Source organism: Rathayibacter sp. AY1F2, assembly GCF_002930885.1.
Lineage (GTDB): Bacteria > Actinomycetota > Actinomycetes > Actinomycetales > Microbacteriaceae > Rathayibacter.
The window spans coordinates 1-55,286 of record NZ_PSVG01000002.1 but is presented as its reverse complement, the minus strand read 5'-3'; the positions used below and the strand labels follow the sequence as shown (position 1 = coordinate 55,286).

The following is a 55,286-nucleotide window of genomic DNA, read 5'->3' as shown; positions in this document are numbered from 1 at the left end:
CCGCGTGCATCCGGGAGAGCAGATCGTCGAACCGCATCAAGCCGATCGCGGCCAGCAGCGAGAGCAGGGCGCCGACCAGCAGCAGCACAGCGGTGAGCACGTCGAAGAACAGGTCCATGTCAGTCCTCCTCGCGGTTGGCCATGAACTTGGCGACGCTGATCGATCCGAAGACGGCGAACAGCGCGAGCCCGAGCGCGACGGGCAGGGTCCGCGCGTGGTGGTTGACCGCCATCTCGGCGCCGATCCCGCAGATGATCGTCGCGACGAGCACGTCGGCCGCGACGACCCGATCGAGCACGGACGGACCGCGGAGGATCCGCACGAGCGCGAGCAGGCAGGCGGCGCCGAAGACCGGCACCAGGATCCAGATCAGCCAGTCGATCACCGGACCACCCCCGATCCGGCCTCGATCGGCCGATTCACGCGCTGCACGTCCTCGCGGGAGCCGATGGCCCGGACGATACGCGCTTCCGTCCGGAGGACCGTCCGGCGCACCTCGTCGATCCGCTCGCCCTCGTCGTGGGTCACGCCGAGCACGTGCAGGTAGAGGACGTTCAGCTGCGGGTCCACGTCGATCACCAGGGAGCCGGGGACGAGCGAGACGGCCTCCGTCGTCCAGACGAGCATCCCCTCGGAGCGGCTGCGCAGGTGCACGGCGACGATGGCGTTGTGGACCGGGACGGGCAGGGTCAGGATCTGCCAGGACACCCGCACCGAGGCCACCGCGATGTCGGCCAGCAGGCGCAGGAGGAAGAGGAGCACGAACCACGGGTTGATGCGGTTCGAGAACTCGACCGGCGGCAGGTAGAACACCCGGGTGATCAGCAGGGCGACCAGGAAGCCGGTGACGATCGACAGCACCGAGACGTCGTCCCAGAGCAGCACCCAGATCCCGACGAGGGTCACGAACATCGCGACGCGGTTCCAGATGTCGACGCGGCGGCGGGGGCTCATCGCGGCCCCTCCTCTCCGAAGGACGAGTCGCGGTAGACGGTCGCGATGTAGGTCGCGGGGTCGGCGACCGCGCTCGCCGCTCGCTCGCTCGCGTCGTAGAGGGGACCGGCGCCGACGGTCAGCACGACGCCGACGACGACCATCCCCGCGGTGGCGAGCACCATCATGGGCGGCGAGTGGCGGGTGCGGATGCTGCCCGTGTCGTCGGGGTCCTCCTGCAGCTGGTCGATCAGGGGCGACTCGTAGCCGGGCACCTCCTCCTGGCGGCGCCAGAAGACCATGTTCCAGACGCGCGCGACGGCGTAGAGGGTCAGGAGCGAGGTCACGGCCCCGGCGGCGATGACGGCCCAGATCAGCCACGACGGCTGGTCGACGGCCGACTCCGTGCCGGCGACGAAGAGCCCCACCTTGCCGAGGAAGCCGGTGAACGGCGGGATCCCGCCGAGGTTCATCGCGGGGATGAAGTAGAGCAGCGCCAGCAGCGGCGAGGCCTTGAGCAGCCCGCCGAGGCGCAGGATCGAGGTGGTGCCGCCGACGCGCTCGATCAGGCCGGTCGCGAGGAAGAGCGTCGTCTGCACCGTGATGTGGTGGATGACGTAGAAGATCGTCGCCGCGTAGCCGGCCGGGGTGCCCACGGCGATCCCGAAGACCATGTAGCCGATGTGCGAGACCAGCGTGAAGGACAGCATCCGCTTGATGTCGGCCTGCGCGACCGCGCCGAGGATGCCGACGATCAGCGTCAGCAGCGCCACCACCAGCAGCACCTCGCTCAGCCTCCCGCCGGGGAAGAGCAGGGTCTCGGTGCGGATCAGCGCGTACACGCCGACCTTGGTGAGGAGTCCGGCGAAGACGGCGGTGACCGGCGCCGGAGCCGTGGGGTACGAGTCCGGGAGCCAGAACGACAGGGGGAACACGGCCGCCTTGATCCCGAAGCCGAGCAGCAGCACCACGTGGAGCACCAGCTGCACGTCGGCGGGGAGCTCGGCGATGCGGATCGAGAGCTGCGCCATGTTGACCGTGCCGGTGGCGCCGTAGAGCAGGCCGATGGCCGAGAGGAAGAACACGCTCGAGACCAGGCTGACGACCACGTAGGTCGTGCCGGCGCGGATCCGCGGCGCGGTGCCGCCCAGGGTGATCAGCACGTAGCTCGCGGCCAGCAGGATCTCGAAGCCGACGTAGAGGTTGAAGAGGTCGCCCGCGACGAAGGCGTTGAGGATGCCCGCCGAGAGGATCAGGTAGGTCGGGTGGAAGATCGTGACCGGCGTCTCGCGGTTGCCGTCGACGAGGCCCTGGCCGACCGAGAACAGCAGGACGCCCAGCAGGGTGATCGAGGTGATCACGAGCATCAGCGCGGCGAGCGGATCGACGACCAGCACGATGCCCCACGGCGGCTCCCAGCCGCCCACGTAGACGGCGCTGCCGCCTCCGTCGCCGGTGAGGACCAGCACGAGCATCACCGAGGAGATCACCAGAACGCTCGAGAGCGTCACGATGTTCACGGTGATCTGCGCGCGCCGGTGGCGTCCGAGGATCAGCGCGACGGCCGCTCCCAGGAGGGGGAGGGTGACGACGAGCGGGATCAGGGCGTTCATCGGTCCTCCTTCCTGTCGTCGGTCATGGCGCTCTCCCCGTGCTTGGCGGCGGTGCCCTCGTCGCTGGACTCGAGCAGGACGTCGAGCGCCCGGTCGTCGGCGGTGGTCTGGGCCGAGATGCCCGCCGCGTCCTCGCGGACGGAGGCGTCGGTCTCGTCGTCCTCCACCTGGTCGGCGTTGGCGAGGCGCCAGCGCCGGTAGATCATCGCGAGGAGGAAGGCGGACACCCCGAAGGTGATCACGATCGCGGTGAGGATCAGCGCCTGTGGCAGCGGGTCGGCCATCTCGGCGGCGATCTGCTCGTAGGAGCGCCCGTCGTCGGTGACGAACGGCGCGATGCCCGAGCGGCCGGCCATCAGCAGGATGAGGATGTTGGTCGCGTTCCCGACGAGCAGGAACCCGATCAGGATGCGGGTGAGGCTGCGCTCGAGCATCTGATAGACGCCCGCCGCGTACATCACCGCCATCACGACGACGAGGACGAGGGTGATGCTCATGCGCCGTCCCCCCTGCCCGGTCCGCCGACGACCGTGGAGCCGGTGGGGAGCGAGGTCTCGAGCCCGTCGACCGTGCCCTGGCCGGGGCCGGGGGTGCTGTCCGTCGAGTGCGTGACGCCGTCGCCCGAGGGGGAGCCCTGCTCGGCCTCCTCGCCGTGGCGGTCGACCTCGCCGCCGAGGCTGCGGAGGATGTCGAGGGCGAGGCCGATCACGATCAGGTACACCCCGATGTCGAAGAGGGTGGACGTGCCCAGGTGGAGCTCGCCCAGCACCGGCACCTCGAGGTCGAGCCAGCTCGATTCGAGGACCTCGAGGCCGAAGGCGAGGGAGGAGACGGCGGTGCCGACGGCGAAGAAGAGGCCGAGTCCGAGGACCTTGCCCGCGTCGATCGGCGCGGCCTCGCCGAGCTCGAAGCGGCCGCCGGCGAGGTAGCGCGCGACGAGGGCGAGACCGGCGAGCAGGCCGCCCGCGAAGCCTCCGCCCGGGGTGTTGTGTCCGGTGAAGAGCAGGTAGACCGACACGATCATCGCGGGGTGGAAGAGCAGGCGCACCAGCACCTCGAGCACGATCGAGCGGTTCTCCGGCCGGAGCGTGCGCCCGGCGACGAGCCAGGAGCCGCGGTCGCCGTCGCGCTCAGCGTCGGCGGAGGAGGCGGTCAGGTCCATCGCGCGCTCGCGGCGGTCGTCGGCGCTCTGCGACTCGAGGCGGGGAGCGCCTCCGGCCCGGCTGGAGAGGAAGATCAGGCTCGCGACGCCGGTGGCGACCACGACGAGGACCGAGATCTCGCCCATCGTGTCCCAGGCGCGGATGTCGACGAGCAGGACGTTGACGATGTTGCGGCCCTTGCCCTCCTCGTAGGCGAGGCGGGGCAGCTCGGCCGAGATCGGCGTCGCGGTCCGGGCGCCGAGGGCGATGGTGGCGGCGAGGGCCATGACTGCTCCGACCGCGATGCCGATGACGGCGCGCAGGCGCTTGCGCATCGGCTGGTGCTTCGCGGCGATGCGGGTCGGGAGGCGGCGCAGCACCAGGACGAAGACCACGAGGGTCACCGTCTCGATGAGCGCCTGGGTGAGGGCGAGGTCCGGTGCGCCCTGCAGGGCGAAGAGGGCCACCATCCCGTAGCCGGTGGCGCCGGCCAGCAGCACGGCGGCGACGCGGTTGCGGGCGATCGCGCACAGCACCGCCGCGAGGATCATCACGGCCGCGACCGCGAGCTGGCCCGGGCTGTCCCAGAAGACGAGATCGCCCGGCCAGGTGCGGTTGAGGGCGGCCGCACCGCCGACGCCGAGGACGAAGACCGCGAAGATCACCGTCAGGTAGCGGGGGAGCGAGCCGCGCTGGACGAACTCGGTGACCGTGCTGGCGACACGGTCGAGCCAGCGGACGGTGGCCCAGTAGCCCTCGGCCGAGTCGATCCGGTTGGGCAGCATCGACTGCGCGCGCGCGACGGCGACGCGCTTGGCGAAGAGCAGGAGTCCGACGGCGATCACGAGGGCGCTGAGTGCCAGCGCGGGCTCGAAGCCGTGCCAGAGCGCGAGGTGGTAGCCGCCGTGGTCGGAGGCCTCCGCGGCGGCGGCGAGCTCCGGGTCGGCGTCCGGGGCGGCGTAGGGGAGGGTGTCCGCGTAGACGGCGACGAGCGGGTCGAGCACGGAGGCGGCGATCCCGCCGATCATGCTGGCGGCGGCCAGCAGCACCGGGGCGGCGGTGAAGGTCCACGGCTCGGCGTGCAGGTGCGTGTCCTCGAGCCCCTTCTTCCGGGCGAAGGCGCCCCAGAAGAAGCGCGCGGAGTAGGCCACGGTGAGGATCGAGCCGAGGACGAGGCCGACCAGCGCGACCCAGGCCCAGAACGAGCCCTGCTCGATCGCCGAGATCAGGCTCGTGAACACGGCCTCCTTGGCGACGAAGCCCAGCAGCGGCGGGATGCCCGCCATCGACAGCACGCCGACGAGGGCGGCGCCCGCGAGCACCGGCGCCTGCCGTCCCAGGCCGCTGAGCTTGCGGAGGTCGCGCGTGCCGGCGCGGTGGTCGACGATGCCGACGGTGAGGAAGAGCAGCGCCTTGAAGAGGGCGTGGGCGACGAGCAGGGTCAGTCCGGCCAGCGCGGCGTCGCGCGAGCCGAAGCCGACGGCGACGGTCAGGAAGCCGAGCTGGCTGACGGTGCCGTAGGCCAGCACGAGCTTGAGGTCGTACTGCCGGAGCGAGCGCCAGCCGCCGACGAGCATGGTCCAGACTCCGACGCTCACCACCACGGGCAGCCAGACGGAGTCGTCGGCGAAGCCCGGCGCGAGGCGCGCGACGAGGTAGATGCCCGCCTTCACCATCGCGGCGGCGTGCAGGTAGGCGCTGACCGGCGTGGGAGCGGCCATCGCGGCCGGCAGCCAGAAGTGGAACGGCACCAGGGCGGACTTCGAGAACGCGCCGAGCAGTACGAGCACCAGCGCCGTCGACACGATCGGGCCGGAGGGGGCGGCGGCGACGATCCCGGAGAGGCTGGTGGTACCGGCCTGCACGATCAGGACGATGATCCCGACCAGCATCGCCAGCCCGCCGAGAGTCGTGACCAGGAGCGCCTGGAGCCCGGCACCCCGGCTCTCCTTGCGCCCGCTGTAGTGGCCGATGAGGAGGTAGGAGAGGACGCTCGTCGCCTCCCAGAAGACGAAGAGGATGATCACGTCGTCGGCCGTGACCAGCCCGTACATCACTCCGGCGAACGCGGACAGGAGCGCTGCGAACCGGCCCAGCGAGGGCTCGTCGCGGCTGAAGTACGTCGCGCAGTAGGCGAGGACCAGGGCGCCGACTCCGCTGACCACGAGGGCGAGGACGATCGAGAGCGCGTCCAGGCGGAAGGAGAGGGCGATGTCGAGCGCGGGGATCCACGGCACGGACTCGCGGATCTCGCCGCCGTCGAGGATCGTCGGCAGGGCGGTCGCGGTGGCGACGAAGCTCGCGGCCGGGATCAGCGCCAGCGCGTAGAACGTCTTCGGCCCGAACCGGTCCATCAGCCAGGGGGTCACCACGGCGATCGCGAACGAGATCACGAGGATGAGGAGCATCACATGTTCCTCCCAAGGTGTACCCAGCGCATAAGTCGGTCAAGAATATCGGAGCGCCCTCCCGCGGAACCTGAGTGCGCGGAGGCTTGACGGCCCCGTCGTGATCCGCCAGGGCCCTACCGTGGGGAGCATGGCCCGCTCGCTCCTCCCCGACCAGCTCTGCCGACTCCGCGTCCACGACCTCGCGACGGGGGAGTCGACGACCGTCTTCGAGTCCGACTCCCTCCTCGTGGAGGCGCCGAACTGGACTCCGGACGGCTCCGCCCTGATCGTGAACGGCGACGGCGGCCTCTTCCGACTGCCGCTCCAGGGGACGCCCGTGCTCGAGCCGATCCCGCTCGACGGGGTGCCGGCCGAGCTCAACAACGACCACGTGCTCGCCCCGTCCGACGGGCTCGCCTACGTCTCGGCGCGCGACGGGCACCTGTACGCGGTCGAGCTCGACGGCTCCGCCCCCGCCCGCCGCCTGACCGCCGAGCGCGAGGGCGCGCGCTTCAAGCACTACCTGCACGGCGTCTCGCCCGACGGCGCGACCCTCGCGCTGATCGGCGGCGGTGACGCCTCCGGGCGGTGGCGGACCGATGTCTACACGATGCCGGTCGGAGGAGGCGCGCTCACCGCCCTGACCGACGACGAGCCGGCCGACGACGGCGTCGACGTCTCGGCCGACGGCCGCACCCTCGTCTTCAACTCCGAGCGGGCCGGAGGCGGGGCGCAGCTGTTCCGCATCGGCCTCGACGGCTCCGCGCTCTCCCGCCTGGTCGAGTCGGACACGGTCGACTGGTTCCCGCACGAGTCGCCCGACGGCGCGCACCTGCTCTACCTCGCCTATCCGGAGGGGACGGCCGGGCACCCCGAGAACGTCGACGTCGAGCTGCGGCTGCTCGACCTCCCCGGGCGCTCGACGCTCGAGCCCGGCCGCGTGCTGGAGCGCCTCCACGGCGGGCAGGGGACGATCAACGTCTCCGGCTGGGCGCCGGACTCGACGCGCTTCGCCTACGCCGACTACCCGCGGCGCTGAGAGCCTGAGTCCTTGCCGCGCATGCGCGTGAGGGGGATCGATCACGGCGGGGAGCGGGTCTTGAATCGGGGGATGAGCATCGACAGCGCAGCATCCTCCTCCGTCACCCGCTCGCCGCTCGGCGACTCCGGCATCGACGTCTTCCCGCTCTCGCTCGGCGGCAACGTCTTCGGCTGGACCGCGGGGCGGCAGACCTCCTTCGACGTCCTCGACGGCTACACGGCCGCGGGCGGCGACTTCATCGACACCGCCGACGCGTACTCCGCCTGGGTCCCGGGCAACACGGGCGGCGAGTCCGAGACGATCATCGGCGAGTGGCTCGCGCAGCGCTCGGGGGACCGGGACGACGTGGTGATCGCGACGAAGGCGGGCCGCCACCCGCAGTTCACCGGCCTCGCGCCCGACACCGTGCGCGCGGCCGCCCGCGCCTCCCTCGAGCGGCTCGCGACCGACCGGATCGACCTCTACTACGCCCACTTCGACGACGAGGCCGTGCCGATGGCCGACATCGCCGCCGTGTTCTCCGAGCTCGTGGACCAGGGCCTCGTTCGCGCGATCGGAGTGTCGAACTTCAGCGCCGAGCGCGTCGCGGAGTGGCTGCGCATCGCGGGCGAGGAGGGCCTGCACGCGCCCGTCGCGCTGCAGCCGCACTACAACCTCGTGGAGCGCGGGATCGAGGCCGACCTGCTGCCCCTCGCCCGCGAGGCGGGGCTGGCCGTCGTCCCCTACTCCGCCCTGGCGTCGGGATTCCTGACCGGCAAGTACCGCGACGGATCGACGCCCGAGGGTCCGCGCGCCGACGGCGCCTCCCGCTACCTCGACGGCCGCGGCCGCCGGGTGCTGGCGGCGCTCGATGCGGCGGCGGAGGCGCACGGCGCCGAGGTGGCGACGGTGGCCCTCGCTTGGCTCCGCTCGCAGCCCGGAGTGGTCGCGCCGATCGCCAGCGCCCGCGTGATGGAGCAGCTGCCGGCGCTGATCGCCTCGGCCTCCCTCGAGCTGAGCGCCGAGGAGCTCGCCGCGCTCGACGAGGCGAGCCGGGCGTAGCCGCAGACGGGCGGCCGCGGGGGCGCGTCCCCCGCGGTCATCGACGCTCCGCGGAGGTGCTATCGTCTAACGGTGCCAAATCGCGGGCACGCCCCGAGAGGGGCTGTCAGACCCGCAGGTGCGCCCCCTTAGCTCATTGGTAGAGCACTTCCTTGGTAAGGAAGAGGTAGTGGGTCCGATTCCCACAGGGGGCTCCGTTCCCCGCAGGCCAGACCTGCGAAGAACGCGCGGCGGGGTAGCTCAGGTGGTTAGAGCACACGGCTCATAATCGTGGTGTCGCGGGTTCAAGTCCCGCTCCCGCTACAGCGAGAAGGCCCCGGTTCGCGCGTCGAGCCGGGGCCTTCGGCTTTCCCGGGCGAGGTCCTGCCCGTGGGAGAGGTCTCAGACCGCGCAGCCCGCGAAGAGCACGTCGTCCGAGGAGACCAGGTCCTCCAGGGTCAGCAGGCGGTCGAGGTCGTGGCCGGCGGCCAGGGCGTTGGCGCGCTCCGGTGCGGTCTGGGGGGCGAGGCGCCCCTCCATGACCCCGCCGAGGGCGCGGACGGCGCAGGCGGCGACCACTCCCTCCGGGGTGCCGCCGATGCCGAGGACGAGGTCGACGCGGCCCGCGGGATCGGCCGCCTCGATCGCGACCGACACGTCGCCCTCGCCGCGCAGCTCGAGCGCGACCCCGGCCGCGCGCAGAGCCTTGATGAGCCCGGAGTGACGCGGCTTGTCGAGCACGACGACGACCAGCTCCGCGACGGGCTTCCCGAGCGCCGCCGCCAGCCGTGCGGCGTTCTCGGCGGGAGGGAGGTCGAGCGAGACGGCGCCCCGGCCCGCTCCGGAGCAGACCAGCTTGTCCATGTAGAAGACGTCACGCGGGTCGAACAGCGTGCCTCGCGGGGCCAGCGCGATCACGCTCACCGAGCCGGGGAGCCCCTCCGCCGTGAGCCGGGTCCCGTCGAGCGGATCGACCGCCACGTCGCAGGAGAGAGCGGAGGCGCGGCCGAGGCGCTCGCCGTTCGCGAGCATCGGGGCCTCGTCCTTCTCGCCCTCGCCTATCACGACGACGCCGTCGAACGGAGCGTCGGCCAGCACGGCGCGCATCGCCGCGACCGACGCCTCGTCCGCCGCGACCTTGTCGCCGCGCCCGTACCAGCCGCGCGCCGCCTCGGCCGCCGCGCGCACGGCTGCGGCCACCGCCTCCTGCAGCTCGGCCGGGTAGGCGGGCGACGCGATCAGCCGCAGGCCGCTCATGCGCGCGCGGGCTGAGCGGTCGCGGTGCGGACCAGCCGCTCCAGGGTGCGCAGGCCGTCGGAGGAGAGCACCGACTCCAGGTGCCCCTGCACCGACGCGACGTGCTCGCCGCGCAGGGCGTTGACCACTCCCGTCTCCGGGTCGACCGACACCTCGAGCCCCAGCCGGGGCGTGCGCGCGACGCCGGGGGCGACGGAGGAGAAGGTGTTGTAGAAGCCGATCGCGGCGTCCTCGCCGAACACGTCCACCGCCAGGCGCACGCCCTGGCGGGGCGCGGGCAGCGGCTCGACCGGGAGGCCCGCCAGCAGTGAGAGCATCTGGTGGCTGAGGCAGACGGCGAGCATCGGCCGCTCCGCCTCGAGGCGGGTGGTCATCAGCGAGCGCAGGTGTGCGATCCGCGGCTCGGACTCGTCGCGGGGGTCGCCCGGGCCGGGGCCGAAGACGACGAGGTCGTCGCTCAGCACGTCGGCGACCTCCGACCAGCGCTCGACCCGGGCGTCCATCCCGAGGTGGCGCAGCTGGTGGGCGAGCATCGTCGTGAACTGGTCCTCGTTGTCGACGATCAGAGCGGTGTGCCCGGCGAGGCCGGCGATGTGCTCGGGCGCCTGGGGCCGGAGCCAGAACGAGGCGAGCCGCTCGTTGCGCGCCTCGAGCGCCTCCTGCACGCCCGGCTGCGCGTTCAGGTCGATGGCCGGCGGCACCTCGCGGTGCGGCAGCAGGCCGAGGGCGGAGAGGACGCCCGACGCCTTCGCCCGCGTCTCGGCGACCTCGCCCTCGGGGGTGGAATGGCGCACGAGCGTCGCGCCGGCCGGCACGGTGAGGCGGCCGTCCGCGCGGAGGTAGGCGGTGCGGATGAGGATGGGGGCGTCGACCGTGTAGCCGTGCTCCTCCGGCTCGAAGAGGGCGAGCACGCCGGAGTAGTAGCCGCGCGGCTCCTTCTCGTACTCGGCGATCACGGCGCACGCGTTCTCCATCGGCGAGCCGGTGACCGTGGGCGCGAACATCGTCAGCCGCAGGACCTCGCGCACGTCGAGTCCGGTGCGGCCCTCGAGCAGGTACTCGGTGTGGCTGAGCCGCGACATCTGCTTGAGGAACGGCCCGAGGATGCGGCCGCCGTCCGGGCAGACCGCGCTCATCATCTTCATCTCCTCGTCCACGACCATGAAGAGCTCCTCGCTCTCCTTGACGTCGGCGAGGAACGCGAGCACCTCCTCCCCGGTGGGTCCGGCCGCGGGGTGGCGGAAGGTGCCGCTGATCGGGTTCATCATCGCGACGCCGTCGCGCACCGAGACGTGGCGCTCGGGGGTCGCGCCGACGGCGGTGACCGTCTGCGCGCCGTCGACGCCGGGGGTGTGGATCGCGAAGGTCCAGTACGCGCCGGACTCGTCGGTGAGCAGGCGGCGGAACCAGGCCAGGACCGCCTCGACGGGCGGCGCGTCGGTCTGCGCGACGAAGGCGCGGTTGATGACGAAATTGGCGCCCTCGCCGCGGCCGATCTCGTCCTCGATCACCCGGCGGACGATGTCGGCGTACTCGTCGTCCGGCACGTCGAAGCCGCGCTCCTCGACCGGGATCTCCCGCCCGGGCAGGAGCCGCAGCACCTCCGCCAGGGGGACGCTCTCGCGCTCGCGCACCACGAGGTTGCGCAGCGGGGCTCCGTCGTCCTTCGCCGCGAAGCCGCGCTCGCGCACCTGCCGGTAGGGCACGAGGGTCAGCACGTCGTCGCCGTCGAGCGGGATGTCGGCCAGGCCCTCGACGTCGAGCACGTCGCCCGTGAACACGTCGACGGCGTCGCGGCCCTGGCGGAGGACCACCGCGAACGGCAGCGTCCCGTCGGAGGCGAGGATGCGGGAGAGGAGCGAGGTCATCGTGGTCCTTGAATCGGGTCGTGCCCCACCCGGGCCCTGACATGCAGAACGACCGCCCGGAGGAGGCGGTCGCGTGCGAGGGGTCTGCGCGTCGGTCCGCCTAGGAGGCGGGCCACCAGGGGCTTCGGATCGACGTGCGCACGCGGCGAGTCTAGGGGAGAGCCGGGCGGCGGCCAAGCGGTGTCAGGCGGCCGGCCGCTCGGTCGGCTCGCCCCGCAGGGTCCGGAGCAGGAGGGTCGCGCCGGCCGTCGCGGCGGGGGTGGCGACGACCGCGCCCCCGGGGACGAGGAACGCCAGGTAGACGGCGATGCCGAAGCCGAGCGAGACCGCGCGGTGCTCGCCGAGGAGGCGGCGGCGGTCGCGGAGGGAGAGCCCCCGGGCGTCGCCCGCGAACCCGGTCAGCTCGAGCGCGAGGGCCCTCCCGCCGACCAGGGCGCCGGCGACGAGGCCGACGATCGAGCCGACCAGCGGCACCAGGCCCAGCAGCACCAGGACCACGCCGATCCCGAGGGAGGTGGCGACCAGCACGGCGGAGTCGCGGAGGCCGCGGCCGACCCCCTGCCAGAAGGTGCTCTCGCGCTCGTCGGGCACGCCGCCGAGGTCGTCCTCGACCCGCCGCCAGATCCGCTCGTAGAAGGGGTCGCCGACCAGCAGGGTCACCGCGGCGAAGAGGACCACGCCGAGGGCGAGCGCGGCGCCGACCACCGCGATCGAGAGCACCAGGCGGACGGTGGCGGCCGTGCCCTCGTCCCAGCCGCCTGCGAACGGGGTGAGCGCGGTCACCGCGTCCTGCACCCGCGTGAGCACCAGGACCAGCACGCCGACGAAGACCAGACCGACGATCAGGGGCGGGATCGCGCCGAGGAGCATCGCCCGCGGCGAGCGGACCCAGGTGCGGAAGCCGCGGAGGAAGAGCCGGGCACCGAGGCCGAGATCGCGGAGGACGCTCATCCCCCGATCCTCGCAGGTGGGTCCGGGTCGGGGGTCCGGCAGAACGCCCGACTGCACGGGACGTGGAACCTCAGACCCGCTCGAACGGAGCGAGCAGCCCCGCCATCGCCTTCGTCCGCGGCGCGGCGTACTCGTCGCGCCGCGAGGTGCTGACGCCCATCGCGACGAGCCCCTCCACCAGGCGCACCGCCGAGGCGACGCCGTCGATCACGGGCACGCCCAGCTCCCGTGAGAGGTCGCGGCACAGGTCGGCCATGCCCGCGCAGCCCAGCACGATCGAGTCGGACCCGTCGACGGCCAGCGCTTCGGCGCACTCCGCCAGGATCGCGCGGCGGGCGTCGGAGCGGGGGTCGTCGAGTTCGAGCACGGGGATGTCGCAGGCGCGCACCTGACGGCAGGCGTCGCTGAACCCGGCGCGGCGGGCGATGTCCCAGGCGCGGCCGCTCGTGCGCGAGAGCGTGGTGACCACGCTGAAGCCCCGGCCGACGAGCGCGGCCATGTGCATGGCGGCCTCGGCGATCCCCACGACCGGGCCGCTCGCGATCTCGCGCGCGGCGTCGACGCCCGGGTCGCCGAAGCACGCGATGACCGCGCCGTCGCAGCCGGCCGCCTCCGCCCGGGCGATCTCGTGCAGGACGCCGGGCACGGCGAGCGCCTCGTCGTAGTGGCTCTCGATCGACGCCGGACCCATCGGCGGGGTGACGGCCGTGATCTCGGTGCCGAGCGAGGCGACGGAGCGGGCGGCCCGGCCGATCGCCGCGGTCATCGCAGTGCTGGTGTTCGGGTTGACGACGGTGATGCGCATGGTGGTTCCTCGGTTCGGGTGCCGGGAGGGGGAGGGACCCGCCCGGCCGCCGGTCCGCGGGATGCGGAGCGGCCGGAGCGGATCCCTCCTCCGTGCCGGCCGGATCAGACGGTCGAGCCGTCGCTGACGTGCTCGAGGTCCTCGTCGAGGCGCCCGATCCGCGGCGCGCGCCGCTCGAGCACGGCCATCGCGACGAATCCGAGCCCGCAGCCGAGGAACCAGCTGTAGTCGCCGAGCCAGGTGAACTCCGCGCCTCCCGCCTCCGCGATCCAGCGCGGCACGAGCACCGAGGCGACGGAGGGGACTCCGCCGATCACGGTCGCCCAGACGGCGTTGGGGTTGAAGCCGCGCGAGAACCAGTAGCGGCCCTTCTCGCTCATCGTGTAGAGGTCGTCCACCCAGACGCGCTGGCGGCTGATCAGGTAGTAGCCCGCGATGAGGACGCCGAACAGCGGTCCGATCAGCGCGCCGAGGATGCCGAGCGTGTAGTGGATGGCGGTGTCGTTCGAGTACCAGTTCCACGGGGTGAGCAGCACCGAGCCGACGGCGGCGATCATGCCGCCCATCCGCCAGCTGATCTTCTTCGGGTTGACGTTCGAGAAGTCGAACGCGGGGGAGATGAAGTTGGCGACGATGTTGATGCCGATCGTCGCGATGACGAAGGTGAGCCCGCCGAGGAGCACGGCGAACCAGGTGTCGATCCGCTCGACGGTCTCGATCGGGTCGGTGATCAGCTCGCCGAAGACCGGCACGGTCGCCGAGGCGGTGATCACGGTGAGGAGGGAGAAGAAGAGGAAGTTGATCGGGAGGCCGAGCAGGTTGCCGCGCTTCACGGCGCCGTAGCTGCGGGCGTACCGGGAGAAGTCGCCGAAGTTGAGCATCGGGCCCGAGAAGTAGGAGACGACCAGGGCGACGGCCGAGATCATCACCGGCACCGCGGCGGCGAGGTCGAGCGGCTCGCCGGAGCCGAGGGTGAGCGAGATGTTCTCCCAGCCCGCCTGCGACACCAGGTAGACGGCCAGCACGAGCATCACCACGTAGACCGCCGGTCCCGCCCAGTCGATGAAGCGGCGGATCGACTCCATGCCCCGCCAGAACAGCGCGGCCTGCGCGACCCAGAGGATCGCGTAGGAGAGGTAGCCCAGGGCCGAGAGGCCGAGGAACGACGCCTCGGGCGTGTTCAGGGCGGCCATGCCCGGGAAGAACTTGAGGAAGACGATGTTCAGCGACTGCGCCGCCAGGTAGGTCTGCACGCCGTACCAGGCGATCGCGATCAGTCCGCGGATGATCGCCGGGATGTTCGCGCCGCGGATGCCGAAGATCGCCCGGTTGATGACGGGGTAGGGCACGCCGGTGACCTGGCTGGGCTTGGCGACGAGGTTGCAGAAGACCTGCACGATCACGATGCCCACCACCAGGGCGACGAGCACCTGCCAGCCGGCCAGGCCCAGCGCGAAGAGCGAGCCCGCGGTCACGTACCCGCCGACGCTGTGCACGTCCGACATCCAGAACGCGAAGATGTTGTAGCTCGACCAGCGCTGCTTCCGGAGCGGGGCGAGGTCCTCGTTGGAGAGGCGGTCGTCGTAGCCGGCGCTCGCCGCGGCGGCGGGATCCGGATCGACGGGAGGAGCGGTGACTCGGGGTGCGGTGACGCGGTCGGACATGGGTGGATCCACCTCTCGGGCGGTCGTGCGCAGAGCGGCACGGAGCGGATGTGTCAGGGTGGTCGGGACGTCCGGCCGAGGAGGCGGGGCGTCGCGGAGAGCGTTCCGAGTGAAGTGATCACTTCACGCGGGCCACGCTACGAGTCGGGAGGCCGCCGCTCGTTTCGGCTCCGTTACGGCTGTGTGACGATCCGCGAGAGGGGACGGGCCATGCCCTCCGACGACACCGCGCCCGACGAGGCGGCCGCCCGGGCGATCGCGGACGGGGCCGGACTCGGCGCCCGGCTGCGGGAGCTGCGGCTCTCGGCGGGCCTGTCGCTGAAGGCACTCGCCGGACGACTCGGCATCTCCGTGAGCGCCGTCTCGCAGATCGAGCGCGGAGCCATGCAGCCCTCGGTCGGCCGGCTGATCGCCCTCGTGGACGCGCTGGGGGTCCCGCTGTCCGCCGTGTTCGACCAGGGCGCGTCGGCGCCGGTCGAGACCGCGGTCGTCCGGGCGCGCGAGTCGGCGCCCGTGGCGCTCGAGGGCGGAGTGCTGTTCCGCCGTCTGGCGCCGCGTCCGCTGGACGCCGTCGACTTCTTCGAGTCGACCTACCCGCCGGGCTCGACCTCGACGGCGCACCGGCAGCTGCTCCGCCACGACGGGTTCGAGATGGGGACGGTGACGCTCGGAGAGCTGACGGTCGAGTTCGAGGACGAGTCGGTCGTCCTCGGGCCGGGCGACGCCATCACGTTCCCGTGCGAGCGGCCGCACCGCATGGTCAACACGGGCTCGACCACGGCGATCGCGACCTGGCTGATCGTCCACCGCTGACACCGCGCCGGTGCTTCGTGCCGGACCCCTGGCGGCACCACCTGCGTATGGGATCCTGGTCCTCGCTCCTCCACAACGGGCGGACGACCGTCTCCTGTCCACACCCCGGTCGGGATCGGGGCGCGGCGGGCCCTCGGTGTCGGTACCGCCTGGTGGGCTGGTCTCCTCGACCGAGGGGTGCGGAACGTGGAGGAGCGGATGGACGGCAGGAACGACGAGGGGTGCCCGCGCTGGTGTACGGGTGAGCACGACGAGCTGGTCGCAGTGGCGGAGCGGCTGCACCGCTCCGCGGCGAGCTCGCTCCCGGTGGTGCTCTGGGCGCGTGGAGACGGGGCCGCGGGCGCGACGGTGCACGTCTCCCTGTGCCGCCCGGGGGAGTCGGGGGAGGACAGGCTCCGCCTGGAGGCCGACGGGCTCGGCGAGGTCGACCTCGATCTCAGCTCGGGGTCGCGGCTGGCCGGCGCGGTGCTCCGGCTACTCGGCGCCTCGTGAGGTGCGCGGCGGGTCGGGCGGTAGGAGGTCCGTCAGCTCGATCTCGAGCGCCTCGCAGAGCGCGAGGAGGGTGTGCAGCGTGGGGTTCGCGGGCGAGCCGGGCTTCGACTCGCCCTTCTCGAACTTCTGGTAGGTGTAGCCCGCGAGCCCGGCCGCGTGGGCGATCCGCTCCTGGCTGGCGCCCTTGGCGATGCGGGCCCGGTGCATGTTGGTGCCGAGCTCGCGGGCGTAGGTCGCCCAGTCGCGCTCGGGAGTGGGTGTCGACATGCCCGCCAGCTTCGGAGAAGTTCGGCCGCGGGTCAGCCATACACGGATGGGAAATTCCCGGTGGTCATACCCGGGTGACCACCGGCGGCGCCTCCGGAGCCCCGAGGGCCCTGCGACGGCAGCGCCTAGTATGGCCGGGTGCCAGTGAACACCGAACTCGTCGGGCGCGTCTTCGCGCCCACGGAGCCCTATCAGGTGGGGCGCGAGAAGGTGCGCGAGTTCGCCCGCGCCGTCTCCGCGACCTCCCCCCTGCACCACGACGTCGAGGCCGCCCGCGCCGCCGGGCACCCCGACCTCGTCGCTCCGCCCACCTTCGCCGTCGTCGTGCAGGAGTTCACGCTCCAGCAGCTGCTCGCCGAGCCCGACGGCGGGATCGACTTCAGCCGCGTCGTGCACGGAGACCAGCGCTTCGTGCTGTCCCGTCCGGTCGTCGCCGGCGACGAGCTGACCGCGACCCTCTCGGTCGCCGCCATCAAGAAGCTCGGCGCCCACTCGATGGTCACCACCGAGTCCCGCATGGTCGACGCGAGCGGCGAGCACGTCGTCACCGCGATCTCGACCCTCGTGGTCAGGGGAGACGAATGAGCACCGCACTGCCCGCTCTCGCCGAGCTGAGCGTCGGCCAGGTCGTCGCCGAGAGCCGCTTCCCGATCGACCGCGGCACCCTGGTGCGCTACGCGGGCGCCTCGGGCGACTTCAACCCCATCCACTACCGCGACGACGTCGCCGCCGAGGTCGGCCTGCCCGGCGTGCTCGCGCACGGCATGCTCACGATGGGCACCGCGGTGCAGGTCGTCGTCGACTGGGTCGGCGACCCCGGACGCGTGGTCGACTACCAGGTGCGCTTCACCCGCCCCGTCGTGGTGGACCCGCGCGACGGCGCCGCCATCGACGTGGTCGCCAGGATCGGTGCTGTGAACGCCGAGGAGGGCTGGGTCCGCGTCGACCTCGCCGTCTCGGTCGAGGGCCAGTCCGTCCTCGGCAAGGCCCAGGCACGGGTCCGACTCGCGTGACCTCCGCGCCGCTGCTCTCCGCCCTGACCACCCTCCGCGTCGGCGGACCCGCCGAGCGCCTCGTCGAGCCCGCCACCGAGGCGGAGCTGGTCGAGACGCTCGTCGGCCTGTGGTCGGACGACGAGCCGTGGCTGCTGCTCGGCGGCGGCTCCAACCTCCTCGTGGGCGACGACGGGGTCGAGGGCACGGTCGTGCGCGTGCGCACCACCGGCGTCGAGCGGCTCCCCTCCGACGAGCCGGGGCGCGTGCTCCTGCGGGTCCAGGCGGGCGAGTCGTGGGACGGCCTCGTCGCGACGACCGTGGAGCGCGGCTGGGCGGGCCTCGAGGCCCTCAGCGGCATCCCCGGCACGGTCGGTGCGTCGCCCGTGCAGAACATCGGCGCCTACGGCCAGGAGCTCTCGGACACGCTGGTCGCGGTCGACTTCCTCGACGAGGGCGCCCGCGAGCCCGTCCGGCTGACGGCGGAGGAGCTGCAGTTCGCCTACCGCACCTCCGTGATCAAGCAGGGCCGCCGGGGCGCGGTGCTGGCCGTCGAGTTCGCGCTCGAGGAGGTCGGCGCCGAGGGCGACGGCACTCCCGTCGCCTACGGTCAGCTGGCGTCGGCGCTCGGAGTCGCGCTCGGCGACCGCGTGCCGCTCGCGCGGGTGCGCGAGACCGTGCTGGCGCTGCGTGCGGGCAAGGGCATGGTCCTCGATCCGGAGGACCCGGACACCGCGAGCGCCGGCTCCTTCTTCACCAACCCCCTCGTCACGAGCGCGTTCGCCGACTCCCTGCCGCCCGAGGCGCCGCGCTGGCCGGTCGAGCCGACGGCGGAGGCGCCCGTCATCACTCCGCTCGCCGCGGTCGAGGCCGGAGCGCCCGTCGGGCTGCCCGTGCCTCCCCGCGCCGACGGCCTGGTGAAGCTCAGCGCCGCGTGGCTGATCGAGCACGCCGGCGTCTCGCGCGGTTTCGCCCTGCCCGGCTCGCGGGCCGCCGTGTCGAGCAAGCACACCCTCGCCCTGACCAACCGCGGAGGAGCGACGGCCGAGCAGGTCGCCGAGCTCGCCCGGTACGTCCAGGGCCGCGTCCTGGCGGAGTTCGGCGTGCTGCTGCACCCCGAGCCCGTCGTGGTCGGCACCGCGGTCTGAGTCCGCGCGGTCTGCGCGCGCAGGCCCCGCGCTCGCGGGGACGCGCGCCCTCCGGCCGCGGCCTCCTCCGGCTCAGCTGTCGCGGCGGATCCAGCGGAAGCCGAAGCGGCAGGCGACGAGCCCCACGACGAGCCAGATACCGAGCACCAGCGCGACGCCGCCGAGGTCCCACGACCCGTTCACCTCCGCCTCCTCGAACCCGCTCGGCAGGAACACGGCGCGCATGCCCTGCGCGATCCACTTGAGCGGGAAGACGCTCGCCGTGTTCTGCAGCCAGTCCGGCAGCGTCGTGAACGACAGGTACGACCCCGAGATGAACTGCAGCACGAGCAGCGGCGGCACGATCACGGCGGTCGCGCTCTTGCCCGAGCGGGGCAGCGCGGAGACGGCGATGCCGAGGATGGCCGACGTCGCGACTCCTGCCAGGTAGACCCAGGCGAAGGTCGCCCAGCGCCCGCTGTCGGTGGGCAGCTCGACCGAGAACACCGTCGCCGCGACGAGGAGCAGCAGGGCCGTCTGCGCGAGGCTCGTCACGAGCACCTGGCCGAACTTGCCGATGAAGTAACTGAAGACCGGCAGCGGTGCCCCCGCGAGGCGCTTGAGCGTGCCGTCGCCGCGCTCGACCGCGATGTCGACGCCCAGGTTCTGGACGCCCGAGAGCAGGATCCCGGCCGCGGCGAGGCCCGGCACGTAGTACTCGGCCATCGGGATGCCCGGGTCCTGCGGGTTCGCCTGCATCACCGCGGTGTCGCCGAACGCGACCGAGAAGATCGTCAGGAGCAGCACCGGGAAGAGGAAGGTGAAGAACACCTGGTCCGGAGCGCGGAAGTACGAGCGGATCTCGTAGCGGGCGCGGGCGAGTCCGAGGCGGACGGTGCGTCCCGGGCCAGTGGAGAGGGTGCGGGGGCGGGTGGCGACGGCGGTCACGCGGGCTCTCCGATCAGGTCGACCGCGTCGCGGTCCTCGCGGATGAGGTCGAGGTAGATGTCCTCGAGGCTGGGGCGGACGACCTCGAGCGCCGTCGGCTCCCCGATCCGGGCGTGCAGCTCGGCGACGGTCCGGGCGGGCTCGGTGGTGCGCAGCCGGTGCAGCACGCCGTCCTCGCGCCACTGCACGATCGGGACGCGCGCCTCGTCCCCTCCGATCGCGCTCATCGGGCCGATGGCCAGGAGCCGCCCGCCGGAGATCACGGCGGCGCGGTCGCCGAGGCGGGCGGCCTCGTCGAGGTAGTGGGTGGTGAGCAGGATGGTCGTGCCCTCGCTCTTGAGCAGAGCGATCAGGTCCCAGAAGGAGTGGCGGGCCTCGGGGTCGAATCCCGTGGTGGGCTCGTCGAGGAACACCAGCTCGGGACGGCCGATGATGCCGAGGGCGACGTCGACACGGCGGCGCTGGCCGCCGGAGAGGCGCCCGATGCGCGAGCGGGCCTTGGACGTCAGCCCGACGGCCTCGATGGTCTCGTCGACGTCGCGCGGTCGCGGATAGAGGCTGGCGAAGTGCGCGATCTGCTCGCGGACCGTCGCGTTGCCGGACTCGCCGCTGGACTGCAGGACGATCCCCAGACGCGCCTTCCACGCCAGGTCGCCGTGGCGCGGGTCGACCCCGAGCACCGACACCTCGCCGCCGGAGCGGTCGCGGTAGCCCTCGAGGATCTCGATGGTCGTCGACTTCCCGGCGCCGTTCGGGCCGAGGAGCGCGAAGGTCTCGGCCCGGTGGATGTCGAAGGAGACTCCCGCGACCGCCGGAGCGCCCCCGTAGTCCTTCCGCAGGTCGCGGACTCGGACGGCGTGGTCTTCGCTCATCGTCACAGCGTGCCCTGTCGCACCCCTCCGGCGACAGTGATCCCCGATTTCCGCCTCCCTCTTGCCCTCCCCGCCCCGAGATGCCAGGCACCCCTCACCTGTCGGACAGGCGCGTCGCAGTACCCGCCGGTCACCGTGAGGCACGGTCGAGCGGCGACCGGCGATCCGCGTGTCGGCGGATCGTCGTCCGCGCTGCGCATCCCGCTTTCTGCGACGCACCTCGTCGTCGAGCCGGCCGCGGCCTATCGACGACGCAGGAGGAGAGGGGCTAGACGGTGCCGAAGAGCCGCTGCAAGCGGCGCACGCCCTCGAGGAGCGCGTCGTCGCCGAGGGCGTAGGACAGGCGGAGGTAGCCGCTCGGTCCGAAGGCCTCCCCGGGGACGGTGGCGACCTCGGCCTGCTCGAGGATGAGGTCGGCGAGCTCGAGGGAGGTCGTCGGGGTGGTGCCGTTCCACTCGCGGTTCAGCAGCCCGTTCACGTCGGGGTAGACGTAGAACGCGCCGCCGGGGGTGGGGCACTCGATCCCGTCGATCGCGTTCAGCTCGGCGACGATGGTGCGGCGGCGGCGGTCGAAGGCCAGGCGCATCTCCTCGGCCGGCTCCTGCGGGCCGGTGAGGGCGGCGATCGCGGCGCGCTGCGAGATGTTCGAGACGTTGCTCGAGAGGTGCGACTGGAGGTTCGAGGCGCCCTTGATCGCGTCGGCCGGGCCGACCATCCATCCGACGCGCCAGCCGGTCATCGCGTAGGTCTTCGCGACGCCGTTGACGAGGATCGTCCGGTCGCGCAGGGCCGGCACCGCCTCGACGATCGAGGTCGCGTGCTCGAGCGGGCTCGCGTCGTCCTGGTCGCCGGTGGAGTAGACGAGGTTCTGGTAGATCTCGTCGGCGATGATCCAGAGGCCGTGCTCCTCGGCCCACTCGCCGATCTCGCGGGTCTGCTCGGCCGAGTAGACGGCGCCGGTGGGGTTGGAGGGGGAGACGAACAGGAGCACCTTGGTGCGCTCGGTGCGCGCGGCCTCCAGCTGCTCGACCGTGACCAGGTAGCCCTGGTCGGCGCCCGCGAACACGTCCACCTGCACGCCGCCGGCGAGCTTGATCGCCTCGGGGTAGGTGGTCCAGTACGGGGTCGGCACCAGCACCTCGTCGCCGTCGTCGAGGAGGGTCTGGAAGGCCTGGTAGACGGCCTGCTTGCCGCCGTTGGTGACCACGACCTGCGAGGGGTCGACGGCCCATCCGGAGTCGCGCGCCGTCTTCTCCGCGATGGCCGCGCGGAGGTCGGGGAGTCCCGCCGCGGGGGTGTAGCGGTAGTTCCTCGGGTCGAGCACGGCGGCCGAGGCGGCCTCGACGATGTGCTCGGGAGTGAGGAAGTCGGGCTCGCCGGCGGCGTAGGAGACGACCGGGCGGCCCTGGGCCTGGAGGGCCTTCGCCTTGGCGTCGACCTTCAGAGTGGCGGACTCGGCGATGGCGGCGATGCGGGCGGAGATGCGCGTGGTGGAGGACACGACGGCCAGCGTATCCTGCGCGCACACGGGGCTCCGAGGCCCCCCGCCGCTCGGCTGGACACGCCCTTCGGGTCCACGTACACTCGTCCGAGGTAGTCGATCTCTGCCCTCATCCGCAGCGCCCGCGAGGGTCGCGGCGGTGGGGCGGCGGGTCGGTCTCCTCCTCGGATGCTCGCAACGGCATCCATAGGGCGGTGGCTCAATTGGTAGAGCAGCGGTCTCCAAAACCGCAGGTTGCAGGTTCGAGCCCTGTCCGCCCTGCACATCGATGCCCGTCGCACGCGGTCCCCGCGACGCTGCGGTCATCGGTCCAGGGCCGCCCATGACGGGCGGTCGGCCACACCGGAGGTTCCGGTGCGGGAAAGGTGCGTGCAGGTGGCCGGGAAAGCAGTCGACGAGCCGAGCGAGGACGTCGTCGCGATCGCCAATCAGCAGCGAGCCGCGCGGCGCAACCCGTTCGCGCGCATCGCCCTCTTCATCCGGCAGGTCATCGCCGAGCTGAAGAAGGTCGTGACGCCCACCCGCAAGGAGCTGGGCAACTACGTCGTGGTCGTGCTGATCTTCGTCGTCATCATGATGGCGCTGGTGTCCTTCCTCGACTGGGTCTTCGCCCTGGCCGTGACGTACGTGTTCGGCACACCCGCCGCCTGACCCGAGAGCATCCGGGCCGCGCGAGCGGAGGGTGCCGGCGACAGCGGGACGCGCCCCGAGGGGCGCGACCGATCGATCGAGAGAGAGTTGTGACGAGTGTCTGACAGAAACCGCGACGACGTCGACTGGGCGACGGCTGCCGAGCAGTCGTCGGAGGTCGAGGAGGAGCAGGAGGGCGACGTCCAGTCGCAGGCTGAGGACGCCGTCGAGCCCGCCGAGCAGGGTGCGCTGAGCATCATCGACGAGAACGAGTCCGAGGACGACCTCGCCTCCGACCTCGAGGCAGCGCTGGACGCCATCGGCTCCGTCGACGACCCCGAGGCCGACTCCGCGGTCGACGAGGCCGCGCACATCGACACCGTCGAGGAGGCCGAAGCGGCCCTCGAGGCCGTCGAGGACGAGGCCGAGGTCGCCGCCGAGGACGCCGAGTCCGCCGGTGAGGACCTCGCCGACATCGACCCGTACGAGGCCTTCCGGACCGAGCTGCGCGGCAAGCCGGGCAAGTGGTACGTCATCCACTCCTACGCCGGCTTCGAGAAGCGCGTGAAGTCGAACATCGAGAACCGCAAGGTCTCGCTCGAGGCCGAGGACTACATCTTCGAGGTCCAGGTCCCGATGGAGGACGTGGTCGAGATCAAGAACGGCCAGCGCAAGATGGTCACCCGCGTGCGCATCCCCGGCTACGTGCTGGTGCGCATGGACCTCAACGAGGACTCGTGGTCGGTCGTCCGCCACACCCCGGGCGTCACCGGCTTCGTGGGCAACGCCCACAACCCGACCCCGCTGCGCTTCGAGGAGGCCTTCACGATGCTGAAGAGCCTCGTCGAGATCAAGGATGTCGCCCCCTCGAAGACCTCCGGTGCCAAGGGGCAGAAGCAGGCCCAGCGCGTGCTGCCCGCCGAGGTCGACTTCGAGATCGGCGAGACCATCACCATCAAGGAGGGCTCGTTCGCGGGTCTTCCCGGCTCGATCAGCGAGATCAAGCCCGAGAGCGGCAAGCTCACCGTGCTCGTCTCGCTCTTCGAGCGCGAGACCCCGGTCGAGCTGTCGTTCGACCAGGTCACCAAGCTCTGACGCGTCGCCTCCGCGCCGCGTGAACGCCCCCTCCGCACGTCGGAGGGGGCGTTCGCCGTTCCGGGCGGCGCCCCCTCCGGCACCGCCCCACGCGCCCCCGGGCGTCGGCACCTCCTCCGCCCTGTCGGGGGTGGCCCCGCTCGTGTAAGCTCGTACGGGTTTTCGTGTCGGCGCCCGCCTCTGTGCGCGCCGGACGACCCTCCTCCACCGCGATCCGGCACCGTCGGATGCGCGGGAGAGCGGCCGGGAGCCCCCGACCGCTCGAACCCTGAGAAAAGGAATCAGAATGGCCCCCAAGAAGAAGGTCACCGGCCTGATCAAGCTCCAGATCAAGGCCGGCGCGGCCAACCCCGCGCCCCCGATCGGTCCGGCGCTCGGTCAGCACGGCGTCAACATCATGGAGTTCTGCAAGGCGTACAACGCGCAGACCGAGTCGCAGCGCGGCAACGTCATCCCCGTCGAGATCACCGTCTACGAGGACCGCTCGTTCACCTTCGTGCTGAAGACCCCGCCCGCGGCGGAGCTCATCAAGAAGGCCGCCGGCGTCGCCAAGGGCTCCTCGACCCCGCACACCGTGAAGGTCGCGAAGCTCACCCAGGCGCAGGTCCGCGAGATCGCCGAGGCGAAGCAGGTCGACCTTAACGCCAACGACATCGACGCCGCCGCGAAGATCATCGCCGGCACCGCCCGCTCGATGGGCATCACGGTCGAGTAGCGCGACGCGCTGCTCGACGGCGGGAGCGACGCGCCCACCGGCGCGGACCCACCGCGGAAGCCTCGAGAACCCGACGGCGGCCCCTCAGCGGGGTCGCACGCCCGGTCCGGAAGCGCCTCCGCACGACCTCTCCGCCTCCCGCGAGCAGCAGTCACGGCCGCGATCGCGGCACCACCAGAACTCCATCACCCCCGTGGGAGAGCCCGCCAGGCTCTAGAACCACATTCTCGTTTCAAGGAGAAACAACATGGCACAGAAGTCGAAGGCCTACCGGGCCGCCGCGGCCAAGCTCGAAGAGGGCAAGTTCTACACGGCCGACGAGGCCGTCGCGCTCGCCCGCGAGACCGGTTCCGCCAAGTTCAACAGCACCGTCGAGGTCGCCCTCAAGCTCGGTGTCGACCCCCGCAAGGCCGACCAGATGGTCCGCGGCACGGTCATCCTGCCCCACGGCACGGGCAAGACCGCCCGCGTCATCGTGTTCGCGACCGGTCCGGCCGCCGAGGCCGCGCTGGCCGCCGGTGCCGACGAGGTCGGCGGCGCCGAGCTCATCGAGAAGGTCGCGGGCGGGTACACCTCGTTCGACTCCGCCGTCTCGACCCCGGAGCTCATGGGCCAGGTCGGCCGTCTCGGAAAGGTGCTCGGCCCCCGCGGCCTCATGCCCAACCCGAAGACCGGCACCGTGACCCCGGACGTGGCGAAGGCCGTGACCGAGATCAAGGGCGGAAAGATCGAGTTCCGCGTCGACAAGCACGCCAACGTGCACCTCGTCGTGGGCAAGGCCGCGTTCACCGAGGAGCAGCTCCAGGAGAACTTCAAGACCGCGCTCGACGAGATCCTCCGCCTCAAGCCGTCCTCCTCGAAGGGCCGCTACATCCAGAAGGCCGCCGTCTCGACGACCTTCGGCCCCGGCATCCCGCTGGACGTCAACGTCCTGGCCTGAGCCGAGCACGCACTGACGTGAGGAGGGGGTCCGCTTCGGCGGGCCCCCTCCTTCGTCGTCCCGGCATACTGGACCGGTGATCCGCCGCTCCGCTTCGCCGCGCCTCCCGTGACCGTCCGCCGGGCGTCTGCCGCCGACGCCGAGGCCCTGGCCGAGCTGGCCGCCGCGACCTTCCCGCTGGCCTGCCCGCCGCACACCACCGCGGAGGCGAAGGCCGAGTTCGTGCGCACCGTGCTCTCGGTCGAGCGCTTCCGCGACCACCTCGCCGATCCGCTCCGCTCGCTCCTGGTCGACGACGACTCCGGCGCGCTGACCGGCTACGCGATGCTCGTGCGCGGGGAGCCCGCCGACGCCGACGTCGTCGCGGCGATCCGGCTGCGTCCGACCGTCGAGCTCAGCAAGTTCTACCTCCTGCCCGGCCGGCACGGCTCCGGAGCGGCGGCCGCGCTGATGGCCGCGACCCTCGAGGAGGCGCGGGCACACGGTGCCGCGGGCGTCTGGCTCGGCGTCAACGAGGAGAACGCGCGTGCTCAGCGGTTCTACTCCAAGCACGGCTTCGCGGTCGTCGGCCGCAAGCGCTTCCTCGTCGGCGACCGCTGGGAGGACGACTTCGTCCTCGAGCGCTCTCTCGCCTGACCCTCCCCGCGAGACGCCACCCGGGTACGCGACCCGCTCCGCGCGGCGTATCCGAGTGGCATCTCGCCGAGGTCAGCCCTCGGAGACGGTGAGGACGATCTTGCCGCGGGTGTGGCCCGTCTCGAGCTGCTCGTGCGCCTCGCAGGCGCGGGCGAGGGGGAAGATGCCGTCGATGAAGACGCGGACGTCGCCCGACTCGAGAAGGCGCGAGACCACGCCGAGGGTCGCCCCGTCGGGAGCGACGCGGTAGGTGGAGGCGCGCACGCCCGCAGCGGCCGCCTCCTCGAAGAACCCGGGCCAGCTCCCGGTGGGCGCGTTCACGATCAGGCCCCCGGGGCGGAGGACCCTCAGCGAGCGCGAGCCCGTGTCGTCGTGGACGTTGCCGACCAGATCGATGACCACGTCGACGCCGGACAGCAGCTCGTCGAAGCGCTCGGCGGTGTGGTCGATCACCTGCGCGGCGCCGAGCTCGTGCAGCCACTGCAGGTTGCGGGTCGAGCCGGTCGCGATCACCGAGGCGCCGAAGTAGGCGGCGAACTGCACCGCGAAGTGGCCGACTCCGCCCGACCCGGCGTGGATGAGGATCCGCTGACCCTCGTGCGCCTTGGCGAGCTCGACGACCATGCCCCAGGCGGTGAGCGCCGCGAGCGGGACGCCGGCCGCTTCGACGTGCGAGAGCGTCGACGGCTTCCGCGCGATGGAGACGCTCGGCACGCTGACGTATTCCGCGTAGGAGCCCGAGTAGCGCGGCACCATGACGAAGCCGTAGACCTCGTCGCCCGGCCGCAGCGGATGCGCCGGGTAGGGGCTCGAGACGACGACGCCCGAGAAGTCGTGGCCGAGGACCGCAGGGTAGGAGGCGATCTGCGAGGCGACCCCCTGGCCCGCGCGCGTCTTCGCGTCGAGCGGGTTCACGCCGGCCGCGACCACCTTCACGGTGAACTCGGCGTTGATGGCGGAGGGTGTCGGCACGGTCGCCAGGTGCAGGGCGGAGGCGTCGCCCGGCGCGTCGATCACCGCCGCCGTCATCGTGTCGGGGAGGACGACCTCCTCCGGGATCTCGCCGATCGCGAGGCCGTGCCCGAGCGCGCTGGTGTGCATCGTCGCCTTTCCTGTCGCTGAGGCGTGCGGGTGGAGCGTGCCGAGGACGTCGCCCCCGATCCCCGCATCCGACGCCGCGACCAGTCAATCGAGGCAATGAGTCGGCGCTGTTACGGGGGTGTCACCCTCGGGAGAAGATTGGCGCGCGGAGCCGCGGGCGCCCGGTCTGGCACGATGAGGGGATGCGACGCCGACGTACCCTGCTGGTCGGCGGTGCCCTCCTTGTCCTGGCCGGGCTCGTGGTCCTCCTGGCCGCCCGGATCAGCATCGGCACCAGCCGCTGGGTCTACGTCAGCGAGATGGGCGCGCCGGACCTGCCGACGGCGGGCGCCTTCGAGGCCGCCCTTCTGCTCGTGGCGGCCGGCGGTGCGCTGATCGCCGCGGGCGCCTGGCCCGTGCGCGCCCGCCTGCTGCCCGCCCTCCGCCCGGCGGGCGCCATCCTCCTGGCGGCCGCCTGCTTCGCGCTCGCCTCGCAGGTGACCTGCACGGCGGGCTGCCCGCTGCCGGTCGGGCCGGCCTTCCGCTGGCAGGACCTCATCCACACCTCGGCCGCCGTGCTCGGCTTCGGGGCCGCCTGCGCCGCGATGCTCCAGCTGGCGACCGTGCGGGGGCGCCCTGCGGTCGCGCGGCTCTCGCTCGCCGCCGGGATCTCGGTGGCGGTCGTCGCCGGGACGGGTGGGATCCTGTCGCTCCTGCGCGTGTGGCTGCGGCTCGGCGGCACGCTCGAGTTCGTGGCGACGGCGATCGCAGTGCTCTGGCTCGCGTTCGTCGGCCTGGTGCTCGCGCTCGAGGACCTCAGCGCCGAGCGAGCCAGCCGCGGACGTGCCCGCGGATCCGGTCCTGCTGAGCGGCGAAGCCCTCGTCCCGCGACGGCACCCGCTCGCAGTCCGCATCCGGAAGAGCCCTAGCCCACGCCTCCGCGACCTCGACCGGGTGCACGGGGTCGCGCTCGGCCGCGATCACCAGGGTGCGCGCGATGACCTCGCCCAGCTCTCCGGAGTCGCGGTAGGCGGCGTTCCGCGGGATCTGGGCGAGCCGGACGGCGCGCTCGGCCGCGCGCGGGGAGCGGAACTGCAGCGTCAGCGCCTCCGCCGACGCGGGGGACACCTCGGCGGCGCGCGCGAACAGGCCCGAGGCGCGGAACATCCGCTCGCCGCGCTTCGCGCCGTGGTCGTGCAGCAGCTGCGCGATGACGGGGAACACGGTGAGGTTCTCGGGCAGCGGCTCGGCGGTGAAGGCGGGACGCACGAAGACGGCGCGGTCGATCGGCAGCACGCGTCGGACGGCGAGGCGCAGGGCGATCGCCGCGCCCATCGAGATGCCGAGCACCGTGAGCGGCTTGTGCGCGGCTCCGGAGCGCACGATCTCCTCCGTCACCTCGTCGGCGAGCGCCTCGAGGGCGAAGTCGCCGGGCGCGCCGAGCAGCTCGGAGGCGCCGTGGGCGCGGACGTCCGGAGCGATGACCTCGCTGCCGGCGGGGAGGGCGGAGCGCAGCAGCCCCAGCGGCTGGGAGCGGTCGCCGCCCAGGCCGTGCAGGAGGAGGACCGTCACCGGGCGCGCGTCCGCTCGTGCAGCTCGGCCATCAGCATCCCCGCCAGCCGCACGAGGATGTGGATCTCGTCCTCGTCGCGGTCGACCCAGCGGGAGTTCGGCTCGCCCTCGATCGGCACGAAGTCGCGGTGCTGCTCCCAGACGACGAGCGTGCGCTCGGCGCCGAGGACGTACTGCTGCCAGAAGACCTGCCGCAGGTAGTGGCGCGGGATGCTCCGCCACGGCTTCGTCGTGGTCTTGATCTCGCAGAGCTCGAGCCGGCCGTCCTCGCGGAGGCCGATGCCGTCGGGCGTGGCGAGGTGCCGCCGCTCCTGGCTCGCGTGGAAGAGGGTGCTGCTGGGCTCGATCGCGTGCTCGCTCCGCACCCAGGCGGCGATCTCGGGCTCGCGGGCGCGGCCGTGGTCGGTGAAGGCGTTGCCGCCGAAGCCGGTGCCGTAGAGCTTGTCGAGCGCTGCCTTGCCGATCGCGGCGGGGGAGGAGAGGCGGGCGACGTCGGTCGCCGTGATGCCGCGCGAGCGGGCGCGGAGCCAGGCGACGCGGTCCGAGGAGTCGGCGACGACCCTCCGGAGGTGCGGGGGCTCGGCGTCCGTGAAGACGGGCTGCGTCTCCCAGGGGAAGGAGAGCTGCAGGTCGGGCACCGATTCATTCTCTGCCCCCTGCGGCGCCCGGTCGAATCGGCACGCCGACCCGCGCCCTCTCACCGGGGCGCTACGGCCCGCGCCGGCAGCTCAGGCGTCGAGGAAGGCGTCGACGTGCGCGGGGGAGAGGAGGTGGCGCCGGACCATCAGGGCGGCACCGCGGACGCCTCCGCCCTGGGCCGCGGCCTGCACGATGTCGAGCGCGCGGGTCGCCAGGGGGAGGGAGCGGCGGTAGACGACCTCGCGGACCCCGGCGAGGACCTCGTGGCTGGCCTGGGCGATGCTGCCGCCGACGACGATGACGGACGGGTTCAGGAGGTTCACGCAGGTGGCGAGCACCTCGCCGATGTCGCGGCCGGCGGCGCGCGTGAGCTCGACGGTGGTGGGGTCCCCGCCGGTCAGCAGGGTGACGACGTCGGAGGTGCTGGCGGCGTCGATCCCGGACTCGGTCAGCCGGCGGGCGATCGCCGAGCCGCTCGCGATCGCCTCGAGGTCGGCCTCGCCGCGGTCGCCGGGGACCTGCACGTGGCCCAGGTCGCCCGCGGCTCCGAGGGCTCCGCGCTGCAGGGCGCCGCCGCTGACGATCCCGGCTCCGATGCCGGTGGAGACCTTCACGTAGAGGAGGTCGTCCACGTCGGCGTAGTGGTCGGCGTGCTCGCCGAGCGCCAGCAGGTTCACGTCGTTGTCGACGAGGACGGGTACGGGGAGGCGGCGGCCGACGAACTCCGGGATGTCGAAGCGGTCCCAGCCGGGCATGATCGGCGGCTTCACCGGGCGGCCCGTCGCGTGCTCGACGGGTCCGGGGACGCCGACGCCGACTCCCGCGAGCGGGCCGGCCGCCGGAGTCCGGCCGAGCAGGGCCGCGGCGACGTCGAGGGCGTGGCCGAGGACGGCGAGGGGGCCGTCGGCGATGGCGATGCTCTCGCGGCGGCGGGCGAGGACCGTGCCGTCGAGGTCGGTCAGGGCGACGACGGCGTGCGCGGCGCCCAGGTCGACGGCGAGGAGGCTGCGCGCCCGCGGGTCGAAGGCCACGCGGGCGGCGGGACGGCCGCCGGAGGAGGGGGCGTCGTCCTGCCGGGCGACCAGGCCGGAGGCGGTGAGGACGTCGAGCTGGGCGGAGACGGCCGCACGCGGCAGGCCCGTCTCGGCGACCACGTCGGCCCGCGTCCGGGGCGCCCCGTCGGCCAGCAGGAGCAGCAGCTCGCCGACCGCGCTGACGGTGATGCGGCGGCGCGGGGACATGGCCAGAGTCAACCACAGCGCCCGTGCTTCTGTGCGGCGGGTGCCCGACTTGGCGGGCGCGCAGGGCTAGTTTTGCTTGTCCGTGAGCAAAAGTCCGCGTAGGGTTCGAGGCACACCTTCCGATGCGATCAGGAGCCCCACCGGTGGCCACACCCCCAGACCTCTCTGTCCAGCTGTACTCGGTGCGCGAGCCGCTCGCGGCCGATCTGCCCGCCACCCTCGACCGCCTCGCGGCGATCGGCTTCACCACGGTCGAGCTCTTCGGGTTCGTCGACCTGGCCGACGCCTACCGCGCGGCGCTCCCGGCCAGCGGACTGCGCGCTCCCAGCGCCCACGCGCGCCTCCTCGGCCCGCAGGGCGACGCCACCGTCGACGAGATCCTCGACACGGCCGCCTCGCTCGGCGTCGAGACCGTGATCGACCCCTTCGTCGACCCGACCCGCTGGACCACCGCGGACGACGTCGCCCGCATCGCCGACGAGCTGAACGCGCTGGTCGACTCCGCCGCCGCCCGCGGCCTGGTGCTCGGCTACCACAACCACGCCTTCGAGTTCGAGAACCGCGTCGACGGCCGCAGCGCCTTCGAGCACCTCGCGGGCCTGCTCGACCCGCGCATGGTCCTCGAGCTCGACACCTACTGGGCGGCCGTCGGCGGCGACGACCCGGTCGAGGTGCTCGGACGCCTCGGCGACCAGGTGCGCTTCCTGCACGTGAAGGACGGCCCGATCTCGGCCGACACCCAGGAGCAGCTGCCCGCGGGCGAGGGCGCGATGGACGTCCCGGCGATCCTCGCCGCCGCTCCGCAGGCCCTGCCCGTGCTGGAGTTCGACGCCTACGCCGGCGACATCTTCGAGGGCCTGGAGTCGGCCCACCGCTACGTCTCGGGGCTCGGCGCATGAGCGGCACCGGCCGCGTGGGCGTCGGCGTCATCGGCGCCGGCAACATCAGCACCCAGTACCTGACCAACCTCACCGTCTTCCCCGACCTCGAGGTGCTCTTCGTCGCCGACATCGACCTCGAGCGGGCGAGGACCCAGGCCGAGGCCTTCGGCGTCCCCGCCTCGGGCACCGTCGAGGAGCTCCTCGCGCACGAGGGCATCGAGATCGTCGTCAACCTCACGATCCCGGCCGCGCACGTCGAGGTCGCGCGCCGCGCGGTCGAGGCGGGCAAGCACGTGTGGACCGAGAAGCCCTTCTCGCTCGACCGCGACAGCGGGATCGAGCTGCTCGCGCTGGCAAAGGACAAGGGGCTGCGCGTCGCGACCGCTCCCGACACCTTCCTGGGCGCGGGCCTCCAGACGGCGCAGCGCGTGATCGAGAGCGGAGCCATCGGCACGCCGCTCTCGGCCCTCACCCTCTTCCAGGGCCCCGGCCCCGAGTCGTGGCACCCGAACCCGGAGTTCTTCTTCGCCGAGGGCGGCGGACCGCTGCTCGACATGGGCCCGTACTACATCACCACGCTCGTGCAGAACCTCGGCCCCGTCGAGAGCGTCACCGCCGTCTCGTCCCAGGCCCGCGCCACCCGCGTCGTGGGCTCCGGCCCGAAGGAGGGCACCGAGTTCCCGGTGACCATCCCGACGCACATCGGCGGGCTGCTCCGCTTCGAGTCCGGGGCCTCGGCCCAGGGAGTGTGGAGCTTCGAGTCGAGCCTGCCGCGCACCGGCTTCGTCGAGATCAACGGCTCCGAGGGCACCCTCGTCCTCCCCGACCCGAACCAGCACGACGGAGAGATCACCCTGCACCGCCGCGGGTCCGCCGAGCCGGAGGTCATCGAGGCGGTCGGCTCGACCGCCTCCCGCGGCACCGGCGTGCTCGAGCTCGCCCGCGCGATCCGGGCCGACCGCCCCGAGGCCGCCTCCGGAGACCTCGCGTACCACGTCACCGACGTGATGCTCTCGCTGCTCGAGGCCGCCGAGACCGGCGAGAAGGTCCTCGTCACGAGCTCCGCGACGCCCCGCCCCGCACTGCCCGAGAGCTGGGACCCGACCGAAGCGACCCTCTCCTGATGCCCGCGCCCCTGCGCGTCGGCGTGCTCGGCGGCGGCTTCATGGCGGCCGTGCACAGCCGCGCGGCCCGCAGCGCCGGAGCGGTGCTCGCCGGAGTCGCCTCCTCCACCCCGGAGAAGGGCGAGCGGGCGGCGGCCGAGCTCGGCGTCGAGCGCGCCTACCCGGACGCCCGGGCCCTGATCGAGGACGAGAGCATCGACCTCGTGCACGTCTGCACCCCGAACGCCACGCACGCCGCACTCGCGCTCGCGGCGATCGAGGCGGGCAAGCACGTGGTGTGCGAGAAGCCGCTCGCCGCGACGCTGCGGGAGGCGGAGTCGCTCGCTGCGGCCGCGTCCTCCGCCGGCGTGGTGGCGACCGTCCCGTTCGCCTACCGCTTCCACCCGATGGTGCGCGAGGCCCGTGCCCGCGTCGCCTCCGGCGAGACCGGCCGCCTGGTCACCGTCCGCGGGAGCTACCTCCAGGACTGGCTGCTGGGCGCCTCCGACGACAACTGGCGCGTCGACCCGGCCGCCGGCGGCCGCTCGCGCGCCTTCGGCGACATCGGCTCGCACCTGGTCGACCTGCTGGAGTTCGTCACCGGCGACCGGATCGACTCGCTCGCCGCGATCACGAGCACCGTCCACGCCGAGCGCGGCGGCCGCCCCGTGAGCACCGAGGACGTGGCCGGCCTGATCGTCCGGCTCGAGGGCGGCGCCGTCGGCACGCTCCTCGTCTCGCAGGTCACCGCGGGCCACCGCAACGAGCTGGTGCTCGAGGTGTCCGGGCTGGAGGAGTCGCTTCGCTTCGAGCAGGAGCTCCCCGAGACGCTGTGGGTCGGCCGGCGCGACAGCGCCCTGCTGGTGCCGCGCGACGCCTCGATCCTCGCGCCCGATGCGGCCCGGCTCTCGATCGTGCCGAGCGGTCATCCGATGGGCTACCAGGACGCCTTCACGGCGTTCGCCCGCGACACCTACGCCGCCGTGGCGGGCGCCGACGTGGAGGGTCTGCCGACCTTCGCCGACGGCCTCCGCGCGGCGCGCATCACCGAGGCCGTGCTCGACGCGGCCGAGACAGGCGCCTGGGTGACCGTGCCCGCCGCCGACTGGACGGAGATCGCCGCATGAGCGACGAGAAGACCTACCCCGCCACCCACCCCGTGACGCTGTTCACCGGGCAGTGGGCCGATCTGCCCTTCGAGGAGGTCGCCCGACTCGCCGCCGAGTGGGGCTACGACGGACTCGAGATCGCGGCCTCGGGCGACCACCTCGACCTCAAGCGCGCGGACGAGGACGACGCCTATGCCGCCTCGCGCCTGGAGATCCTCGACCGCTACGGCCTCGAGGTCTTCGCCATCTCGAACCACCTCACCGGCCAGGCCGTCTGCGATGACCCGATCGACTTCCGCCACAAGGCGCTCCTGCGCGACTACACCTGGGGCGACGGCGACGCGGAGGGGGTGCGTCAGCGCGCCGCCGAGGACATGAAGCGCTCGGCGCGGGTCGCCCGCAAGCTCGGCGTGGACGTGGTCGTCGGCTTCACCGGCTCGAAGATCTGGCCCTACGTGGCGCAGTTCCCGCCGGTGCCGGCCTCCGTGATCGACGAAGGGTACGAGGACTTCGCGACCCGCTGGAACCCGATCCTCGACGAGTTCGACGCGAACGGCGTGGTCTACGCGCACGAGGTGCACCCGTCCGAGATCGCCTACGACTACTGGTCGAGCGTGCGCACCCTCGAGGCGATCGGGCACCGCCCGGCCTTCGGCTTCAACTGGGACCCGTCGCACATGATGTGGCAGGACATCGACCCGGTCGGCTTCATCGTCGACTTCAAGGACCGGATCTACCACGTCGACTGCAAGGACACCCGCCTGCGCCCGAAGAACGGCCGCGCCGGCGTGCTCGGCTCGCACCTGCCGTGGGGCGACCCGCGCCGCGGCTGGGACTTCGTCTCGACGGGGCACGGCGACGTCCCGTGGGAGGACGCGTTCCGCGCGCTGGAGTCGATCGGCTACTCCGGCCCGATCTCCATCGAGTGGGAGGACGCCGGGATGGACCGCCTCCACGGCGCGAAGGAGGCCGTCGGCTTCATCCGCTCGCTGCTCTGGAGGACCCCGACCGCGTCGTTCGACGCCGCGTTCTCGAACCAGTAGCCGCGCGGCTCCCCTCGGCGGGATCCCGCTCCGGCCCGCAGCGCACGTCGCGCGCGCCGGGTCGGGGTCCCGCAGGCGGGGGTGGGGTCAGTCGGCGGCCTTGGCGGCGCGCTCGGACTTGATTCGGGCCTGCTCGCGGCGGACCTCCGCGTAGCGGTTCTGCTCGACGCGCAGCCACTCGGGGACCTCGTCGAGCAGGGCCTGGATCTCGGGAGTGGTCAGCGCCTCGGTGACGCCGCCGCGGGCGAGCCCCGAGATGGAGACGTTCAGCCGGGAGGCGATGACGGAGCGGGGGTGCGGCCCCTCCTCGCGCAGCTGCACGAGCCAGGCGGGCGGGTTCGCGGCGAGCTCGTCGTACTGCTCGCGCGTGATCGCCGACTCCTGGAACTCCTCCGGGGTCGCGGGCAGGTAGACCTGCAGCTTCTTCGCCGCGGTCGCAGCCTTCATCGTCTGTGTCGCCTTGGCCATGCGGCAACCCTACCGGCGCGGCGCGGACCACCTACCCTGAGGGGATGAGCGAGCAGCCCGAGACCGTCGACCCGCAGGCCGCTCCCGAGGCGGAGGGGCGTCCGGAGGGCGGGGCGGACGCGACGGCGGACGACGCGTCGGCCGGATCGGGTGCGGTCGGCGCCGGAGCCGGAACCGAGTCGGACGACACGGACGGCGCCTCCGAGGACGGCGACTCCGACGACCTCGACTCCGACGATCTCGACTCCGACGATCTCGACGCCGAGGACAGCGACTCCGACGCCGCCGACTCCGACGCCGGGGACGCCGTCCCCGCCGGCCCCGTGCTCGCCGTCGCCCTCGTGCCCGGCGTCACCCCCACCAAGTGGACCCGCGTCTGGGGCCAGCGCCGCTCCGATCTCCCGCTGCGCATCACCGTCGTCGCCGAGCGCGATCAGGAGCAGGCGCTGCTCGACGGCCGCGCGCAGCTGTCGTTCGTCCGCGGCGACGTCTCCTCCTCCGCCCTCAGCTCCATCCATCTCTATGACGAGCAGCCCGTCGCCGTCGTCGGCCGCGAGCACGCCCTGGCCGCCGCGGACGAGCTCGACGTCGCCGAGCTGGCCGGCGAGCACCTCCTCCAGGATCCGGAGGACGTGCCGGAGTGGGCCGCGGTCGCCGAGGAGCTCGCGGACGGCTCGCGGCGCCCGCTGCCGCGCATGGCCGGCCTCGACGACGCGGTCGAGCAGGTCGCGGCCGGCGTGGGCGTGCTGATCGTGCCGCAGTCGGTGGCGCGCGTGCACAGCCGCAAGGACGTCACCGCGGTGCCGGTGACCGGCGTCGCTCCCTCCTCCGTCCGCCTCGCCTGGGTGACGGACGACAAGGGCGACGACGTCGAGGACTTCATCGGAGTCGTCCGCGGCCGCAGCGCGAACACCACGCGCGGCACCGCCGCGACGCCGAAGGTCGAGTCGCGGGCGAAGGCCGCCAAGGCGAAGGCGCGGGAGGCGCGCGAGAAGGCGGAGAGGGCCGGCGGCGGCAAGAAGAAGCCGGCCCGCGCCAAGGCGTCGGCGCCGGCGGTGCGGCGCACCCGCAAGCCCCGCGGCCGCTGACCGTGGCCGACGACGCCGGCTGGTCGCTCCGCCCCGCCACCGCGGAGGACGCCGCGGCGATCGCCGAGCTGCGCGCGGTCGTCATGCGCCCGTCGCTCGAGACGCTCGACCGCTACGACGAGCACCGCGTGCGGCACCGCTTCCTCGACGGCTACCGGCCCGAGCTCACCCGGGTGATCGAGCTCGACGGCGCCTTCGCCGGGAGCATCGCCGCGCGGGTCGAGCCGGACGCGGTCTGGATCGAGCACTTCTACCTGGCGCCGCACGCACAGGGACGCGGAGTCGGCGGCGCCGTCCTGCGCCGGGTGATGGCGGAGGAGGCGCGGCCGGGTCTGCCCTTCCGGCTCGACGTGCTGAAGCGCAGCGACGCCCGCCGCCTCTACGAGCGGCACGGCTTCCGGTTCGAGCGTGCTCTGGAGTGGGACGACATCCTCGTCGCGCCGCCTGTCTCCTGACCCCTGATCGGGGAGGACGACGGGGCGCGGGCCGCCGCTAGCATGAGCGCGATCCCCTCCGCCGGGTCGGCCGCAGGGCGACCTCCTCCTGGAAGCAGGCACTCCGCCGTGTCCCCGCTCGTTCTGAGGTCCGCCGCCTCCGCGGTCCTCGTCGCCGCCCTGGCGATCACCTCCAGCCCGCTCGCCTCCGCCGCATCGGCGGCCGCGCCGTCGGCCGCCCCCGTCGCCGCATTCGGCGCCGCCTCCGACGCGCCCCGCTCGATCGTGCTCCCCGAGGGGCAGCCTCTCTGGCAGCCCAGCGCCGAGTCCCCCCTGCCCGCCGTGCCGGACGAGGCGCCGAGCGCCGCCCGTGCGAGCGCTGCGGCGTCGATCAGCGGCCGTGTCGTGGTCGAGGAGGCCGACGGCTCGATCGCGACCACCACTCCCCGCGGCGCCCTCCTGAACGTCGAGGTCTGGTCGAGCGAGGCGGGGCTCCTCGGGAACCACTCCGTCGCCGGCGACCTCACCTTCAGCATCGACGGGCTCACCGCCGGGCAGACCTACTACCTGCTGATCAAGGACAACGCCGACCTGTACGCCGACCTCTGGTCCGGCGGCAGCGCCGTCGCCCGCAGCGCCGAGCCGCTTCAGGCCCCGGCGGCCGGCGTGCAGCTGCGCACCGCACGGCTGGGGTCGCTCGAGGGACGCCTGAGCGGCGTCGCGGGCGACCAGCGCGTCGACATCTGGTACCGCGACCCGGGAACCGACGGCTACTTCCGCACCGGCGAGCTCGACCTGATCACGGGCGGCGACAACCCGTACTCGTTCCAGCAGGTCGTCCCCGGCGACTACCTCGTCCGGGCGTCGAGCCGCGACGACGTGATCGACGACAGCTACTGGGACCACGTCCTCCGCTCGGGCGACGCGGGCGACGTGCGCGTCCCGGTGGGCGGATCGGCCGCCGGGATCGACCTCTCGCTGAGCAGCGACTACCAGCAGTACACCGGCCGCCTCGCCGGATCGGACCGCTACGCGACCTCGGTGGAGGCGACGGGCTACTTCTCCCCGGGCATCCCGGTGCTCTACGTGGCCAGCGGGGCGAACTGGCCGGATGCGCTGAGCGCCGGCCCGGCCGCCGCCGCCCTCGGAGGCGCGCTCCTGCTCACCGATCCCGACCGCCTGCCTCGGGTCGTCTCCGACGAGATCCGCCGCCTCCGCCCGGAGCGGGTCGTGGTCGTCGGCAGCGAGCTGAGCGTGAGCCCCGGGGTCCTCTCCGCGATCCGCTCGATCGTCGGCGGCACCGAGCGCATCGGCGGGACGGACCGCTACGACACCTCCCGCCGGATCGTCGCAGACGCCTTCGGCAGCGGCCCCTACTCGAACATGTTCGTCGCGACCGGCACGAACTTCCCCGACGCCCTGTCGGCCGCGCCGATCGCCGGCTGGCGTGCGCAGCCCGTGCTGCTGGTCGACGGTGCGACCTCGGGCGCCGACTCCGCGACCGCGACCGCGGTGCGCGATCTGGCGCCGGAGCACGTGGAGTTCCTCGGCGGCGACCCCTCGATCCGGGACGCGTACGTGGCGGACTTCGAGCGTCGCGGCCTCGCCCCCTCGGTCTCGAGGATCGCCGGCCGCGACCGCTACGAGACCAGCGTCGAGCTGAACAGCGCCTACCCCCAGTCGCTGCTGCAGGACAGCGTCTTCCTCGCCGCGGGGTCCTCCTTCGCCGACGCCCTCTCGGGAGCGACGACGGCGGCGGCCCTGGGCTCGTCCGTGCTGCTGACCGAGCGCGACTGCGTGCACGACTCGACGCTGCGCTTCCTGGCCTCCAACTCGAAGAACTACGCGTTCCTGCTCGGCGGGGAGCCGACGCTCACCGAGGACGTGGCGAACCTCCGCAACTGCGAGTACGACTTCTGACGACGCGTGCTCCCGGGGTCCGGGGCTAGGGTGCGAGCATGCCCACGAGCGATGAGACCTGGACCCTGGCCGAGCACGACGTACCGGTGTACCGCAGCGGTGAGGGCGGCCGCGCGCTGATCCTGATCCACGAGGTCTGGGGGGTCGACGGGCACATCCGCTCGGTCGCCGACCGCTACGCGGCCGAGGGCTACAGCGTCGTCGCCCCCGAGCTCCTGGCCGACAGCGGCCTGCTCGAGCAGCTCGACGAGGAGCAGCGCGCCGACTACGACCACCCGGTGCGGCGCCTGCCGCGCCAGGTCGAGCTGCGCACCTTCTTCGCCCCCGTCTTCACTCCGGAGCACGCGACGCGCACCGTCGCGATCCTCCGCGCCCTCGTCGAGCGGCTCCTGCGCCAGGAGGGCGCGACCAGCGTCTCCGTCACCGGGTTCTGCTACGGCGGCACCTTCTCGTGGGCGCTCGCGCTGGCCGAGCCGCGGCTGGCGGCGGCCGTGCCGTTCTACGGGCACGTCACCGCGTCCGCCGAGGAGCTCGGCGCGCTGCAGGTGCCGGTGCTGGCGTTCCTGGGCGATCAGGACGCTCCCCTCGTCGAGCAGGTGCCGCGCATCCGCGAGGCGACCGAGGGCAAGGACGTCGAGGTCGTCGTCTACCCGGGAGCGGGCCACGCCTTCTTCAACGACGCGAACGAGCAGACCTACCAGGCCGAGGCGGCGACCGACGCCTGGCCGCGGGCGCTCGCGTTCCTCGGAGCGCACGCGGGCTGAGCGGGCTGTGCGGGATCAGCGGGTGAGGATCCACGCCACCAGGTAGCTGCGCGAGTCGGCGCTGTCGATCGAGGAGTCCGGCAGGCGCTCCGCCCGCGCGAGAGCCGCGGCCGGGTCGCTGGTCGCCTGCAGCATCAGCACGTAGTCGGCGAGCGGCGCGCCTGGGGCTCCGGCCACGAGCTCGTCGACCCGCGAGGGGTCGGGGAGGAACGCGGTCGACGGCGGCATCGGGATCAGCTCGATCCCCAGCAGCGCCGAGGGTGTCGCGTCGAAGAAGGTGGCGTAGTCGCGCTTGCCGCCCCAGTTGATCGCGACGAACGGCGCTTCGAAGCCGACCGGCGTCTCCGGGCTCAGCCAGAGGTCTGCGGCCGCCTGCGTCTCGAGGGAGAGCAGCCAGCGCGCCTCCTCGAGCAGCGGCGCGTTCCCGGAGGCGGCGGCCCAGAGGGCGAGGCCGTTCCAGGCGTTGACCGCCTCGGACACCGACTCCTGGTCGTTGCCGTCCCGGGCCGGCGCGAGCCCCGAGGCCCAGGAGTGGCCGCGGTACGCGTCGAACACGCGCAGCCGCGGGAACTCGGCGGTGTCGACGGGAGAGGCGAGATCCAGGGCGAGCAGGTCCGCGACGGTCCGGTACCGCTCGAGGAGGGACGGGTCCTCGGCGGCCAGCATCCCGACGGCGGAGAGCAGGTAGCCGTAGTGGAAGTGGTGGTCGTTGAACGCGTCGGACCCGAACGACGGCGCGGAGCCGACGACGCCTCCGAGCACGGGGTCGTAGACGACGCACTTCACGGCACCCGGTGCGCAGCCGCGCGGGTCGAGCCACTGGTCGAGCTCGGCGGCGATCCGGTCGTGCAGGTCGGCCGCCACCTCCTCCAGGCCGAGGTCGACGGCGAGACGGTGCAGAGCAGCGGCGCGGTAGAGCTCCTTGCCGGCTCCGTAGGTGTCGGGCGCGGCGAAGCGGGTGGCCGCGGCGTCGAGTGGCACCTGCTTCCGGAGCGTCGTCTTCTCCTCGGCCGTGAGGGAGCCGAGATCGAGCGCCCCCGACTCGACGATAGTGGGGGCGGCGCGGGAGAACGACGTTCCCGCACGGAGCCCCACCCGGCCGTAGAGCGTGTCGTAGCCGATCGCCCCCTCGGCCCCGAGGCCGAAGAACGTCTCGGCGCCGCCCTCGGTCCGCAGCGCGTAGGTCGTGGTGGTGGTGCTCGCCGTGACGTCGTGGGAGACGCTCGCGCCCTCGAGGGGCACTGCACGACGCCGAAGCTCGTCGATCCGCGCCCTGCTCGCTCCCGGAGGCACCGCGAAGAGGAGCAGCGTGCCGTCCAGCGTCATCCGGGGGAACGTATCGAGGGCGGCGGCGGGCGCCACCAGCCCGTACCGCTGTCCGCCCGCGGTGACCAGGAGCAGGCCGCCGGCCGCGCGCTCGGGAGCGGTGGCGCCTCCGATCAGCACCGTCTGGGCGCTCTCGGTCCGGTAGGAGGCGTAGGGCCAGCCCTCGGCTGCGACGAGCTCACCGGCACCCGCGAGGCTCCAGTGCGCGACGAGGTCGTCGAACGCGGAGAGCGCCACCGCGCTCGAGGGGACCGTCACGGTGAGATCGTCCCGGGCGAGGGCGTAGACGGTCCGCGGAGCCGCCTCCACGATCGGGAGGCCCACGGTGAAGCCGTCGGCGCGCGGCGTGACGGTGAGGATCCCTGAGTAGAGCGGGAGATCCTCCCCGAACACCGGTCCGGACACCCACGAGTTCGTCGGCGGCCGCACCCCTTCGGCGAGCCGCGCCGTCCCCGCGTAGGGGCCGGGGACCTGCGGCAGCTCCCGCGCGTGCACGGACGCTGCCACGGCCCAGTCGGACGCGGAGCCGTCGGACGTGCATCCGGTGAGGCCTGCGATCGCGAGGGCGAGAGCGAGGGCCGCCCCCGCCCCGCGCCTCACCGCGCGAACCCGCCCGGCGTGAAGAGCCTGCCGAGCTGGGCGACCAGCCAGCCGCCGAAGCCGTCGCCGTCGTCGCGGAGCCGCACCTCCGCCGCGACGGGAGCTCCGACCACGGTGTAGTCCTGCGTCGTGATCTCGTCGGTGCGCGCGCGGATGACGGTCGTCGCCCGCCCCTCGTGGAACCGCTCCACCTCGACGTCGTAGATCTCGGCGTCGACGGTCGTCCCGTCCGGCATCGCCACGGCGACGGTGCCGCCGATCGGGACCCGCGAGTAGTCCCGGGCGCCGAGCACGAACTCGCTCTCGAGGTGGATCGAGTCCGAGATCGCGACGACCGCGATCATCTGGTCCTCCTCGACGAAGGAGCCGATCTCGGCGTCGACCGACGTGACCACGCCGTCCAGCGCCGCCGTGAAGACCATCAGGCCGCCTTCCTCGATCCGGTAGCCGACATCGGCGCTGGTGAACGTCTTCGTCTGCATGTCGGACTCGAGGACGGTGCTCTGCAGGCTGAAGAGCACGTCGCCCTTCTCCACCGCGTCGCCGCGGGAGATCGTGAGGTCCTGGATCGTGCCCGCGTAGGGCGTCCCCAGCGAGTACTCGTCGGTGACGAGCTGAGCGCTCGCCGCCCGCACGGTGAGCGAGGAGTTGTTCGCGTAGACCAGGCCGGCGGCGGCGGCGCCGAGCGCGAGGGCGCACGAGGCGAGGAAGCCGAGCCAGCGCAGCGCGGTCATGCCGCACCCACGGCGAGTCCGTGGCGTCCCGCGGCGGCGGGGCCGCTCGGAGCGACCACCTCGGCCCGGGCGGCGCGCTTCAGGAGGACGTGCTCGCGCGCCGCGATCACCGCGAACGCTCCGAGCGTGAGGGTGTTCAGGACGTTCCAGGCGAGCGCCACCGAGTACTCCGCGGTCCACTCCGCCTTGAGGAAGCCGACGACGGAGGTCGCGGCCAGGAACACCAGGAAGACCATCTGCACCTTGATGAAGTTGAAGGGCGAGGCGGCCTGCCCGGTCGCGCCCGTCGAGGTCCAGGCCGGCTTCCGGCCCGCGAGAGCGAGGAAGAACGCCTTCGTGTACATCGGGAAGGTGACGGTCGACAGCAGCAGCGTCTCCCACCGGAACGAGCCGATGATGAACAGCGCGAGCCCGATCTGCAGCACGTAGAACCCGCAGTAGAAGAGGATCCACTCGACGAGCGGCACCTCGAGGCTGACCGGCGTGATGTTCAGGTAGATCTGCAGCGGGGGCAGCACGATCAGGCCCAGCGGCACGATCCCGGTGAAGTAGAACGTGACGGTCATGAAGTACTGCACGCGCTGGTCGGTCGTGAGCCGGCGCTTCGGCGAGAACGGGTTGTGCTTGAGCAGGATCTCGAACCCGCCGACGGCCCAGCGGACCTGCTGGCGGACGAAGGCCTCGATCGTCTCGGGCGTGCGCCCGACCGCGAGGGTCATCGGCACGAAGATCGAGCGCCAGCCGCGCTCGTGCACGAAGATCGACGTCCAGATGTCCTCGGACTGCGAGCCCTCGTACATCCCGCCGATGTCGTCGAGGGCCTTGCGGCGGAAGACGGCGTTGGTGCCCACGCAGAAGGCGGAGTTGTACTTGTTCTTGCCCGGCTGGGTGAGGGCGTAGAAGACGATCTGCATGTAGGCGGAGCCGCGCGAGATGAAGTTGTGCGCGTTCCCGTAGACCTGCGGGGCCTGCACGAAGGCGACGTCGTCGTGGGCGAAGAAGGGGAGAGTCTCCTCCAGGAACTCCGGCACGGTCACGAAGTCGGCGTCGATCATCACGGCGAAGTCCGAGTCTGTCAGACGGAGCGCGTGGTTCACGTTGCCGGCCTTGGCACCCGCGCGGTCCTCGCGCACCACGTACCGGACGCCCAGGCGATCGGCGATCGCGGCGACCTGCGGGTCGTCCCCGTCGTCGAGGAGCCACGTCATGTGGGTGCCGCGCATGTCGCGGGCCGCACGGGCCGTCTCCTCGATGATCGCGGGGTCCTCCCTGTAGGTCGTGATGAAGACGTCGACGGTGATGCGGCGGCGGCCGAGGTAGAGGTCCTCGCCGATCGGGATGCCGTCGACCGGGCTCCCGTAGAGCGTCGCTCGGGCGGAGTGGAAGGCGGAGTCGCGCGGGTCGTACGTGCTCGACAGGGCGGTCCACATCGTGAGCGCGGCCTGGCCGATCAGGTAGAGCTCGCAGATGATGACGATGGCGAACGGGAGGGGGTCGCCGATGTTGCGCGGGTTGAGCAGGAAGGCGCCGTAGAGCAGCGCGCCGGCGCCGGAGAGCAGCACGATCATGATGAGCGAGGGCGACTGCTGCTTGGCGCGGCTGGTGACGGCACGGGGGCTGGCGACGCGCTGCTGGCGCGTCAGGAGCGGGCGGATCTCGGGTGGAGAGGGAGGAACAGTGCGGGCGGGGGTGCTGGGGTTCACGGGTGAGCTCTTCGGGTAGGTGGAAGCGGGGGCCCGGAGCGTCGTCGGTCGGGGGTGCCGGACGGCGCGCCGGAGGAGCGCCTGTGCGCGCGTTCGGCTCAGGTCGCTGATGCGCCGCGGTCCGTCGGGTACGGCGCGGGCGTCGGGGCCGCGGTCCCGTCGGGTACGGTGTCGCGGTGCGGAGGCCGCCCGTCATCGGGGATGTCGGCGGCGGTCCCCATGTTCGACCTGGGAGAGTGCCGGGACAAGAGCCGGAAGAGGACGTGTCCGCTAGCGGACACCCCGTTCCGACACCGCGGCTCCGCGGCGCTGAGCTCGCCGACGGCCGGCGTCAGCGCGGTCGGACCGGCAGCCAGCCCCGCCGAGACGCGAGCACGCCCGCCTGGAAGCGGCTCTCGGCGCCGAGCAGCTCGAAGAGACCGGCGATGTGCCGACGGCAGGTGCGCACGCTGAGGTCCAGCCGTGCCGCGAGCGCCTCGTCGGTGAGCCCGGCGGCGAGGCCCTGCAGGATCGACCGCTGCACCGCGGAGAGGGAGGGCTCCTCCTCGGCACCTGCCGCGTGCAGGGGCGCTGCGAACTCCCACGCCGCGTCGAAGACGCGCGCCAGGGTCGCCGCGAGCTCGGAGGAGCGGACGACCAGGGCGGCGCGGTCGTCCTCGTCCCGGGAGCGGGCGACGATCGCGAGGGAGCGGTCGAAGACCACCAGCCGGAAGGGCAGCACCGGGAGGGTCCGGAACCGCGCGCCCAGCGGCTCGAGCTCCGCGACCGAGCGCCGGAGTGCCGCGTTGTCGCGGCGGCGGTCGTGGTACAGCGTCCGTCTCGCGATACCGCGCCCGAGCAGCTCGCGGTCGACGGCGTCGCTCGCCTCGTGCCGCTCCACGCTGCTGGTGCCGGGAGCGGCGATCAGCACCTCCTCCGAGGCTCCGCGCTGCAGGTCGAGGAGCAGCCGGAGGACGGTCGCCGGGTCCTCGATCACCTCCACCTGCTCCGCGGCGGCGAGGGCGCTGCGGGCGCTCCGGTAGGCGGGGACGAGGGCCATCAGCTCGCTGCGGCGGCGGGTGATCCCGGTCTGCAGCTCGAGGAGGCGCCGCTCGTCGTCGGCGATCAGCTCGGCCAGGGCGATGTCCGGCGCGGCCGTGGCGAGCGACTCCGCGCCCGCGTGCAGCGGAGCGAGCAGCCGGAGCCCGAGCAGCTCGTCACGCGCCTCGCGGAGGCCGTCGACGGTGACGCCGAGCTCGTCCGACGCGCTCTCGAGCGACCAGTCTCCGCGCACGGACGCGTGCAGGTACAGCGCGATCGCGTTCTCGCTCAGCACCGGCGGCCCCCCGTTCTCCCGACCCTCCCGAGTGTAGGAGGCGCGCACTCAGCGCCGCCGCGCGAGAACCGCGACGACGGCGAGCTCACCGGCGAGGACCAGCGCTACCGCTCCGAACACGGCCGGGCCGACCAGCGCGGCGAGCGGAGTGAGACCGGCGTTCGCGAGGAGGGGGGCGAGGAGACCGATCACGACGCCGGTGCGGCGGGCGGGGGGCTGCCGGCGGGCGACGGCGACGACGCTCAGCGAGGTCGCGGCGGCGGCCGCGAGCACGAGCACGAGGACAGCCGCGGGGTGCGGCTCCCCGAGCAGGAGCAGCGCGGCCAGCGCGGCCCAGGCGAGGGCGCCTCCGGTGGCGACGGGGCCGAGGTGCGGGGTGGCGGCGGGTGCAGTGGCGGTCATGGTGCGTCCTCTCGTCGTGGTCCTCCGAGCCTCGCGGAGGCCCGTCGGCGGAACCAGATCAGCATCCGGGCACGGCAGCATCCGGACATGCGGCGGACCCCCGGCTCCGCGCGGGGCGGAGGGTCGGGGGACCACCGGACGCCCGGGCAGGCTCCGGCCGTGGCAGCATCCGGTCAGCCGGCCTCGCGCAGCCTCCCGCCGGCGAGGTGGAGGCTGCGCTGCGCACGGCGCGACGGCGGAGTCGTGGGTGACGTCGACTCCTGCTCCCCGGGCGCCCGCTCTTCCCGGGGCGGTGCCCGCGGTCGTAGGCTCGCGCTCATCCGCAACGGGAGGGGCCGACGATGACCGCCACGAGAGAGACGTCCGCCCCGCCCGAGCTCAAGCGCGTGCTCGGCCCCAAGCTGCTGCTGCTGTTCGTGGTCGGCGACATCCTCGGCACCGGGATCTACGCCCTCACCGGGCAGGTCGCGGCCGAGGTGGGCGGGGCCGCGTGGCTCCCCTTCGTGATCGCGTTCGTCGTCGCCACGCTCACCGCCTGCTCCTACCTGGAGCTGGTGACGAAGTATCCGCAGGCCGCGGGCGCCGCGCTCTACGCGCACAAGGCGTTCGGGATCCACTTCGTCACGTTCCTCGTCTGCTTCACCGTGATGGCGAGCGGGATCACCTCGGCCTCCGCCGCCTCGGGCGCCTTCGCGAGCAACTTCGCGATCGGCTTCGGGCTCGGGGACGGCGCGGGGACGCGGCTGAGCATCGCGCTGGTGTTCATGGTCTGCATCGCCCTGGTGAACCTGCGGGGCGTCGCCGAGAGCGTCGGGCTGAACGTGGTGCTCACCCTGATCGAGCTCTCGGGCCTGCTGCTCGTGATCTTCGTGTGCTTCTTCGCCGTGTTCGGCGGGCAGGCCGACTTCTCGCGGGTGGTCGCGTTCGAGGCGCCGGAGGACAAGTCGCTGCTGCTCGCGGTGAGCACCGCGACCTCCTTGGCGTTCTTCGCGATGGTCGGATTCGAGGACTCCGTGAACATGGCGGAGGAGACGAAGGAGCCCAGCCGCATCTTCCCGCGCGTGATGCTCACGGGTCTCGGCATCACCGCCGTGGTCTACGTGCTCGTGTCCACGCTCGCCGTCGCGATCGTCCCCGTGGGGGAGCTGGCCGGCAACGACACTCCGCTCGTCACGGTCGTCGAGGCCGCGGCGCCCGACTTCCCGATCTCGACGCTCCTGCCCTTCATCTCGCTCTTCGCCGTGGCCAACAGCGCGCTGATCAACATGATGATGGCCAGCCGCCTGCTCTACGGGATGAGCCGACAGGGCGTGCTGCCGCCGTTCCTGCAGAACGTGCTGCGCGGACGGCGCACGCCGTGGGCGGCGATCCTCTTCACGACGGTGATCGCCCTGCTCCTCACCGCCTACGTGTCTCGCGACCCCTCCGACCCCATCGCGGTGCTGCTGGGCGGGACCACGTCCCTCCTCCTGCTGGCGGTCTTCGCCGTCGTCAACGTCTCCGTGCTGGTGCTGCGGCGGCAGCCGGTCGAGCACCGTCACTTCCGGACCCCCACCGTGCTGCCGGTGCTGGGCACGATCGCCTGCGTCTACCTGGTGCTGCCGATCACCTCGGGACGCGACACCGCCCAGTACGGCATCGCGGGGGTGCTGCTCGTGATCGGCGTCCTGCTCTGGGCGGCGACCTTCATCGACCGGCGGGTCCGCGGCTACGCGCGCACCGCGGCGATCGCTCCGGAGGAGCTCGACGCCGATCCCGCGGAGGACGCATCGGGAGCGCACAGCGACGGCATCGGCCGGTCATAGCCGATCCATAGGGAACTCCCGATACTGGAGTCATGAGCACCCCGGCCCCCTCGAAGCACCTCGCCCCCGCGCAGCGCACCCGCCTGAAGCGGGCCGACGGGACGCCGATCCGCGTCCTCGTCGTCGACGACGAGAGCACCCTCACCGACCTGCTCCAGATGGCTCTGCGCTACGAGGGCTGGGAGGTGCGCACCGCCGCCGAGGGCCGCGCCGCGATCACGATCACCCGCGAGTTCCGGCCCGACGTGATCGTGCTCGACGTGATGCTCCCCGACATCGACGGCCTCCAGGTCCTGCAGCGGGTCCGCGCGGACGGCAGCGAGACCCCGGTCCTCTTCCTCACCGCGAAGGACGCGCTCGACGACCGGATCGCCGGGCTCACCGCCGGCGGCGACGACTACGTCACCAAGCCCTTCTCCCTCGAGGAGCTGGTCGCCCGGATGCGCGGCCTCATCCGCCGCAGCACCCTGCTCGCCAACGACGCGGACGACCCCGAGGTCGTCGTGGGTGACCTGGTGCTGAACGAGGACAGCCACGAGGTCCGCCGGGGCGGCGACGAGATCGAGCTGACCGCCACCGAGTTCGAGCTGCTGCGCTTCCTGATGCGCAATCCGCGCCGCGTGCTCAGCAAGGCCCAGATCCTCGACCGGGTCTGGTCGTACGACTTCGGCGGCAAGTCGAGCGTGGTCGAGATCTACATCTCGTACCTGCGCAAGAAGATCGACGCCGGCCGCTCGCCGATGATCCACACCGTGCGCGGCGCCGGCTACCTCCTGAAGCCCGCCGACCAGTGAGCCGCACCGGCCGCCCGTCGCTCGGCGACTTCGCGACCCGCTCCGCCCTCCGCAGCTCCCGCCGCGGCCGGCGCGCGCCGTGGACTCTGCGGCGGCGGATGGTCGTCGCCGTGGTCGCGCTCGTCGCGGTGACGGCGGGCGTCGTGGGAGCGGTCAGCGTGCTCTCCGCCCGCTCGATCCTCTACGGCAGCACGGACGCGTCGCTCAGCCAGTCGGTCACGCGCCTCCAGGACTTCGACGGGCCGAGCCGCTTCGGCGGGTCGAGCGCGATCGAGCAGGCCACGACCTGCCCCAGCGGATCCTTCGGCGGCGGCCCGAGCCAGAACCTCAGCACCATCACCGCCGTCCAGGGCTCGGACGGCTCCTTCATCGGCGCCTACGTCGACGCCGACGGGGTCTGCCGGCAGTTCTCGGACCCGGCCGACTCGGTGCTCGCGGCGGCCGTCGCCGCAGGGGGCGAGGAGGCGACCATCGAGCTGCCCGGGAGTCTCGGGACCTACCGCGTGCGCGCGGCGGCGGTCGAGGGCTCCGTCGTCGTCGTCGGCGTCCCCCTGGGCGAGGTCGCCGAGACGCTCGCCTCCCTCACCTGGGTGGTCGTCGTGGTGGTGCTGCTGGCGATGCTGTTGGTCGCCCTCGTCGCCACCGCGATCATCCGCGTGGCCCTGCGGCCCCTGGAGCGGGTGGAGGCGACGGCGACCCGCGTGGCCGAGCTGCCGCTGGACCGCGGCGCCGTCGAGCTGGTCGAGCGGGTCCCGGAGGAGGACGCCGACACCCGCACCGAGGTCGGCCGCGTCGGCGCCGCCTTCAACCGCATGCTCGACCACGTCACCGGTGCTCTGGAGTCGCGGCAGGCGAGCGAGGACAAGGTGCGGCAGTTCGTCGCCGACGCCTCGCACGAGCTGCGCACTCCCCTCGCGGCGATCCGCGGCTACGCGGAGCTGCCCCGGCGCGGCGGGACCGAGCTGCCGGAGTCGGCGGCCTACTCCCTCGATCGGATCGAGTCCGCCGCCACCCGGATGACCTCGCTGGTCGAGGACCTCCTCCTGCTCGCCCGCCTCGACGAGGGCCGCGACCTCGAGAAGGAGCCCGTCGACCTGACGCTGCTCGTGATCGAGGCGCTGTCGGACGCGCACGCCGCGGGCCCCGACCACGAGTGGGACCTCGAGCTCCCCGAGGAGCCGATCGAGATCCGCGGCGACGGCTTCCGGCTGCACCAGGTGGTCGCCAATCTGCTGCGGAACGCGACCGTGCACACGCCCCCCGGCACCCGGGTCGTGGCGGCGCTCGCCGAGGAGGTGTCGGAGGGGCGGCCGATCGCAGTCGTGACGGTCACCGATTCCGGCCCGGGCATCGCGCCGGAGCTGGTGCCGGTGCTGTTCGAGCGCTTCGCCCGTGGCGACTCCTCCCGAGCGCGCACGACCGGATCGACGGGGCTGGGCCTGGCGATCGTGGCGGCGGTCGTCGACGCCCACGGCGGGCGCGTCCTCGTCGCGTCCGAGCCGGGGCGCACGAGCTTCCGCGTCGAGCTGCCGGCGGGCTGAGGGCCGGGACGGCGGTCTCCCGCCGCCCGCCCTACACCGAGACGCCCAGCCGGCGGCGCGCGTCGTCGAGGGTCCGCACCACGGCGACCACCTCGTCGAGCGGGTGCAGCGGCGACTCGGTGCGCCCCTCCGTCACGTACTGCGCGACGTGCAGCGCCTCCCAGGCGAGGCCCTCGCCGCCCTGGAGCGGCGTCTCGTCGATCCACGACCCGCTCTCGGAGCCGCGGGTGAGCGTCACGCCGCCCGGCGTCCAGAACGACGGGTGCACGTCGATCCGCCCCGCCCGCCCCGCGACGCTCGCCGCGTGGCGGGTGTCGGCCAGCACGGTCGAGGTGGCCACCGACTGCACCCCGTGCGCGTGGCTGCCGACGATCGTCGCGGTCGCGTCGACGCCGGTCGAGGTCATGCTGCCGGCGACGACGGTGCTCTGCGGGGTGCCCGCCACCATCGAGACGAAGGAGGAGGCGTAGACGCCGACGTCCAGCAGGCCGCCGCCCGCGAGCGCCGGGTCGAAGATGCGGCTGGAGGGGTCGAAGTCGAAGGCGGCGCCGAAGTCGGCCGAGACGACGGCGGGCGCGCCGACCGCCCCGTCCGCGAGCAGCTGCCGCACGACGTCCATGTGCGGCAGGTAGCGCATCCACATCGCCTCCATCGCGAAGACTCCGGCGTCGCGCGCGGCGTGCACGATCATCTCGGCCTCGCCCGGGGTCGGCGCGAACGGCTTCTCGACCAGGATGTGCTTGCCCGCGGCGATGGCGAGCAGCGCCTGGCGGGCGTGCTCCGAGTGCGGCGAGGCGATGTAGACCACGTCGACCTCCGGATCCTCGACCACGGCCTCGTAGCCGGCCGAGGCCCGCTCGATCCCGAACCGGCTCGCGAACCGCTCCGCGCGCTCCAGCGAGCGGGAGCCCACCGAGACCACGCGCTGCCGGGTGTGCTTCTGCAGCGCCTCGACGAACGAGCCGGCGATCGAGCCGGGCGCGATCACCCCCCAGCGCAGGACGGGGGAGTCGAGGAGGGAGGGGAGTCGGGGCTCGGGGAGCGTCAGTGCCATGCGTCCACGCTAGGGCCCCGTGCCCGGCGGGGGCGAGGGGGTGCGCGGCGGTCCCCTAGGGTGTGACGGCACGCGCAGTCGCGGGCGGAGGAGGACGTCATGCCCGAGTGGTACACCCTGGGCGTCGTCGCCCTCGTGATCGTCGTGGTGGTCGTCGCGATCGTGCGCTTCCGGTTCAACCCGGTGCTGGCGCTGGCCGTGGGAGCCGCCGCGATCGGCCTGCTCACCGGGCTCGGCCCTGTCGACACCGTCTCCACGATGACCACCGGCTTCGGCGAGGTGATGATGGAGGCGGGCCTCCTGATCGGCTGGGGCGTGCTCATCGGCGCGATGCTCAACGAGATGGGCGCCGTCGTCCGGCTCGTCGAGGGCCTGCTGCGCGTCTTCGGCCGCCGCGGGATCCCCTACGCGCTGGGCCTGTCCTTCGCCACCTACCTGCAGACGATCTTCGTCGACGCGCTGATCGTGATCGCGGCCCCGCTCGCGCGCCGGATCGCGCCGCGGCTGGGGCGCGCGGGCACCGGCATCGTCGCCGTCACCTTCGCCGTCGGGCTCGAGACGGGCATCGTGATGATGGTGCCCGGCTTCGCCGCGGTCGCGCTCGCGGGGCTGCTCGGAGTGCCGCTGGGCGTGATGATGCTCGGCGGCTTCGCGGTGGTGGCGCCGACGGTCGTGGTCACGATCCTGCTGATGTCGCTCGCGTTCCGCCTCGGCTTCTGGGACCCGGCGCGCGACGAGCAGCTGGTCGTGCGCGACGACACGACCGGGCTCGCGACGGTGGGAGCGTCGCCCGCCGCGGACGGCGGACGGCTGCCGTCGTTCGGCGCGCGGGGGCGCGGCGGGGCGTCCTCGGGCGGAGCCGGAGCGGTGTCGGGCGGCTCGTCCGGCTCGTCCGTCGAGGACGCGGCGGGTCCCGCTGAGGCGCAGGACGCCCACGCCGCCCGCGAGCGCCCGCTCCTGCTCCTCTTCGCGCCCATGCTCCTCGCTCTCCTGCTCATCGCCGCGCAGGCGGTGCTCACCGTCTCCGGGATCGAGCTGCCGGTGCTGCAGTTCCTCGGGAACCCCGTCATCGCGCTCCTCCTCGCCGTGATCGGCACCGGAGTGGTCGGCCGGTCCACCGTGGGAACCGCGCGGATGGAGAAGGCGGTCGCCAAGGGCTTCCAGGACGGCGGGCAGATCTTCCTGCTCACCGGCGTCGGCGGGGCGCTCGCCGCGGTGATCGCGCAGGGCGACCTCGGCGAGATCCTGAAGGGCTACTTCTCGACCTCGGCGACCGCGCCGCTGCTGCTCGTCTGGGTGATGGCGGCCGTGCTGCACATCGCGGTCGGCTCGGTCACCCTCTCGGCGATCACGGCGGCCGGAGTCGTCGCGCCGGTCGCCGCGACACTCGGCCTCGACCCTCTGCTGATCGCGCTCGCCGCGGGCTCCGGCGCGCTGTTCTGCATCCACGTCACCTCGAACACCTTCTGGCTGCTGCAGAGCTTCCTCGGCCAGTCGGTCCGCGGCGCCCTCAAGTCCGTGACCGTCGGCGTCTCCCTCGCCTCCGTCCTCGCGCTCGGCGCCACGCTCGTCCTCTCCCTCTTCCTCTGACCAGGCCCTCTCTCCTCCTCTCGTCGGATGCCGCTCCGACACTCGACTCGCCGCGCGAGGCCTCCGACGAGGCATCTCGCGGAGGTGACCCGGCCGACACGTGACGGAAACATGGAGTCTCTATCTTCCTGAGAGGGTTCACATCCGATTCGGAGATCCAGACGCCGACGGGGGCCCGATCCGTTCCGTCACGCCTCGACAAGGGAAGAACTCCGCTTGAGATCTCGAACCGCCCTCGCCTCCGGATGCGCCGCGCTCGCGCTCGCCGCCGGCGGCCTCCTGGTCGCCCCGCCGGCGACCGCCACGACGACAGCACCCGCCGATTACACCCGCGTGGACATCGTGCGTCCGCCGTCCGCTCCGATCGCGGTGCCGACCAGCTACCCGCAGCAGACCCCGCTGACCGAGGTGCCCGTCGACCCGACCGACGCCTCGCTCCTGCGCGGAGTCACCCCCTACGACGCCATCGCGCCGCAGCTGAACGCGCTCGCCGCCCGCTCCGACCGGGTCTCGACCCAGGTGGTCGGGAAGTCCGGCCTCGGCCGCGACATCTACCTGGTCACCGTCACCGCCCCCGAGACCGAGGCCGAGACGGCGCAGCAGGCCGAGTGGCGTGACCGGCTCAAGTACGAGCCCGCCGCCGCGGCCGCCGACGCCGAGCTGATGGACGGCTACAAGGTGCCGGTCTGGTTCAACGGCAACATCCACGGCAACGAGTGGGAGGGCAGCGACGCGATCCTCGAGTACATCGAGGGCGTCGCCACCGCCGAGGACGCGGAGACCGAGGCGCTGCTCGAGGGCAACCGCCTCTACTTCACCGTCACCAACAACCCCGACGGCCGCGCCCTCGGCCAGCGCGCCGTCGCCGCGGGCTACGACCCGAACCGCGACATGATCACCGGAGCCACCAGCGAGGCGGCCGTGATCCGCGACCTCTCGAGCGTGCTCCAGCCCACGTACTTCATCGACATCCACGGCTACACCGGGATCCTCCAGGTCGAGCCCTGCGGCCCGCCGCACGGCGAGAACTACGAGTACGACCTCTTCCTCCCGCACGCGTACGCGACCGCGCTGGAGATCGAGCGCCGCGTCGTCGAGGCCGACGTGCCCGGCAACACCTACCTCGCCGAGGACGGCAGCGCCACCACGGACAACACCGGGAAGATCCTCATCCCCTACCGCGACATCCGCGCGGGCTGGGACGACTGGCCCCCCATCTTCGCCCCGCAGTACGTCGCCTTCCAGGGCGCGATCACCAACACGGTGGAGCTTCCGCTCGGCCGCACGGCCAACAGCACTCCGGAGGAGATCGCCCAGGGCCGGGCCAACGCGGACATCGACGTCGAGGTCGCCGGGATCGTCATGGACGCCTCCGTCGACTACATCGAGGCCAACCGCGACGCGCTCCTGAGCAACCAGGTCGCCATCTTCGAGCGCGGCGTCACCGGCGCCCCCGCCGTCGAGATCCCCGCTGACGTCTCCGCGGCCGACCTGCCCGCGGGCGTGCCGACCGAGTGGACCGAGATCTGGGACGAGACCGACGTCTACACGACCGAGTACCCGCGCGCCTACGTCATCCCCGTCGACGGCACGCAGCGCTCCGTCTCGGACGCCGAGACCCTCGTCGCGCAGCTGCTCGCCCACGGCGTCGAGGTGTCGCGGACCACGGCCGCCACGAGCGTCGAAGGAGTCTCCTACCCCGCGGGCACCTACCTGGTCGACATGCACCAGTCGGTCCGCGGCCTCGCCAACGTCCTCCTCGCCGACGGCAGCGACATCTCGAGCCGCGTGCCCGAGATGTACGACGTCTCGGCCTGGAGCCTCTCGCTCCTCTGGGGCGCCGACGTGCAGGCGATCGGCTCCACCACCGACGCCTTCCCGGCCGTCGGCCTGAAGCCGGTGACCGCCGTGGCTCCGGTGGGCTCCGTCCCGGCAGGCGCCGACTACCTCGCCTTCGAGCCGCGCGGCGTCCTGGAGTACCAGGCCGTCAACGCGCTGCTGGCCGACGGCGTCGCCCTCGAGCAGTTCGAGGACGGCACGATCGCCCTCCGTGCAGACGCCGCCGGGCTCGCGGCCGCCGAGGGAGCCGCCGCCGCCTTCGGCGTCGACTTCACGGCGACCACCGCCGACCGCGTGCGCGCCGAGGACGGGAAGGCGCTCGACGCCCTCCGCGTCGCCTACTCCGGCACGAACGAGGACCGCGACGCGCTGGCCAAGCTCGGCTTCGCCGACGCGGTCGCCGTCGACGCGGCCGCGCTCACCGCGGGCACCGCGACCCTCGAGAGCGCCGACGTGCTCTACGTGGGACGCGCCCTCTCCTTCACCGCGGAGCAGGCCGTGGGCCGCACCGTGGTCGAGGAGTTCCTCGCGGCGGGCGGCGACGTCGTCGGCCGCGGCGGCGCAGGAGCGGCCTTCGTGTCCGACTTCGGCCTGGCCGAGCTGACTGCGCAGACCGGCACGAGCGGCTCCAACGGCATCGTCTCGGTCGAGACGCCCGGCGGCGGAGTCCTCGGCGACTACCCGCAGGACACCGCGTTCGTCTCGCCGGCACTGTGGTTCGCCGGCTTCGACGAGTCGGTCGCGGTCGAGCAGAGCTACTCGGAGGACGGCACGTTCGTCGCCGGGCACTGGGTCGACTCCGACGGGCAGTCCCGGAGCGACGCGGCCGGGCAGGCCTCGGCCGTCTCGTTCTCGACGGAGTCGGGCACCGAGGGCTTCCTCTTCGGCACCTCGCCGGTGTTCCGCAACCACCCGGTCGGAGCGTTCAGCGACGTCGCCCGGGCGCTGCTCGCCGTGGCGCCGGAGGGCGCCGCCGTCGAGCTGCCGGGGACTTCGGAGCCCACGCCGACGCCGGAGCCGACCGGCTCACCGGAGCCGACCGCGACTCCCGAGCCGACGGCGACGCCCGAGCCCACCGCGACGCCCGAGCCCACCGCGACGCCCGAGCCGACCGTGAGCCCCGAGCCCACGTCGACCCCCGAGCCCACGTCGACCCCGGAGCCCACGTCGACCCCGGAGCCCACCGTCGTGCCGACGGCCGGACCGACCGCCACGGCCGCGCCGATCACCGCACCGACCGGCCCCGGCGGTCTCCCCTCCACCGGAGTGGAGACCGGCTCCTGGCTGCTGCTCTCGGGAGGTGCTGTCGCCCTCGGCCTCGGCTCGCTCCTGATCGCCCGCAGCCGTCGCCGCGAGGACCAGGAGGCCTAGCCTCCGCCTCCGGGGAGGGATCGGGCGCCCGCACCACCGGGATCGTCCTCGCCGCCCTCGGACTCGTCGCCGTCGTCCTCGCGATCGTGCTGCTCGTCCGGCCCGCCGGCGGGCCGGACGAGCAGCACGATCGCGAGGACGACGGCGACGAGTCCG

52 protein-coding genes and 3 tRNA genes (1 of these 55 running past the window's edge) are annotated in these 55,286 nt (G+C 72.9%); 29 read left to right on the top strand and 26 right to left on the bottom strand.

The annotated features are described in order from the left end of the window. The 6 genes in view from mnhG to C5C54_RS01955 are tightly spaced (at most 1 nt apart) and all read right to left on the bottom strand, a layout consistent with a single transcriptional unit that may run on beyond the window. Window positions 1-118, bottom strand: partial view of a monovalent cation/H(+) antiporter subunit G gene (mnhG, locus tag C5C54_RS01980; protein WP_219812138.1) — the start only. The gene continues 335 nt to the left of window position 1, outside the view; the window shows 118 of its 453 coding nt (coding positions 1-118); its start codon is at window positions 116-118; its stop codon lies beyond the left edge, outside the window. 1 nt (window position 119) lies between these two features. Next, a complete protein-coding gene (locus C5C54_RS01975; RefSeq protein ID WP_308470711.1) occupies window positions 120-386 on the bottom strand; it encodes a monovalent cation/H+ antiporter complex subunit F in 267 nt (88 codons plus the stop codon). Continuing rightward, complete coding sequence (locus tag C5C54_RS01970) at window positions 383-955, bottom strand: Na+/H+ antiporter subunit E (protein WP_104234245.1); 573 nt, start codon at window positions 953-955, stop codon at window positions 383-385. Before C5C54_RS01970 ends, C5C54_RS01975 begins: the two co-directional genes overlap by 4 nt. After that, window positions 952-2,547, bottom strand: coding sequence for a Na+/H+ antiporter subunit D (locus tag C5C54_RS01965; protein WP_104262962.1), 1,596 nt, complete (start codon window positions 2,545-2,547; stop codon window positions 952-954). Before C5C54_RS01965 ends, C5C54_RS01970 begins: the two co-directional genes overlap by 4 nt. Beyond that, the gene (locus C5C54_RS01960) at window positions 2,544-3,044 is read right to left on the bottom strand and encodes a Na(+)/H(+) antiporter subunit C (RefSeq protein WP_104223614.1); all 501 of its coding nucleotides are present in this window, start codon (window positions 3,042-3,044) and stop codon (window positions 2,544-2,546) included. The genes C5C54_RS01965 and C5C54_RS01960 overlap by 4 nt, the downstream gene beginning before the upstream one ends. Continuing rightward, complete coding sequence (locus tag C5C54_RS01955; protein ID WP_104262963.1) at window positions 3,041-6,097, bottom strand: Na+/H+ antiporter subunit A; 3,057 nt, start codon at window positions 6,095-6,097, stop codon at window positions 3,041-3,043. Before C5C54_RS01955 ends, C5C54_RS01960 begins: the two co-directional genes overlap by 4 nt. A gap of 130 nt (window positions 6,098-6,227) precedes the next feature. On the opposite strand from C5C54_RS01955, the gene C5C54_RS01950 reads away from it, so the two are divergent. The 4 genes from C5C54_RS01950 to C5C54_RS01935 all read left to right on the top strand — a co-directional run bounded on the left by C5C54_RS01950 (window position 6,228) and on the right by C5C54_RS01935 (window position 8,465). After that, complete coding sequence (locus tag C5C54_RS01950) at window positions 6,228-7,118, top strand: PD40 domain-containing protein (RefSeq protein ID WP_104287687.1); 891 nt, start codon at window positions 6,228-6,230, stop codon at window positions 7,116-7,118. A 72-nt stretch (window positions 7,119-7,190) separates the two neighbouring features. Further along, entirely contained in the window at window positions 7,191-8,162 is a 972-nt protein-coding gene (locus C5C54_RS01945) for an aldo/keto reductase (protein ID WP_104260450.1), read from the top strand. Between the two features lie 122 nt (window positions 8,163-8,284). Continuing rightward, window positions 8,285-8,356 (top strand) — tRNA-Thr (locus C5C54_RS01940). A gap of 35 nt (window positions 8,357-8,391) precedes the next feature. Then, a tRNA-Met gene (locus tag C5C54_RS01935) sits at window positions 8,392-8,465 on the top strand. Between the two features lie 78 nt (window positions 8,466-8,543). Here the strand turns inward: C5C54_RS01935 and C5C54_RS01930 are convergent. The 5 genes from C5C54_RS01930 to C5C54_RS01910 form a co-directional block, all read right to left on the bottom strand. After that, on the bottom strand, window positions 8,544-9,398 hold the full coding sequence (locus C5C54_RS01930; protein ID WP_104287686.1) for a fructose-bisphosphatase class II family protein: 855 nt from the start codon (window positions 9,396-9,398) through the stop codon (window positions 8,544-8,546). After that, entirely contained in the window at window positions 9,395-11,266 is a 1,872-nt protein-coding gene (locus tag C5C54_RS01925) for an anthranilate synthase family protein (RefSeq protein WP_104262966.1), read from the bottom strand. Before C5C54_RS01925 ends, C5C54_RS01930 begins: the two co-directional genes overlap by 4 nt. 183 nt (window positions 11,267-11,449) lie before the next feature. After that, a complete protein-coding gene (locus C5C54_RS01920; RefSeq protein ID WP_104260448.1) occupies window positions 11,450-12,217 on the bottom strand; it encodes an EI24 domain-containing protein in 768 nt (255 codons plus the stop codon). 70 nt (window positions 12,218-12,287) lie between these two features. Then, the gene (locus C5C54_RS01915; RefSeq protein WP_104262967.1) at window positions 12,288-13,022 is read right to left on the bottom strand and encodes an aspartate/glutamate racemase family protein; all 735 of its coding nucleotides are present in this window, start codon (window positions 13,020-13,022) and stop codon (window positions 12,288-12,290) included. A 104-nt stretch (window positions 13,023-13,126) separates the two neighbouring features. Continuing rightward, window positions 13,127-14,686 (bottom strand): NCS1 family nucleobase:cation symporter-1, encoded by a 1,560-nt coding sequence (locus C5C54_RS01910; RefSeq protein ID WP_104227042.1) that lies wholly within the window; start codon window positions 14,684-14,686, stop codon window positions 13,127-13,129. A gap of 210 nt (window positions 14,687-14,896) precedes the next feature. Here C5C54_RS01910 and C5C54_RS01905 point away from each other — a divergent pair, with 210 nt between their 5' ends. Then, complete coding sequence (locus C5C54_RS01905; RefSeq protein WP_104227043.1) at window positions 14,897-15,499, top strand: helix-turn-helix domain-containing protein; 603 nt, start codon at window positions 14,897-14,899, stop codon at window positions 15,497-15,499. A gap of 198 nt (window positions 15,500-15,697) precedes the next feature. Next, window positions 15,698-15,991, top strand: coding sequence for a DUF6907 domain-containing protein (locus C5C54_RS01900; RefSeq protein WP_104262968.1), 294 nt, complete (start codon window positions 15,698-15,700; stop codon window positions 15,989-15,991). On the opposite strand, the gene C5C54_RS01895 is transcribed toward C5C54_RS01900, so the two are convergent. Beyond that, window positions 15,974-16,258, bottom strand: coding sequence for a helix-turn-helix domain-containing protein (locus tag C5C54_RS01895; RefSeq protein WP_104223625.1), 285 nt, complete (start codon window positions 16,256-16,258; stop codon window positions 15,974-15,976). The two genes, C5C54_RS01900 and C5C54_RS01895, sit on opposite strands and share 18 nt — an antisense overlap. 138 nt (window positions 16,259-16,396) lie before the next feature. Between C5C54_RS01895 and C5C54_RS01890 the strand changes: the two genes are divergently transcribed. The 3 genes from C5C54_RS01890 to C5C54_RS01880 are packed head-to-tail and all read left to right on the top strand — an operon-like array spanning window position 16,397 to window position 18,398. Further along, the gene (locus C5C54_RS01890; RefSeq protein WP_104287685.1) at window positions 16,397-16,843 is read left to right on the top strand and encodes a MaoC family dehydratase N-terminal domain-containing protein; all 447 of its coding nucleotides are present in this window, start codon (window positions 16,397-16,399) and stop codon (window positions 16,841-16,843) included. Continuing rightward, complete coding sequence (locus C5C54_RS01885) at window positions 16,840-17,271, top strand: MaoC/PaaZ C-terminal domain-containing protein (protein WP_104238284.1); 432 nt, start codon at window positions 16,840-16,842, stop codon at window positions 17,269-17,271. Before C5C54_RS01890 ends, C5C54_RS01885 begins: the two co-directional genes overlap by 4 nt. Then, window positions 17,268-18,398: a UDP-N-acetylmuramate dehydrogenase gene (locus C5C54_RS01880; RefSeq protein ID WP_104223628.1), complete on the top strand. Its 1,131-nt coding sequence runs from the start codon at window positions 17,268-17,270 to the stop codon at window positions 18,396-18,398. The genes C5C54_RS01885 and C5C54_RS01880 overlap by 4 nt, the downstream gene beginning before the upstream one ends. A gap of 72 nt (window positions 18,399-18,470) precedes the next feature. On the opposite strand, the gene C5C54_RS01875 is transcribed toward C5C54_RS01880, so the two are convergent. From C5C54_RS01875 to C5C54_RS01865, 3 genes are all read right to left on the bottom strand, one after another. Beyond that, on the bottom strand, window positions 18,471-19,325 hold the full coding sequence (locus C5C54_RS01875) for an ABC transporter permease (RefSeq protein WP_104223629.1): 855 nt from the start codon (window positions 19,323-19,325) through the stop codon (window positions 18,471-18,473). Further along, window positions 19,322-20,197, bottom strand: a complete 876-nt coding sequence (locus C5C54_RS01870) for an ABC transporter ATP-binding protein (RefSeq protein WP_104287775.1) — start codon at window positions 20,195-20,197, stop codon at window positions 19,322-19,324. Before C5C54_RS01870 ends, C5C54_RS01875 begins: the two co-directional genes overlap by 4 nt. A gap of 268 nt (window positions 20,198-20,465) precedes the next feature. Beyond that, window positions 20,466-21,707 carry a pyridoxal phosphate-dependent aminotransferase gene (locus C5C54_RS01865; protein WP_374953278.1) on the bottom strand — a complete coding sequence of 414 codons (1,242 nt, stop codon included), beginning with the start codon at window positions 21,705-21,707 and terminating at the stop codon, window positions 20,466-20,468. 179 nt (window positions 21,708-21,886) lie between these two features. Here C5C54_RS01865 and C5C54_RS01860 point away from each other — a divergent pair. The 6 genes from C5C54_RS01860 (at window position 21,887) to C5C54_RS01835 (ending at window position 25,714) form a co-directional block, all read left to right on the top strand. Then, a tRNA-Trp gene (locus C5C54_RS01860) sits at window positions 21,887-21,959 on the top strand. A gap of 114 nt (window positions 21,960-22,073) precedes the next feature. Further along, complete coding sequence (secE, locus tag C5C54_RS01855) at window positions 22,074-22,349, top strand: preprotein translocase subunit SecE (protein WP_068208793.1); 276 nt, start codon at window positions 22,074-22,076, stop codon at window positions 22,347-22,349. Window positions 22,350-22,445: 96 nt separating this feature from the next. Continuing rightward, window positions 22,446-23,423 carry a transcription termination/antitermination protein NusG gene (gene nusG / locus C5C54_RS01850; RefSeq protein ID WP_104223631.1) on the top strand — a complete coding sequence of 326 codons (978 nt, stop codon included), beginning with the start codon at window positions 22,446-22,448 and terminating at the stop codon, window positions 23,421-23,423. A 286-nt stretch (window positions 23,424-23,709) separates the two neighbouring features. Continuing rightward, window positions 23,710-24,138, top strand: a complete 429-nt coding sequence (gene rplK, locus C5C54_RS01845) for a 50S ribosomal protein L11 (protein WP_104223632.1) — start codon at window positions 23,710-23,712, stop codon at window positions 24,136-24,138. Window positions 24,139-24,385: 247 nt separating this feature from the next. Then, window positions 24,386-25,078: a 50S ribosomal protein L1 gene (gene rplA, locus C5C54_RS01840; RefSeq protein ID WP_104223633.1), complete on the top strand. Its 693-nt coding sequence runs from the start codon at window positions 24,386-24,388 to the stop codon at window positions 25,076-25,078. 108 nt (window positions 25,079-25,186) lie between these two features. Next, entirely contained in the window at window positions 25,187-25,714 is a 528-nt protein-coding gene (locus C5C54_RS01835; protein WP_104268595.1) for a GNAT family N-acetyltransferase, read from the top strand. Between the two features lie 72 nt (window positions 25,715-25,786). Here the strand turns inward: C5C54_RS01835 and C5C54_RS01830 are convergent, their stop codons facing one another. Further along, window positions 25,787-26,815 carry an NADP-dependent oxidoreductase gene (locus C5C54_RS01830; RefSeq protein ID WP_374952914.1) on the bottom strand — a complete coding sequence of 343 codons (1,029 nt, stop codon included), beginning with the start codon at window positions 26,813-26,815 and terminating at the stop codon, window positions 25,787-25,789. 182 nt (window positions 26,816-26,997) lie between these two features. On the opposite strand from C5C54_RS01830, the gene C5C54_RS01825 reads away from it, so the two are divergent. After that, window positions 26,998-27,723: a DUF998 domain-containing protein gene (locus C5C54_RS01825; RefSeq protein ID WP_104223635.1), complete on the top strand. Its 726-nt coding sequence runs from the start codon at window positions 26,998-27,000 to the stop codon at window positions 27,721-27,723. Here C5C54_RS01825 and C5C54_RS01820 read toward each other — a convergent pair. The 3 genes from C5C54_RS01820 to C5C54_RS01810 all read right to left on the bottom strand — a co-directional run bounded on the left by C5C54_RS01820 (window position 27,611) and on the right by C5C54_RS01810 (window position 30,246). After that, window positions 27,611-28,366 (bottom strand): alpha/beta fold hydrolase, encoded by a 756-nt coding sequence (locus C5C54_RS01820; protein WP_181074521.1) that lies wholly within the window; start codon window positions 28,364-28,366, stop codon window positions 27,611-27,613. The genes C5C54_RS01825 and C5C54_RS01820 overlap by 113 nt on opposite strands. Then, window positions 28,363-28,995, bottom strand: coding sequence for a YqaJ viral recombinase family protein (locus C5C54_RS01815; RefSeq protein WP_104223661.1), 633 nt, complete (start codon window positions 28,993-28,995; stop codon window positions 28,363-28,365). The genes C5C54_RS01820 and C5C54_RS01815 overlap by 4 nt, the downstream gene beginning before the upstream one ends. Before the next feature lie 99 nt (window positions 28,996-29,094). Then, complete coding sequence (locus tag C5C54_RS01810; RefSeq protein ID WP_104223637.1) at window positions 29,095-30,246, bottom strand: ROK family transcriptional regulator; 1,152 nt, start codon at window positions 30,244-30,246, stop codon at window positions 29,095-29,097. Window positions 30,247-30,389: 143 nt separating this feature from the next. Here C5C54_RS01810 and C5C54_RS01805 point away from each other — a divergent pair, with 143 nt between their 5' ends. From C5C54_RS01805 to C5C54_RS01790, 4 genes are read left to right on the top strand one after another with little or no spacing between them, the layout of a single operon-like run. Then, window positions 30,390-31,145 (top strand): sugar phosphate isomerase/epimerase, encoded by a 756-nt coding sequence (locus C5C54_RS01805; RefSeq protein ID WP_258059739.1) that lies wholly within the window; start codon window positions 30,390-30,392, stop codon window positions 31,143-31,145. After that, complete coding sequence (locus C5C54_RS01800; protein ID WP_104287684.1) at window positions 31,142-32,251, top strand: Gfo/Idh/MocA family protein; 1,110 nt, start codon at window positions 31,142-31,144, stop codon at window positions 32,249-32,251. The genes C5C54_RS01805 and C5C54_RS01800 overlap by 4 nt, the downstream gene beginning before the upstream one ends. After that, window positions 32,251-33,357, top strand: a complete 1,107-nt coding sequence (locus C5C54_RS01795) for a Gfo/Idh/MocA family protein (protein WP_104287683.1) — start codon at window positions 32,251-32,253, stop codon at window positions 33,355-33,357. Before C5C54_RS01800 ends, C5C54_RS01795 begins: the two co-directional genes overlap by 1 nt. Then, window positions 33,354-34,382: a sugar phosphate isomerase/epimerase gene (locus C5C54_RS01790; RefSeq protein ID WP_181127832.1), complete on the top strand. Its 1,029-nt coding sequence runs from the start codon at window positions 33,354-33,356 to the stop codon at window positions 34,380-34,382. The genes C5C54_RS01795 and C5C54_RS01790 overlap by 4 nt, the downstream gene beginning before the upstream one ends. A gap of 87 nt (window positions 34,383-34,469) precedes the next feature. Here C5C54_RS01790 and C5C54_RS01785 read toward each other — a convergent pair whose 3' ends face one another. Beyond that, on the bottom strand, window positions 34,470-34,850 hold the full coding sequence (locus C5C54_RS01785; RefSeq protein WP_104223641.1) for a DUF5997 family protein: 381 nt from the start codon (window positions 34,848-34,850) through the stop codon (window positions 34,470-34,472). Between the two features lie 44 nt (window positions 34,851-34,894). Between C5C54_RS01785 and C5C54_RS01780 the strand changes: the two genes are divergently transcribed. The 4 genes from C5C54_RS01780 to C5C54_RS01765 all read left to right on the top strand — a co-directional run bounded on the left by C5C54_RS01780 (window position 34,895) and on the right by C5C54_RS01765 (window position 39,056). Then, the gene (locus C5C54_RS01780) at window positions 34,895-35,938 is read left to right on the top strand and encodes a LysR substrate-binding domain-containing protein (RefSeq protein ID WP_104287682.1); all 1,044 of its coding nucleotides are present in this window, start codon (window positions 34,895-34,897) and stop codon (window positions 35,936-35,938) included. A gap of 2 nt (window positions 35,939-35,940) precedes the next feature. After that, a complete protein-coding gene (locus C5C54_RS01775; protein ID WP_258061255.1) occupies window positions 35,941-36,393 on the top strand; it encodes a GNAT family N-acetyltransferase in 453 nt (150 codons plus the stop codon). 108 nt (window positions 36,394-36,501) lie between these two features. Next, a complete protein-coding gene (locus C5C54_RS01770) occupies window positions 36,502-38,292 on the top strand; it encodes a cell wall-binding repeat-containing protein (RefSeq protein ID WP_104262974.1) in 1,791 nt (596 codons plus the stop codon). A gap of 38 nt (window positions 38,293-38,330) precedes the next feature. Beyond that, the gene (locus C5C54_RS01765) at window positions 38,331-39,056 is read left to right on the top strand and encodes a dienelactone hydrolase family protein (protein ID WP_104223644.1); all 726 of its coding nucleotides are present in this window, start codon (window positions 38,331-38,333) and stop codon (window positions 39,054-39,056) included. 15 nt (window positions 39,057-39,071) lie between these two features. Here the strand turns inward: C5C54_RS01765 and C5C54_RS01760 are convergent, their stop codons facing one another. The 5 genes from C5C54_RS01760 to C5C54_RS01740 form a co-directional block, all read right to left on the bottom strand. Beyond that, complete coding sequence (locus C5C54_RS01760) at window positions 39,072-40,982, bottom strand: glycosyl hydrolase (protein WP_104287681.1); 1,911 nt, start codon at window positions 40,980-40,982, stop codon at window positions 39,072-39,074. Further along, the gene (locus C5C54_RS17810; RefSeq protein ID WP_104337724.1) at window positions 40,979-41,716 is read right to left on the bottom strand and encodes a biotin/lipoyl-binding protein; all 738 of its coding nucleotides are present in this window, start codon (window positions 41,714-41,716) and stop codon (window positions 40,979-40,981) included. The genes C5C54_RS01760 and C5C54_RS17810 overlap by 4 nt, the downstream gene beginning before the upstream one ends. Continuing rightward, entirely contained in the window at window positions 41,713-43,419 is a 1,707-nt protein-coding gene (locus C5C54_RS01750) for a glycosyltransferase family 2 protein (RefSeq protein ID WP_104287680.1), read from the bottom strand. The genes C5C54_RS17810 and C5C54_RS01750 overlap by 4 nt, the downstream gene beginning before the upstream one ends. 331 nt (window positions 43,420-43,750) lie before the next feature. Then, window positions 43,751-44,734 (bottom strand): helix-turn-helix transcriptional regulator, encoded by a 984-nt coding sequence (locus C5C54_RS01745; protein WP_104287679.1) that lies wholly within the window; start codon window positions 44,732-44,734, stop codon window positions 43,751-43,753. 48 nt (window positions 44,735-44,782) lie between these two features. Then, a complete protein-coding gene (locus C5C54_RS01740) occupies window positions 44,783-45,136 on the bottom strand; it encodes a hypothetical protein (RefSeq protein WP_104223648.1) in 354 nt (117 codons plus the stop codon). A 341-nt stretch (window positions 45,137-45,477) separates the two neighbouring features. Between C5C54_RS01740 and C5C54_RS01735 the strand changes: the two genes are divergently transcribed. Genes C5C54_RS01735 through C5C54_RS01725 form a run of 3 tightly spaced genes read left to right on the top strand, consistent with a single transcriptional unit; the run spans window position 45,478 to window position 49,276 of the window. Next, the gene (locus tag C5C54_RS01735) at window positions 45,478-46,941 is read left to right on the top strand and encodes an APC family permease (RefSeq protein ID WP_104247764.1); all 1,464 of its coding nucleotides are present in this window, start codon (window positions 45,478-45,480) and stop codon (window positions 46,939-46,941) included. Window positions 46,942-46,973: 32 nt separating this feature from the next. Continuing rightward, entirely contained in the window at window positions 46,974-47,735 is a 762-nt protein-coding gene (locus C5C54_RS01730; protein WP_104223650.1) for a response regulator transcription factor, read from the top strand. Then, the gene (locus C5C54_RS01725) at window positions 47,732-49,276 is read left to right on the top strand and encodes a cell wall metabolism sensor histidine kinase WalK (protein ID WP_219812137.1); all 1,545 of its coding nucleotides are present in this window, start codon (window positions 47,732-47,734) and stop codon (window positions 49,274-49,276) included. Before C5C54_RS01730 ends, C5C54_RS01725 begins: the two co-directional genes overlap by 4 nt. Window positions 49,277-49,307: 31 nt before the next feature. Here the strand turns inward: C5C54_RS01725 and C5C54_RS01720 are convergent, their stop codons facing one another. Continuing rightward, the gene (locus tag C5C54_RS01720) at window positions 49,308-50,330 is read right to left on the bottom strand and encodes a Gfo/Idh/MocA family protein (protein ID WP_104223651.1); all 1,023 of its coding nucleotides are present in this window, start codon (window positions 50,328-50,330) and stop codon (window positions 49,308-49,310) included. Between the two features lie 99 nt (window positions 50,331-50,429). Here C5C54_RS01720 and C5C54_RS01715 point away from each other — a divergent pair, with 99 nt between their 5' ends. Continuing rightward, window positions 50,430-51,920 carry a GntP family permease gene (locus C5C54_RS01715; protein ID WP_104287678.1) on the top strand — a complete coding sequence of 497 codons (1,491 nt, stop codon included), beginning with the start codon at window positions 50,430-50,432 and terminating at the stop codon, window positions 51,918-51,920. A gap of 216 nt (window positions 51,921-52,136) precedes the next feature. Then, window positions 52,137-55,130: a M14 family zinc carboxypeptidase gene (locus tag C5C54_RS01710; RefSeq protein ID WP_104287677.1), complete on the top strand. Its 2,994-nt coding sequence runs from the start codon at window positions 52,137-52,139 to the stop codon at window positions 55,128-55,130. Window positions 55,131-55,286: the final 156 nt, after the last annotated feature.

Excerpts from the sequence above, each read along its gene's own strand:
- C5C54_RS01720 (WP_104223651.1), bottom strand. The coding sequence starts at position 50,330 with ATGGCACTGACGCTCCCCGAGCCCCGACTCCCCTCCCTCCTCGACTCC.
- C5C54_RS01910 (WP_104227042.1), bottom strand. The coding sequence starts at position 14,686 with ATGTCCGACCGCGTCACCGCACCCCGAGTCACCGCTCCTCCCGTCGAT.
- C5C54_RS01900 (WP_104262968.1), top strand. The coding sequence starts at position 15,698 with ATGGACGGCAGGAACGACGAGGGGTGCCCGCGCTGGTGTACGGGTGAG.
- C5C54_RS01895 (WP_104223625.1), bottom strand. The coding sequence starts at position 16,258 with ATGTCGACACCCACTCCCGAGCGCGACTGGGCGACCTACGCCCGCGAG.
- C5C54_RS01735 (WP_104247764.1), top strand. The coding sequence starts at position 45,478 with ATGACCGCCACGAGAGAGACGTCCGCCCCGCCCGAGCTCAAGCGCGTG.
- C5C54_RS01870 (WP_104287775.1), bottom strand. The coding sequence starts at position 20,197 with ATGAGCGAAGACCACGCCGTCCGAGTCCGCGACCTGCGGAAGGACTAC.
- C5C54_RS01965 (WP_104262962.1), bottom strand. The coding sequence starts at position 2,547 with ATGAACGCCCTGATCCCGCTCGTCGTCACCCTCCCCCTCCTGGGAGCG.
- C5C54_RS01765 (WP_104223644.1), top strand. The coding sequence starts at position 38,331 with ATGCCCACGAGCGATGAGACCTGGACCCTGGCCGAGCACGACGTACCG.
- C5C54_RS01960 (WP_104223614.1), bottom strand. The coding sequence starts at position 3,044 with ATGAGCATCACCCTCGTCCTCGTCGTCGTGATGGCGGTGATGTACGCG.
- C5C54_RS17810 (WP_104337724.1), bottom strand. The coding sequence starts at position 41,716 with ATGACCGCGCTGCGCTGGCTCGGCTTCCTCGCCTCGTGCGCCCTCGCG.
- C5C54_RS01800 (WP_104287684.1), top strand. The coding sequence starts at position 31,142 with ATGAGCGGCACCGGCCGCGTGGGCGTCGGCGTCATCGGCGCCGGCAAC.
- C5C54_RS01970 (WP_104234245.1), bottom strand. The coding sequence starts at position 955 with ATGAGCCCCCGCCGCCGCGTCGACATCTGGAACCGCGTCGCGATGTTC.
- C5C54_RS01945 (WP_104260450.1), top strand. The coding sequence starts at position 7,191 with ATGAGCATCGACAGCGCAGCATCCTCCTCCGTCACCCGCTCGCCGCTC.
- rplK (WP_104223632.1), top strand. The coding sequence starts at position 23,710 with ATGGCCCCCAAGAAGAAGGTCACCGGCCTGATCAAGCTCCAGATCAAG.
- C5C54_RS01950 (WP_104287687.1), top strand. The coding sequence starts at position 6,228 with ATGGCCCGCTCGCTCCTCCCCGACCAGCTCTGCCGACTCCGCGTCCAC.
- rplA (WP_104223633.1), top strand. The coding sequence starts at position 24,386 with ATGGCACAGAAGTCGAAGGCCTACCGGGCCGCCGCGGCCAAGCTCGAA.
- C5C54_RS01740 (WP_104223648.1), bottom strand. The coding sequence starts at position 45,136 with ATGACCGCCACTGCACCCGCCGCCACCCCGCACCTCGGCCCCGTCGCC.
- C5C54_RS01780 (WP_104287682.1), top strand. The coding sequence starts at position 34,895 with ATGAGCGAGCAGCCCGAGACCGTCGACCCGCAGGCCGCTCCCGAGGCG.
- C5C54_RS01825 (WP_104223635.1), top strand. The coding sequence starts at position 26,998 with ATGCGACGCCGACGTACCCTGCTGGTCGGCGGTGCCCTCCTTGTCCTG.
- C5C54_RS01795 (WP_104287683.1), top strand. The coding sequence starts at position 32,251 with ATGCCCGCGCCCCTGCGCGTCGGCGTGCTCGGCGGCGGCTTCATGGCG.
- C5C54_RS01715 (WP_104287678.1), top strand. The coding sequence starts at position 50,430 with ATGCCCGAGTGGTACACCCTGGGCGTCGTCGCCCTCGTGATCGTCGTG.
- C5C54_RS01955 (WP_104262963.1), bottom strand. The coding sequence starts at position 6,097 with ATGCTCCTCATCCTCGTGATCTCGTTCGCGATCGCCGTGGTGACCCCC.
- C5C54_RS01930 (WP_104287686.1), bottom strand. The coding sequence starts at position 9,398 with ATGAGCGGCCTGCGGCTGATCGCGTCGCCCGCCTACCCGGCCGAGCTG.
- C5C54_RS01885 (WP_104238284.1), top strand. The coding sequence starts at position 16,840 with ATGAGCACCGCACTGCCCGCTCTCGCCGAGCTGAGCGTCGGCCAGGTC.
- C5C54_RS01915 (WP_104262967.1), bottom strand. The coding sequence starts at position 13,022 with ATGCGCATCACCGTCGTCAACCCGAACACCAGCACTGCGATGACCGCG.
- C5C54_RS01810 (WP_104223637.1), bottom strand. The coding sequence starts at position 30,246 with ATGTCCCCGCGCCGCCGCATCACCGTCAGCGCGGTCGGCGAGCTGCTG.
- C5C54_RS01830 (WP_374952914.1), bottom strand. The coding sequence starts at position 26,815 with ATGCACACCAGCGCGCTCGGGCACGGCCTCGCGATCGGCGAGATCCCG.
- C5C54_RS01920 (WP_104260448.1), bottom strand. The coding sequence starts at position 12,217 with ATGAGCGTCCTCCGCGATCTCGGCCTCGGTGCCCGGCTCTTCCTCCGC.
- C5C54_RS01790 (WP_181127832.1), top strand. The coding sequence starts at position 33,354 with ATGAGCGACGAGAAGACCTACCCCGCCACCCACCCCGTGACGCTGTTC.
- C5C54_RS01730 (WP_104223650.1), top strand. The coding sequence starts at position 46,974 with ATGAGCACCCCGGCCCCCTCGAAGCACCTCGCCCCCGCGCAGCGCACC.
- C5C54_RS01925 (WP_104262966.1), bottom strand. The coding sequence starts at position 11,266 with ATGACCTCGCTCCTCTCCCGCATCCTCGCCTCCGACGGGACGCTGCCG.
- C5C54_RS01905 (WP_104227043.1), top strand. The coding sequence starts at position 14,897 with ATGCCCTCCGACGACACCGCGCCCGACGAGGCGGCCGCCCGGGCGATC.
- C5C54_RS01785 (WP_104223641.1), bottom strand. The coding sequence starts at position 34,850 with ATGGCCAAGGCGACACAGACGATGAAGGCTGCGACCGCGGCGAAGAAG.